At 50.4% G+C, this 57,671-nt stretch carries 54 protein-coding genes (1 of these 54 running past the window's edge); 11 read left to right on the top strand and 43 right to left on the bottom strand.

Annotation, left to right across the window (positions count from 1 at the left end; genetic code table 11):
* The 6 genes from JUF22_RS08450 to JUF22_RS08425 all read right to left on the bottom strand — a co-directional run.
* A protein-coding gene (locus JUF22_RS08450) for a RelA/SpoT family protein (RefSeq protein ID WP_203645538.1) crosses the window boundary here: on the bottom strand, positions 1-2,142 show its 5' portion. 93 nt of this gene lie to the left of the window's left edge; the window shows 2,142 of its 2,235 coding nt (coding positions 1-2,142); the start codon lies at positions 2,140-2,142; its stop codon lies off the left edge, out of view.
* 87 nt (positions 2,143-2,229) lie between these two features.
* Positions 2,230-2,562, bottom strand: coding sequence for a hypothetical protein (locus JUF22_RS08445; RefSeq protein ID WP_203645536.1), 333 nt, complete (start codon positions 2,560-2,562; stop codon positions 2,230-2,232).
* A 95-nt stretch (positions 2,563-2,657) separates the two neighbouring features.
* On the bottom strand, positions 2,658-3,416 hold the full coding sequence (locus tag JUF22_RS08440) for a 16S rRNA (uracil(1498)-N(3))-methyltransferase (protein ID WP_203645534.1): 759 nt from the start codon (positions 3,414-3,416) through the stop codon (positions 2,658-2,660).
* A 2-nt stretch (positions 3,417-3,418) separates the two neighbouring features.
* Positions 3,419-4,369, bottom strand: a complete 951-nt coding sequence (gene prmA, locus JUF22_RS08435) for a 50S ribosomal protein L11 methyltransferase (RefSeq protein ID WP_203645532.1) — start codon at positions 4,367-4,369, stop codon at positions 3,419-3,421.
* A 516-nt stretch (positions 4,370-4,885) separates the two neighbouring features.
* Positions 4,886-5,203 carry a hypothetical protein gene (locus tag JUF22_RS08430; RefSeq protein ID WP_191988054.1) on the bottom strand — a complete coding sequence of 106 codons (318 nt, stop codon included), beginning with the start codon at positions 5,201-5,203 and terminating at the stop codon, positions 4,886-4,888.
* Positions 5,204-5,499: 296 nt separating this feature from the next.
* Complete coding sequence (locus JUF22_RS08425; RefSeq protein ID WP_203645530.1) at positions 5,500-5,898, bottom strand: iron-sulfur cluster biosynthesis family protein; 399 nt, start codon at positions 5,896-5,898, stop codon at positions 5,500-5,502.
* Between the two features lie 192 nt (positions 5,899-6,090).
* On the opposite strand from JUF22_RS08425, the gene mscL reads away from it, so the two are divergent.
* From mscL to JUF22_RS08390, 7 genes are all read left to right on the top strand, one after another.
* Entirely contained in the window at positions 6,091-6,465 is a 375-nt protein-coding gene (gene mscL, locus JUF22_RS08420; protein WP_125762819.1) for a large-conductance mechanosensitive channel protein MscL, read from the top strand.
* 299 nt (positions 6,466-6,764) lie between these two features.
* Positions 6,765-7,382: a sunset domain-containing protein gene (locus tag JUF22_RS08415; protein WP_203645528.1), complete on the top strand. Its 618-nt coding sequence runs from the start codon at positions 6,765-6,767 to the stop codon at positions 7,380-7,382.
* Between the two features lies 1 nt (position 7,383).
* Positions 7,384-8,244, top strand: a complete 861-nt coding sequence (locus JUF22_RS08410; RefSeq protein WP_203645521.1) for a DNA/RNA non-specific endonuclease — start codon at positions 7,384-7,386, stop codon at positions 8,242-8,244.
* Positions 8,245-8,303: 59 nt separating this feature from the next.
* Positions 8,304-8,555 carry a hypothetical protein gene (locus tag JUF22_RS08405; protein ID WP_203645519.1) on the top strand — a complete coding sequence of 84 codons (252 nt, stop codon included), beginning with the start codon at positions 8,304-8,306 and terminating at the stop codon, positions 8,553-8,555.
* Positions 8,556-8,725: 170 nt separating this feature from the next.
* Positions 8,726-9,088, top strand: coding sequence for a hypothetical protein (locus JUF22_RS08400; protein ID WP_125762827.1), 363 nt, complete (start codon positions 8,726-8,728; stop codon positions 9,086-9,088).
* A gap of 133 nt (positions 9,089-9,221) precedes the next feature.
* Positions 9,222-9,575, top strand: a complete 354-nt coding sequence (locus tag JUF22_RS08395) for a hypothetical protein (RefSeq protein ID WP_203645517.1) — start codon at positions 9,222-9,224, stop codon at positions 9,573-9,575.
* Positions 9,576-9,741: 166 nt separating this feature from the next.
* Positions 9,742-10,164 (top strand): hypothetical protein, encoded by a 423-nt coding sequence (locus JUF22_RS08390; RefSeq protein ID WP_203645515.1) that lies wholly within the window; start codon positions 9,742-9,744, stop codon positions 10,162-10,164.
* Positions 10,165-10,305: 141 nt separating this feature from the next.
* Here the strand turns inward: JUF22_RS08390 and JUF22_RS08385 are convergent, their stop codons facing one another.
* The gene (locus JUF22_RS08385) at positions 10,306-10,548 is read right to left on the bottom strand and encodes a hypothetical protein (protein ID WP_203645513.1); all 243 of its coding nucleotides are present in this window, start codon (positions 10,546-10,548) and stop codon (positions 10,306-10,308) included.
* Positions 10,549-10,810: 262 nt separating this feature from the next.
* Here JUF22_RS08385 and JUF22_RS08380 point away from each other — a divergent pair, with 262 nt between their 5' ends.
* Positions 10,811-12,211 carry an SNIPE associated domain-containing protein gene (locus tag JUF22_RS08380; RefSeq protein ID WP_203645511.1) on the top strand — a complete coding sequence of 467 codons (1,401 nt, stop codon included), beginning with the start codon at positions 10,811-10,813 and terminating at the stop codon, positions 12,209-12,211.
* Between the two features lie 560 nt (positions 12,212-12,771).
* Here JUF22_RS08380 and lepA read toward each other — a convergent pair.
* The 29 genes from lepA to rpsB form a co-directional block, all read right to left on the bottom strand.
* Positions 12,772-14,604 carry a translation elongation factor 4 gene (gene lepA / locus JUF22_RS08375; protein WP_203645509.1) on the bottom strand — a complete coding sequence of 611 codons (1,833 nt, stop codon included), beginning with the start codon at positions 14,602-14,604 and terminating at the stop codon, positions 12,772-12,774.
* A 186-nt stretch (positions 14,605-14,790) separates the two neighbouring features.
* Complete coding sequence (dltD, locus tag JUF22_RS08370; protein WP_203645508.1) at positions 14,791-16,080, bottom strand: D-alanyl-lipoteichoic acid biosynthesis protein DltD; 1,290 nt, start codon at positions 16,078-16,080, stop codon at positions 14,791-14,793.
* A 3-nt stretch (positions 16,081-16,083) separates the two neighbouring features.
* A complete protein-coding gene (gene dltC / locus JUF22_RS08365) occupies positions 16,084-16,317 on the bottom strand; it encodes a D-alanine--poly(phosphoribitol) ligase subunit DltC (protein ID WP_125762841.1) in 234 nt (77 codons plus the stop codon).
* A 35-nt stretch (positions 16,318-16,352) separates the two neighbouring features.
* Positions 16,353-17,561, bottom strand: coding sequence for a D-alanyl-lipoteichoic acid biosynthesis protein DltB (gene dltB, locus JUF22_RS08360; RefSeq protein ID WP_203645506.1), 1,209 nt, complete (start codon positions 17,559-17,561; stop codon positions 16,353-16,355).
* Entirely contained in the window at positions 17,561-19,087 is a 1,527-nt protein-coding gene (gene dltA, locus JUF22_RS08355; protein WP_203645504.1) for a D-alanine--poly(phosphoribitol) ligase subunit DltA, read from the bottom strand. Before dltA ends, dltB begins: the two co-directional genes overlap by 1 nt.
* 53 nt (positions 19,088-19,140) lie before the next feature.
* Entirely contained in the window at positions 19,141-19,290 is a 150-nt protein-coding gene (locus tag JUF22_RS08350; RefSeq protein ID WP_125762847.1) for a teichoic acid D-Ala incorporation-associated protein DltX, read from the bottom strand.
* A 304-nt stretch (positions 19,291-19,594) separates the two neighbouring features.
* On the bottom strand, positions 19,595-20,743 hold the full coding sequence (gene dnaJ / locus JUF22_RS08345) for a molecular chaperone DnaJ (protein ID WP_203645502.1): 1,149 nt from the start codon (positions 20,741-20,743) through the stop codon (positions 19,595-19,597).
* A 170-nt stretch (positions 20,744-20,913) separates the two neighbouring features.
* Complete coding sequence (gene dnaK, locus JUF22_RS08340; protein WP_203645500.1) at positions 20,914-22,785, bottom strand: molecular chaperone DnaK; 1,872 nt, start codon at positions 22,783-22,785, stop codon at positions 20,914-20,916.
* Positions 22,786-22,821: 36 nt separating this feature from the next.
* The gene (gene grpE, locus JUF22_RS08335; protein WP_203637352.1) at positions 22,822-23,406 is read right to left on the bottom strand and encodes a nucleotide exchange factor GrpE; all 585 of its coding nucleotides are present in this window, start codon (positions 23,404-23,406) and stop codon (positions 22,822-22,824) included.
* 20 nt (positions 23,407-23,426) lie between these two features.
* On the bottom strand, positions 23,427-24,464 hold the full coding sequence (gene hrcA / locus JUF22_RS08330) for a heat-inducible transcriptional repressor HrcA (protein WP_203637351.1): 1,038 nt from the start codon (positions 24,462-24,464) through the stop codon (positions 23,427-23,429).
* A gap of 719 nt (positions 24,465-25,183) precedes the next feature.
* On the bottom strand, positions 25,184-26,140 hold the full coding sequence (gene ribF, locus JUF22_RS08325; protein ID WP_203645492.1) for a riboflavin biosynthesis protein RibF: 957 nt from the start codon (positions 26,138-26,140) through the stop codon (positions 25,184-25,186).
* Between the two features lie 22 nt (positions 26,141-26,162).
* Positions 26,163-27,074, bottom strand: coding sequence for a tRNA pseudouridine(55) synthase TruB (truB, locus tag JUF22_RS08320; protein WP_203645490.1), 912 nt, complete (start codon positions 27,072-27,074; stop codon positions 26,163-26,165).
* Positions 27,075-27,626: 552 nt separating this feature from the next.
* Positions 27,627-27,977 (bottom strand): 30S ribosome-binding factor RbfA, encoded by a 351-nt coding sequence (gene rbfA / locus JUF22_RS08315; RefSeq protein WP_020088579.1) that lies wholly within the window; start codon positions 27,975-27,977, stop codon positions 27,627-27,629.
* 19 nt (positions 27,978-27,996) lie between these two features.
* The gene (gene infB / locus JUF22_RS08310; RefSeq protein WP_203645488.1) at positions 27,997-30,495 is read right to left on the bottom strand and encodes a translation initiation factor IF-2; all 2,499 of its coding nucleotides are present in this window, start codon (positions 30,493-30,495) and stop codon (positions 27,997-27,999) included.
* 47 nt (positions 30,496-30,542) lie between these two features.
* A complete protein-coding gene (locus JUF22_RS08305; protein ID WP_203645487.1) occupies positions 30,543-30,845 on the bottom strand; it encodes a L7Ae/L30e/S12e/Gadd45 family ribosomal protein in 303 nt (100 codons plus the stop codon).
* Positions 30,838-31,134 carry an RNase P modulator RnpM gene (rnpM, locus tag JUF22_RS08300; protein WP_125579840.1) on the bottom strand — a complete coding sequence of 99 codons (297 nt, stop codon included), beginning with the start codon at positions 31,132-31,134 and terminating at the stop codon, positions 30,838-30,840. The genes JUF22_RS08305 and rnpM overlap by 8 nt, the downstream gene beginning before the upstream one ends.
* A 26-nt stretch (positions 31,135-31,160) precedes the next feature.
* Positions 31,161-32,426, bottom strand: coding sequence for a transcription termination factor NusA (nusA, locus tag JUF22_RS08295; RefSeq protein ID WP_203645485.1), 1,266 nt, complete (start codon positions 32,424-32,426; stop codon positions 31,161-31,163).
* A 21-nt stretch (positions 32,427-32,447) separates the two neighbouring features.
* Positions 32,448-32,921, bottom strand: coding sequence for a ribosome maturation factor RimP (gene rimP, locus JUF22_RS08290; RefSeq protein ID WP_203645483.1), 474 nt, complete (start codon positions 32,919-32,921; stop codon positions 32,448-32,450).
* 127 nt (positions 32,922-33,048) lie between these two features.
* Positions 33,049-33,309: a hypothetical protein gene (locus JUF22_RS08285; RefSeq protein WP_236000748.1), complete on the bottom strand. Its 261-nt coding sequence runs from the start codon at positions 33,307-33,309 to the stop codon at positions 33,049-33,051.
* Between the two features lie 1,082 nt (positions 33,310-34,391).
* Positions 34,392-38,729, bottom strand: coding sequence for a PolC-type DNA polymerase III (locus tag JUF22_RS08280; RefSeq protein ID WP_203645479.1), 4,338 nt, complete (start codon positions 38,727-38,729; stop codon positions 34,392-34,394).
* Positions 38,730-38,810: 81 nt separating this feature from the next.
* Positions 38,811-40,523, bottom strand: coding sequence for a proline--tRNA ligase (locus JUF22_RS08275; protein ID WP_203645477.1), 1,713 nt, complete (start codon positions 40,521-40,523; stop codon positions 38,811-38,813).
* A gap of 35 nt (positions 40,524-40,558) precedes the next feature.
* Positions 40,559-41,836, bottom strand: coding sequence for an RIP metalloprotease RseP (rseP, locus tag JUF22_RS08270; RefSeq protein ID WP_203645475.1), 1,278 nt, complete (start codon positions 41,834-41,836; stop codon positions 40,559-40,561).
* A 99-nt stretch (positions 41,837-41,935) separates the two neighbouring features.
* On the bottom strand, positions 41,936-42,724 hold the full coding sequence (locus JUF22_RS08265) for a phosphatidate cytidylyltransferase (RefSeq protein ID WP_203637340.1): 789 nt from the start codon (positions 42,722-42,724) through the stop codon (positions 41,936-41,938).
* 18 nt (positions 42,725-42,742) lie between these two features.
* Positions 42,743-43,567 (bottom strand): undecaprenyl pyrophosphate synthase, encoded by an 825-nt coding sequence (gene uppS, locus JUF22_RS08260; RefSeq protein ID WP_373306109.1) that lies wholly within the window; start codon positions 43,565-43,567, stop codon positions 42,743-42,745.
* Positions 43,568-43,635: 68 nt separating this feature from the next.
* Positions 43,636-44,067 (bottom strand): hypothetical protein, encoded by a 432-nt coding sequence (locus JUF22_RS08255; protein ID WP_203645471.1) that lies wholly within the window; start codon positions 44,065-44,067, stop codon positions 43,636-43,638.
* 26 nt (positions 44,068-44,093) lie between these two features.
* A complete protein-coding gene (gene frr, locus JUF22_RS08250) occupies positions 44,094-44,651 on the bottom strand; it encodes a ribosome recycling factor (protein ID WP_373306108.1) in 558 nt (185 codons plus the stop codon).
* A 2-nt stretch (positions 44,652-44,653) separates the two neighbouring features.
* Positions 44,654-45,376, bottom strand: coding sequence for a UMP kinase (gene pyrH, locus JUF22_RS08245; RefSeq protein ID WP_125762888.1), 723 nt, complete (start codon positions 45,374-45,376; stop codon positions 44,654-44,656).
* Positions 45,377-45,640: 264 nt separating this feature from the next.
* Complete coding sequence (tsf, locus tag JUF22_RS08240; protein ID WP_125762890.1) at positions 45,641-46,525, bottom strand: translation elongation factor Ts; 885 nt, start codon at positions 46,523-46,525, stop codon at positions 45,641-45,643.
* Between the two features lie 148 nt (positions 46,526-46,673).
* Positions 46,674-47,471, bottom strand: a complete 798-nt coding sequence (gene rpsB, locus JUF22_RS08235; RefSeq protein WP_203645469.1) for a 30S ribosomal protein S2 — start codon at positions 47,469-47,471, stop codon at positions 46,674-46,676.
* Positions 47,472-47,815: 344 nt separating this feature from the next.
* On the opposite strand from rpsB, the gene JUF22_RS08230 reads away from it, so the two are divergent.
* Complete coding sequence (locus JUF22_RS08230) at positions 47,816-48,538, top strand: HAD family hydrolase (protein ID WP_203645468.1); 723 nt, start codon at positions 47,816-47,818, stop codon at positions 48,536-48,538.
* Positions 48,539-48,801: 263 nt separating this feature from the next.
* Here JUF22_RS08230 and JUF22_RS08225 read toward each other — a convergent pair whose 3' ends face one another.
* The 3 genes from JUF22_RS08225 to JUF22_RS08215 form a co-directional block, all read right to left on the bottom strand.
* A complete protein-coding gene (locus tag JUF22_RS08225; protein ID WP_203645466.1) occupies positions 48,802-49,797 on the bottom strand; it encodes a D-2-hydroxyacid dehydrogenase in 996 nt (331 codons plus the stop codon).
* A gap of 82 nt (positions 49,798-49,879) precedes the next feature.
* Positions 49,880-50,149 (bottom strand): GIY-YIG nuclease family protein, encoded by a 270-nt coding sequence (locus JUF22_RS08220; protein WP_203645464.1) that lies wholly within the window; start codon positions 50,147-50,149, stop codon positions 49,880-49,882.
* On the bottom strand, positions 50,136-50,882 hold the full coding sequence (locus JUF22_RS08215; protein WP_203645462.1) for a tRNA1(Val) (adenine(37)-N6)-methyltransferase: 747 nt from the start codon (positions 50,880-50,882) through the stop codon (positions 50,136-50,138). Before JUF22_RS08215 ends, JUF22_RS08220 begins: the two co-directional genes overlap by 14 nt.
* Before the next feature lie 515 nt (positions 50,883-51,397).
* On the opposite strand from JUF22_RS08215, the gene JUF22_RS08210 reads away from it, so the two are divergent.
* Positions 51,398-52,033, top strand: coding sequence for a lysophospholipid acyltransferase family protein (locus JUF22_RS08210; protein WP_203645460.1), 636 nt, complete (start codon positions 51,398-51,400; stop codon positions 52,031-52,033).
* 471 nt (positions 52,034-52,504) lie between these two features.
* Here the strand turns inward: JUF22_RS08210 and JUF22_RS08205 are convergent, their stop codons facing one another.
* The 4 genes from JUF22_RS08205 to JUF22_RS08190 all read right to left on the bottom strand — a co-directional run bounded on the left by JUF22_RS08205 (position 52,505) and on the right by JUF22_RS08190 (position 56,758).
* Positions 52,505-54,301, bottom strand: a complete 1,797-nt coding sequence (locus JUF22_RS08205) for an ABC transporter ATP-binding protein (RefSeq protein WP_203645458.1) — start codon at positions 54,299-54,301, stop codon at positions 52,505-52,507.
* Positions 54,291-56,051 carry an ABC transporter ATP-binding protein gene (locus tag JUF22_RS08200; RefSeq protein ID WP_203645456.1) on the bottom strand — a complete coding sequence of 587 codons (1,761 nt, stop codon included), beginning with the start codon at positions 56,049-56,051 and terminating at the stop codon, positions 54,291-54,293. The genes JUF22_RS08205 and JUF22_RS08200 overlap by 11 nt, the downstream gene beginning before the upstream one ends.
* Before the next feature lie 137 nt (positions 56,052-56,188).
* Entirely contained in the window at positions 56,189-56,410 is a 222-nt protein-coding gene (locus JUF22_RS08195; protein WP_125762909.1) for a YneF family protein, read from the bottom strand.
* A 99-nt stretch (positions 56,411-56,509) separates the two neighbouring features.
* Positions 56,510-56,758, bottom strand: coding sequence for a DUF896 domain-containing protein (locus JUF22_RS08190; RefSeq protein WP_203645447.1), 249 nt, complete (start codon positions 56,756-56,758; stop codon positions 56,510-56,512).
* 188 nt (positions 56,759-56,946) lie between these two features.
* Here JUF22_RS08190 and lexA point away from each other — a divergent pair, with 188 nt between their 5' ends.
* Positions 56,947-57,576, top strand: a complete 630-nt coding sequence (gene lexA, locus JUF22_RS08185) for a transcriptional repressor LexA (RefSeq protein ID WP_203637332.1) — start codon at positions 56,947-56,949, stop codon at positions 57,574-57,576.
* The last annotated feature ends 95 nt before the right edge of the window (positions 57,577-57,671 follow it).

Below are 57,671 nucleotides of genomic sequence, written 5' to 3'. Positions count from 1 at the left end.
ACTGATGGAAATGGTGGCCATCTTATTGTGGTCGACCTTCCCGTTGATGGACGTCAGGTACTTGGTATTGTTGTTGATCGTCCGTAGCACGTCGTTTAACAATCCGTTACGGTTGTAGCCCTGGACTTCAATGTCGGCGTTGTAGTTGGTCTTATCGCCGGCCTTGTTGCCCCAGCGCACGTCGACCAACCGTTCACCATTTTGCTCAGCGTTCTTGACGTTCGGGCAATCCTGCCGGTGCACGGAGACCCCGCGGCCCTTAGTGATGTACCCAACAATGTCGTCGCCGGGAACAGGCGAGCAGCAGTGGCTCAACCGAATCAACAGGTTGTCCACGCCCTCAATAACCACGCCATCGGAGTCCTTGGCCTTCTTCCGATCCTTCTTTTCACTATCGGGATCGTTCTTAATGGTCTGGTGCTCTTCCAGCAGTTCCCGTTCCTCTTGCCGGCGCCGTTCGTCTTCCTCAGCCTGCCGCACGCCCTCGGTCAACCGGTTGGCAACCCCGCGAGGTTGTAAATCGCCAAACCCAATGGCCGCCAACAGGTCATCCGCGTGCTGGTAGTGCATTTTAGCAGTGACCTTGTCCAGGTTTTCCTTGGTCATCAAGCCCTTTGGCTCGTAACCCAGGTCGCGAATCGTCCGTTCCACGGCGTCCTGGCCGGAGACAATGTTTTGTTCCCGGTCGGCGGCTCTGAAGAACTGCTTGATCTTGTTGCGGGCCCGCCGCGTCGAGACCAGCTTGACCCAGTCCCGACTAGGACCGGCCGAGCTGCTGGATGTGCGGATGTCCACAATGTCCCCGTTTTTAATTTCATAGTTCAAAGGAACAATCTTACCGTTGATGGTGGCCCCAGTCGTGTGGTGGCCAACCTCGGTATGGATGGCGTAGGCCATGTCCAATGGCCCGGCACCCTTAGGCAGTTCCAGCACGTCGCCCTTAGGGGTAAACGCGTAGACGTGGTCGCCAAAGAGTTCCCCCTTGACGCTGTCCATGAAGTCGGAGGCATCATCGGTATCTTCTTGCAGTTCAATGATGTGCTTGAACAAGTTCAGTTTGTCACCAGAGTTGGTCTCTTGAACCTTGTCCGTGACCCCTTCCTTGTAAGCCCAGTGGGCCGCAACCCCGTATTCAGCCACTGCGTGCATTTCCTTGGTCCGAATCTGGACTTCCAGCGGCTTGCCTTCAGGACCAATCACCGTGGTATGCAGAGATTGGTACATGTTGGCCTTAGGCATCGCAATGTAGTCCTTGAACCGCCCGGGCATTGGCTTCCACTGGGAGTGAATGGCCCCCAGCACGGCGTAACAATCCTTAATGGTATCAACGATGACCCGAATGGCCAGCAAGTCATAGATTTGGCTAAATTGCTTGTGCTGGTCCTTCATCTTCCGGTAGACGGAGTAGATATGCTTCGGGCGGCCGTAGATTTCAGGCGTCATTTTCAAATCCTTGATGGAGTCCTGAATATCCTTGATGGCCCCAGCAATGTACTGTTCCCGTTGGTCCCGCCGTGAATTCATCAGGTGGACGATGCGGTAGTATTGTTGTGGGTTCAGGTACCGCAGTGAGATATCTTCAAGTTCCCACTTGATGGTACTGATCCCCAACCGGTCGGCCAGTGGCGCGTAAATTTCCAGCGTTTCGTTGGCGATTCGCCGTTGCTTGTCCGGCCGCAAGTGTTCCAACGTCCGCATGTTATGCAACCGGTCAGCCAGCTTGACGATCATGACCCGAATATCCTTGGACATCGCCAACAGGAGTTTTCGGTGATTTTCCGCCAACTGCTCTCGGTTAGACTTGTATTTAATCTTCCCCAGCTTGGTGACGCCGTCAACGATCAACGCCACGTCGTCGCCAAATAGCTCCCGGACATCACTCAAGGTGACCCCGGTATCTTCCACGATATCATGCAGGAAGCCGGCCGAAACCGTTTCGGGATCCATGTTCAGGTCGGCTAAAATTCCCGCGACCTGAATGGGATGCATAATGTAGGGCTCGCCAGACTGACGTGTTTGATCCTTGTGCGCAACCGTCGCAAACTGGCAGGCTTTAACCACCATTTCAACGTGTTCCGCATTCATATATTTACCGACTCTGGCAATTACTTCTTTAGCCGTCCAGACACGTTCTTTGGTCATATGGACGCCACCACCCTTAGTTTTTTAAAATTGTCTGCGCTGACGCGACATTGCGCGGTCAGTCACAGGTCATTTTGAACAGTTAAGTTATTTCGATTCAGTCTTGGCCTGCGTTAAACCGTACGCCAAGTAGGAGATGCACAGGTAAACAATCGCAAAGTAACGGGTGTAGCGTGGCAAAAACCACAGCGAACCCGATAAATAAATGAGTGGCCAAATCAACAGCCACCACCCTGGTTGGGTCTTCCGATAGATCAGGCGACCTAAAACAATCGCCAAACAGCCATTAATAATCACCAGTAACCCACCGAAGCGCATGACGGGGCTAATCCCAATCCCCGTGGCTAACGCTGGCAACGCCAACCCCATAACGATGGCGACCAGCCAGTAACGCCAGCCAATCCGTTCTAAAAATGCCATCTCGTTCACCCATCTCTCTTAATAATTGCAACTATTTTAGCATGTTTCAGGGGAGATTTCACCCTGTTACCCGTTATCCGGGTTAATTTACGCGATTAACTAGGGTTAACTTGCTGTAACTCCAAGACCATGGAGACCGCCGACAGGAAATACAACGGTGCTGTTTCCGTGCGGAGAATCCGCGGGCCTAAGCCCACCAGTGTGGCATTTAATGCCTGTGCCTGGGCAACTTCGGCTGGGCTGATGCCGCCCTCGGGGCCAAAAACGGCGACCACCCGTTGACCGGGAGTCAGGGCCTGAAGTTGCTGGTTTAAGGCGCTTTGTTCACCCTGCTTAGCCGACTCCTCATACGCCACTAGGGCCACGTCGTGTGGCGTTTCTAAGGCCGTACGTAGGTTTTTGGCGTAGCTGACGTCTGGCCGACGCAATCGATGTGCCTGTTCCGCTGCACCATGGGAAATCTTAGTTAAGCGGGCTAACTTTTTGTCGACCTTGTTGGGCTGCCACTTGGCAACCGACCAGTCCGCGGCATAGAAAATCACGTGGTCCACACCCAATTCGGTGGCCTTTTGCGTGATCCATTCAGCCTTTTCCTGCTTGGGCAAGCCACAAATAATTGTGACACCCACGGGCAGTTCGACCGCTGGCGTTGGGACAGCCGTCAAGCTGACCGTCGCCGAATCCCCAGTCACTGCCGTGAGTTGGCCGTGAAATAAATGGGCCGTGTCATCCACGAACTCCGCTTCAGCACCAACCTCAGCACGCAGGACCGTGACCCAGTGGTGATAGATGGCCGGTGAGAGGGTAATTTGTTCGCCATCCTGACTAGTTGCCTCCAAAAAATACCGTTGCATGCTTAGTCATCCTCCGTTGGCTTGTGCGCAATCACGCCACGCCAGTCCTTCATTTGCAGGATGTTATCGATGATGAAGCCCTGCTTCTTCTGGGCAACCACAACTTCATCCAGCTTGTCGGCGATGATGCCAGACGTCAGGAAGTAACCGCCATCGTGCAGGTTTTCCCAAGCTTGGGGGATCAGTGGCAGGATGATTTCGGCCAAAATGTTGGCCACCACTAGATCAACCGGCTTGTGAATCCCATTTAACAGGTCGTTGGGCTTAGCCACGATGTCCGTTGCGACGGGATTGAGGTCCAGATTGGTCTTGGCGGAACGAACGGCCACGTCATCGAGGTCAAAGGCCGTGATGTCCTTGACACCCAAGTATTTAGCCGCAATGCTCAAGACCCCTGAACCGGTTCCCACGTCGTACATGGTCTCGCCGCCGCGAACCACCATTTCCAAAGCCGTCAGTGACAGCCGCGTAGTTGGGTGCGTCCCGGTGCCAAAGGCCATCCCCGGGTCCAACCGAATCACGTGCTCATCCGCCTGAACGGGTTGGTAATTCTCCCAGCTAGGGCTGACCGTCAGATAACGGGTGACCCGGACTGGATGGTAATACTTCTGCCAGGCCGTTGCCCAGCTTTCGTCGTCCACGGCCTTGGTCGTGACCGTCCCGGGCGTAGGATCCAAGCCAAATTTGGTCAGGTCACTGACCCGTTGCTTGATAGTTGGCAAGATTTCTGGGACAAAGATGGTTTCGGGATAGTAAGCGCTGATTTCCGCGCCAGACGTCCGGTGCGGAATCGTCGCAAGATCCACAACTTCTCCGTACTTGCCGGGCTTCAGGTTGGCGTAGTCGGCGGCGTCATCGATTTTCACGCCACTGGCTCCTGCTTCCTGTAAAATATTGCTAACGGCCTCAACGGCTTCGTTCGTGGTAATGACACTGACTTCGGTCCATTCCATGGGTAAATATCCTCCTTGAGGGTTTAATTTTCTATATTTTATCTTTCACTATGCTTCCGTGCGGGTAACACAAGTTTAACCCGCACGCACTGGCTAACAGCTGGCACACACAAGTCGTATTCTTGCAGTCCAAGCCCATTGAAGATTGCTGATCAGTGTTAGCGACCAGAGGCGGGGCAAGGTGGCCAGCTGTGTCGGTGATCTTAGCTGAGGGCATTTTCTCAGCTTAGATCACGGGACGACCTTGGAGACTGGTGTTCTTCCAGGCTGCAAGGCGAGGTGGAAGACCGCTTCTCAGGCTGGAACCGTTCCCCATAGCAGGACCACCTTGATCCCGCCGCCGGGAGCGGCATTGACCCGCGATTTTCACGCAGGTTGGTCGCCGGAAAGAAGCTGACTCTTCAATTATAGAGGAGTCGGCTGTGAATTGCCAAAATTCAGGCCAAAGAAAAGAGCCTCAGGCAAATTTAATTGTCTGCGGCTCACCGCTAAAATTAAATAATTAACAAAACGGTCCTAGACCTTCTCGGTATCGCTCGGATGATCAGCGTGACGTTGCTCGCGCTGGGCAAGTTGCGTTTCCAAGTAATCTAACATATCCGCCTCGTTTTGAAACACGCGTGGATGCTTTTGTTTGTGCAGCCGCAAATCAATCTCGTTGATTCGCTGACGGCCGGTCCACGTGTGACCATAACGAATGATTACCCGATTATTGAGCGAATCTTGACCGAATTTAAACACGTAGACGCTCTCTGGCGCCATCAATGGCCGAATATACGACTTTTCGTAACGATAGTTATGTTGCCGTAAGAACTCTTTGGTTCGACTCAGCATGGTAATCACCTCCTAATTCATGACAATCTACTCAGCTTTTAACCGACGTCAACGCCGGTTCGGTTGCCTACCCGTTTTAAAATGTATCAATAATTGATAATAGTTGATTTTTCACTAGATTGCAAGCAAAATGTCTGGCTTCCCAAACTTTTTTCACGGTCGATTACAGGAAATTTCACGCATTTGGCAATCCGATTGAAACCACTTACATTGTTTATTGTACTATACTTTCAGGACCATTGGAACCAACTAAATTGAAAAAAAGCGGCTCACTTTCGGTACGCGTTACTGTAAGCTTAGCAAGACTCACCCTTCAACGTAATGCCCTGGGCGAAGGCAGCCAATACGTCCTGGCCATTCGCAATTTGAACCGCGTTATCCAGCAGTGCATGCGCATCATCCTTGATTGAAATCTGGCCGTTTCGATAATCCATGGCCACGCCCGCTTCCAGAAAAATCAAATCGTAGTCGGATGTCCAGAGCCGAATCCCCTGGTCATTGTGCAAGCTAACCGGATAATCTTTGTCAGGCGCATCGATTACAATCAGCGTGAAGTTGGTGCCAATCGTACAGGCCCCACCCTGAAGGGAATACTTGCCGCCACCATCGTCCGTCAACAAAATCAGATTTTTTTGTGCCAACCCTTTGCGCTGTAGCAACGCAACCAAAGCGTCACTTAACTGAATGCTCGCCATCATCAGTCCTCCTATACTTGAATTCGTCTGCTTATAAACCCATTCTACCGCAGCACAGTCGGCCATGCATCGTTGAGTGCCTCGTTGCCAATCGGCCCATTGGTTGCTAAACGTTTTAGCCTCAGCGTTTTGGTTGCAATTTTTACCCAAATCATTAAAAATAGAAGACAAAACCTTTAGGAGGAATCGCTCGTGTTAAAAGAATTTAAAGAGTTTATCGCCCGCGGCAACGTCATGGACCTGGCCGTCGGGGTTATTGTCGGGGCAGCCTTTACCGCCATCGTCAACTCGTTGGTCACCAATCTGATCAACCCCCTGCTGGGAATCTTTGTGGGGAGCATTGACTTCTCCAACCTGGTGCTCACCGTGGGCAGCGCCCATTTCCGCTACGGGGCCTTCATCAACTCCGTCATTAATTTCCTGATTATTGCCTTCGTGGTCTTCCTGTTGATTAAGCTACTCAACAAGATTCTGGCTAAACCGGCGGAAGAACCTAGCGAGCCCGTGCCAACGCAGGAAGAAAAGTACCTTCGTGAAATCGTCGAACTGCTTAAAAAAGACAAGTAAGTTGCTTAGTTCACCAGTTCTTACTAACACACCTCATCATTACAAAACCCTTCAATCAGCCATGTCTATCCGCGAGTCGCGGAAGGCATGGCTTTTTAGGTTGTCCCACTGATCCTATTTTTATTAACGACGTCATTAACCCGCAAAATTTTGTTCACCATCGCAATCTTTAGAATTAATTACAAAAATGTCTTGCGACTGGCGGTCCATGCCCGTAGAATTGGTGGTGAGCCACAACTACTTTGTAGCACACATACAGGACTAAAGTGGCAAACTAGGGGAAAGAAGCTGATCATCACATGACGTTTGCACTTATTTGGATTCTCCTGTGGGGCGGTGCGGCCTACTGGGTCCTGCGCAAACCCCATCGCCGTAGGATTTTAGGGAGCGCCTTTATTTTTCTCGCCCTCTTTGGCGGCATGGTCGGACTAGCCGCTGACAACCCACAGCCGACCATCAAGACCAAGACCGTTCAGGTGGGCACGAAGCGGTTAGCGCGCGCCAAAGCCGAGTCCCGCCGGTTGGCCGTGATTGCCAGCCAACAGACCGCGACCAGCGACCAACTCGCTGCCCAAGCCAGCTCACAGGCCGCCGCTGCCAGCAAAGCCGCCAGTGCCAGTCAGGCTTCTAGCCAGTCCGAAAGTCGGGCGAGTGCCAAGAGTGCCTCACGGGAAGCGGTCAGTCAGGCAGCCGCAGCCAAGGCAGCGAGTTCTAGCACGACGACACAGTCTAGCCACGCCCGCCATACCCGAGGCGACCTGACCACCGGCAAGAACGGCCAGATCATTGGCAACAAGAATTCCAAGATTTATCACGTACCCGGGCAATCGGGCTACCACATGAACAGTAGTAACGCCGTTTACTTCCAAACGGAAGCGCAAGCCAAGGCGGCCGGCTACAGAAAGGCGTTGCGATAAAATGAAAAAATTAACCGCTATCACGGCCACACTGCTGAGTCTGGCACTTATCGGGCTCAGCGGCTGTACCCATAACAAACAGTCCGCCGCAGCCGATGCGACCAGCACCAAGGTCGTTTATGATCATCAGCCCCAAAAGCAGGCTAAAAAATTAGAGCAGGCCAATTCCGCTGAGAGTGCCCGCCTAGCCAGTGAGCAGAAGTCCCTGGCCCACCGCAAGGCCAAGCTTAAAAAATCCGCCAAGAAGAAACCAGCCGCTAAACGGTCCACCAAGTCGGCGGCCACCACGAACCTTGCCGCCCTCACCTACGCGGGCCAACAGGAGATTACCGTCAACCACAACAATCCGGGCTTTAGTCGCAAACAACTGTCCAAGGCCCATGGTGCCTGGCAAACGTATCACAATCTCGACAGTCAAAACCGGGTCACCGGCGCCGAAGCTCTGTTGAATCAGTCGCTGATGCCGAGTGCCAAGCGGGAATCTCTGACCGTCGATCCGACCGGCTGGCACAACAAGCGCACGCATCACGGCTGGTTGTACAACCGGAGTCATTTAATCGGCTACCAATTTACCGGTCAAAATAACAATCCGAAGAACCTGATGACTGGGACGCGGACCCTGAACAGCCCGCTCATGCTACACAACGAAATGGACGTCGCCACCTACCTCCACGCTAGCAAGGCCCATTACGTGCGTTACACCGTGACCCCCATTTTTCGGGGTAGTGAATTGGTCGCCCGTGGGGTCCAAATGCGGGCGCAGTCGTTAGGCTCCAACGAGATTCACTTCAACGTCTACATTTTTAACGTCGAACCTGGTTACACGATTGACTACGCCACCGGCTACAGTCAAGCCAGTTAATCAGTGGTCCAAACTCTGAAGACTTGAAAAGCTGACGCGATTCCCTAGGAGGAAAATTAATGAAAACACTACGCAAAGCCCTAACCCTGATTGCCATCACCTTTACGCTGGGTGGCGTCGTCGAACCCCTGACCGCCCCTGTTCCTACTGCCGAAGCCAAGAGCGCCAAAGTCTGGATTGCCCCTAACCACGGCCATCGTTATCACTTCGACAAAACCTGTCGTGGTCTGAATCACGCGGGTAAGCTCAAACACGTGACGAAGAAATGGGCAAAGAGCCACCACTACACGTTGTGTGGCTGGGAAAAGTAGGCCTGTCAGGCTGGTGCATCCGCCAGCCTTTTTGCGTGCTACCGATTGGTCTAACCAGCCGCTTACTATTTCGCGAGAAAATGCTATACTGTGGAAAGGGTCATTTGTTTAGCGAATAAATAAAAATTAACTATTCTACATATTTTATGTGAATCTAGAGGTCGACGAAGATGAAAGAACAACAAGCAGATTTTACCGAAACTGATTGGCAACGGGCCCAAACGGCGGTCTTTGACGAGTATGACCTATTCACCAAGCAGCTCCACGTAGAAGGTGTGGACTACACCATCTTACAAGCACGCAGAATCGTGATCTATCAGGATTTGATTGAAGAGTGGCGCCACAGTGCCCCAACACTGAAGGTTGATTTAGAAGACAATACCGAAGCGTTGACGGTCTTTGAGGACCTCGCCACGGACGGCAAGAGCCACCTGTTGGACCGCTGTGCCAAGAAAATGGAAAAGTGGCCGGACTACATCCCGTCACCCCTAACCATTTGGCTGGAATTAGCCGAGGACGCCGAACGCGAGTAAACACGAATGACTAAGTCCCTTATTCATTAGACTACTGAAACGACTGGCGACTAGCTAGCCGTTTTTTGCTGGTCTGCGGTGACGTCCAAAACTGACGACGTTAAAAGCTGATTGTCTTTCTAGGAGGAGTTTCATGCATTTGAGAAAATGGGGATTGTTGTTACTGGCCCTGGTCATGGTCGGCTTACCCGCCATCCCCGTCCACGCCAGTTATTTAAATGGTAATGCGTACGCTGCCAAGGCTACCCGCCGTGTAAAAATCACCCGGACCGTTCACGTTTACCGGGTGCGGACCGGCAAGTACGAGGCCGCCAACCGCTTTACCGATGCCGGCTACGTTCACAAGGGCGCCCACGTCAAGATTTCCCACTGGTTAATGAGTTCCGGTGGCGTCTGGGTGATCAAGTCGCCACATAAATATACCCACAATTCACGAACCTTCTTTGTGGTTGCGGCTAAGGGTCATCATTGGTATCACAAATATTAACAGTGAAACAGCTACGACGGTTGTCCGAAAAGGCAACCGTTTTTCACTGTGATGGTCAATCCCCTTCACAGTCTAACGAAGAATGCATTTTATTCCACCCAATTTCAGCAGTATATTAATCTGTGTATTCGTGTCTACATAAATCTTGGTGTAAAGGATGATTTTAATGAATAAACGTCTAACACTTTCAATCACGCTGTTAACCGGTCTGTTGTTGGGCTCCGCCGGACTACCGGTGTCTGCTGAAGCTAAAACGACCAAAACGGTTCCCACGCAGTTGCGCGGCTACTACAAGCATGGCCCAGTCAAAGTCATTGGCCAGGCCAAGGCCATTCATTTAACCCGCCACTACGTTTATGCTGGCCCCTATGGCAAAGGTTACTTCCAACTCAAGGTGACCTCTGTGAAGCAAACTGGCAATCACTATTCAATCATGGCGCCTAAGTATCGCAAAAAGCCGATAAAGTTGACCCAATTATCTCATAATCAATTACAGTTCTCTGGTCAGTTTCCGTTCACTAGTAAAAAGAAAATTGCTACGCGGACGACGAAGACAACCTTTAAACATATTCTGTACAATATCGGCTAATAAAGATTTAAATGGACTTTTAGCCTATTCCGTAGCAATGCAAAACACCCAGGTTCACGTCGATTGACGTGTGCCTGGGTGTTTTAATTTGAAGAAAAAGTCAACGACCAACATCCCCGATGCCAGTCGTTGACTCCCTACTTAAACGCGTTCTCCAAGATCCAACAGTTCTAACCGTTCCAGCTTAGTTAACCGCCATTCGACCTCAGTTGGTGATAACCGAAAGCTCTCCACCGGAATGACACAGTGATTCGTCCATGACCATTCACAAACCTGTTCCAAAATTTTCAAGTCTTCGTCATCCAGGTCGTCGATGACAATGGCCAATCGATCAATAAACGCGGTTGGTCCCCCATGAAACGCAAATGCTAGTCCCTTAGTCATGCGCTACTCCCCCTCAATCGTCCTTCAGTTGTCTAACGTCGCTAAATATATCTGTAGATTACCATTGATTGGGTTAGTGATGTATGGGGGATGACTTGTCTGGAAAGCTTAGTTTCTAAACAAACGGGGAGCAATAAAAAATCCCACATCTTCCCAGCAGTATATTCATGTGTCATAATGAATACATTAGCCACATATAATTTGGACATCATCGATTGGGACCTACAATCATTGGCCCATACCTACTAGGAGGAAATTTCATATGGCATTTAGTGATATATTTAAAACTTCAAAATTCAAAAATGAAATTGCACACTTAAAAGAAACTAACGACGCACTCTCAAGAATGAATATCGAGCTGGAACACTCAATACAAGAGTTAACTAAGAAGGCAAATTTGAAGCTTTCTATCCATGAACTGGAACCTCTAAAGCTTAGTGAAATGATAGAATCAGAAAAGCAAGAATTATCTAATCTAAAAGAGAATGAGGAACAGCTCAAAACAAAATTTAAAAAAACAGCTGACACTAGAAATATCAAAATTAAATCGCTTGAAAATCAACTTAAAGAACTAAATCAGAAGAAGGAAAGCATACGTGCTGATATTAGTGATTTAGAACCAGACTTAGAGATGAGTTCTTACGGACTATACAAGCCTCAGTATGATTTTGCTACGGCTTTAGATTATAAAAATGTCTTGGCGGAAATTCGTGATAGCCAGAAGCGTATGATACGAGATAAAACTGCAGCTAGTTGCAATGAAAATTGGCTTGTAAACAACAGCTCGGCTCAAGGTAGAAAAATGAACCGTAATAATGTCAAAGCAATTCTACGCAGCTTTAACAACGAATGTACAGAAGCTATCAGTAAAGCTACTTACTCCAACTTTGATCGAATCGAGAAACGTATTCAACGCTCTTTTGAACAACACAACAAGATGTATGATGTTGTTTATGTCAAATTAAGCACAGAATATCTGAACTTAAAAATAAAGGAACTTAACTTAGCATTTGAATATCGACAAAAAGTTCAGGAAGAAAAAGAATTACTCCGAGAAGAACGAGCAAAAGAACGAGAAGAAAAGGCCCTACAACGTGAAATAGCGGCCAAACGCAAACAAATTGATAAAGAAATTCATCATTATTCTCAGGCAATTAGTGAGCTCGAAGCAAAATCAAGAGAAGACCCGAATAATCAAAGTCTGTTAGATGAAATCGAAAAGCTCAAAGTCGAATTAGCCGACCAACACAGTCAAAAATCTGAAGTTGATTATCGAGAACAGCACGCAACTGCGGGATACGTTTATATCATCTCAAATATCGGTTCTTTTGGAAAAAACGTTTTTAAAATTGGGGTAACACGCCGCCTCGAACCCATGGATAGGGTCAATGAACTTGGCAGCGCCTCTGTCCCCTTCAAGTTTGATGTACATGCCCTTATATTCAGTGAAGATGCTTACCAACTAGAAGCCGAGCTTCACAACAGATTCTCGAACGAGCGAATCAACAAGGTCAATGGGAGAAAAGAATACTTTAATATTTCAATTGACGATGTCGAGGAGGAACTCAAAAAATATAAGAACGTTACCGTTGATTTTAAGCGAAATCCAGAGGCAGAAGAATATCGTGAAACTTTAGCGCTCAAAAAAAATGCTGCTAACTAATCAGGTATGGACCAAACAAAAGATACACCTCTGTCAATGAGAGGTGTATCTTTTGTTAGAATCAGAATTTATAACTTAACTATATAAATCTAAGATTATGACTCGTAAATTGCAAGCGCAAAGACCAGATGGAACAACGCGTTTGTTTTGGAAAGAATTATATAGAATTCAATTTCGCCACAACACTAAGGAAAATGGGGCTTCCGTTACACCAAACTCCGTAAAATACCATGCTAGTAAAGTTCAGGACAAGCTCGAGTTTCCGTTTTATTTCCGTTCTTTGCGTCCTACGGTGTTAGAGAACAATACAAACATTAAGGAAATTCAGGCCAGACTGGGTCATGCGAGAATTAGCACTACAATGGACACATACTCCCATGTTACTGAGAAGATGAGTTCTGAGACCGTCGACATATTCGCAAAATGGTGCTCCATCAGAAGAACTGACAGTGCACCATCTTAGTAAATTATTTAATTTTGTCGACACGCCAACAATTCCGTCGACAAATGGTAGGCAAATGGGCGGCAGCCGAAAAGGCAGTCCCCTAGAACCCGCGTCACTACTTGGTTTCATCCTCATCGGTTTTGAGGACAGCCATAAACGCTTCTTGAGGGATATCCACTTTCCCAACAGCCTTCATCCGCTTTTTCCCAACCTTTTGCTTCTCTAACAGCTTCATCCGTCGGGTCCGGTCACCACCGTAAAGCTTGGCGGTCACGTCCTTCCGGTAGGCCTTGATCGTCGTTCTCGCAATGATCTTAGCCCCGATAGCTGCTTGCACAGGGATTTCAAAGTTTTGGCGTGGGATAATACCCTTCAACCGAGACGCAATTTCACGACCCCGTTGGGCGGCGAAGGTCCGGTGCGCGATGAAGCTCAAGGCATCGACCTTGTCGCCGTTCAGGAGAATATCGATCTTGACCAAGTCGGCCTGTTGGTACCCGGCCCGCTCGTAATCCAAGGAAGCGTAGCCCCGGGTGCTCGACTTCAGTTTGTCAAAGAAGTCAAAAATGATTTCTGACAACGGCATGTTATAGATAATGTTGACCCGGTAATCGTCCAGGTATTCCATCGTCAAGAACTGGCCCCGTCGGTGTTGACACAGGTCCATAACGGCCCCGACGTATTCGTTAGGCGCCATAATCGTGGCCTTCACGATGGGTTCCTCAATCCGCTTAATGGCAGAAGCTTCCGGCATTTCTGCAGGGTTTTCAACTTCCTTCATGCCACCGTCCGTCAAGTACGCGTGGTAGGTAACGGATGGTGCCGTGGTGATCAAGTCCAAGTTGAATTCTCGTTCCAAGCGTTCCTGGATGACGTCCATGTGGAGCATCCCCAAGAACCCACACCGGAACCCAAAACCCAACGCCTGCGACGCTTCGGGTTCAAATTCCAATGCGGCATCGTTCAACTTCAATTTTTCCAAAGCCTCACGCAAGTCGTTTAACTTCGCGTTGTCGGTTGGATAGAGCCCGGCGTAAACCATGGGACTCATTTCCCGGTACCCAGGCAAGGCCTTGTCGGCAGGCTTAGCCGCATTGGTGACGGTATCACCCACTCGCGTATCCGTGATGTCCTTGATGCTGGCCGTGATGTAGCCCACGTCACCGGCAATCAGGTAATCGCGTGAAATTGGCTTAGGCGAGTTGACCCCGACCTCAGTCACTTCATATTCACTACCGCTGTTCATCAGACGAATCTTATCGCCGGGTTGAACCGTACCCTCAAATACCCGGACACTCAGCACAACGCCCCGGTAATCATCGTAAACGGAGTCGAAGACCAAAGCCTTCAACGGCGCATCCAAGTCACCACTAGGTGCGGGCACCTTGGCCACGATTTGTTCCAGCAGTTCTGGAATCCCGATACCCTGCTTGGCACTGGCCAAAACGGCGTCGGACGCATCCAACCCGATCACATCTTCAATTTCTTTCTTAACTTTTTCGGGATCAGCGGCGGGCAGGTCGATTTTGTTAACGACCGGCACGATTTCCAGGTTGTCGTCCAAGGCTAAATAAACGTTGGCCAACGTCTGAGCTTCGACCCCTTGCGCAGCATCCACGACCAGGACGGCCCCTTCACAGGCTGCCAGGCTCCGTGAAACCTCATAGGAGAAGTCGACGTGCCCAGGTGTATCAATCAGGTGAAATTCATAGTCGTGGCCGTCCTTGGCGTGATACGTCAATTCAACCGCGTTTAATTTAATCGTAATTCCGCGTTCACGCTCAAGGTCCATGTTATCCAACACTTGATCTTGCATGTCGCGCTTGGAAATGGTATCCGTTAACTCCAAGATTCGGTCCGCAATCGTGGACTTCCCGTGGTCAATATGGGCCACGATGGAAAAGTTACGGATGTATTTTTGATGTTGCTTTAATTTCTCAAGATCCATGTTGATTTCCTACTTTCTTAAACGCCATTCTCAACAATTATAACATAGCCATCGCATTTTCTTAACTTTAACCCCTACTGAATCCAATAAGCAATCGGCAACTTGTTTGATGCCAAAATTTCATCTTCATTCCTTCCAAATTAAAAAACGGGCACCCCATCAAAAGGGATACCCGCCAGTTAACATCTATTTATTGTCCGCCTCATACTGCTTCAAATCGCTTGGCGCCAAGTTCTGCCATTGCTTGCTGTAGAATTTGTCGCTAATCGCGTAGTGCGGTTGCGGTTGTTGCTTACTGAGGAACGGATTGACCTTTTTATCGACGGCCAACCAACCACGCCAGCCCAAGTGAATCGTATCCGTCATGAAGTACGGCACGTTCCCCTTGTTGCTGAGGTCAACAATGTTGTTGAACCCTTGTGATTGTAATTGGTAGTGAATCTTTTGGTCAAATTGCTTGAGCATCGTGGCCGATAAGCCCGTGTACTTCTGCCACCGCGCGTTGATTGGTGGAATGATGAAGAGCACGTTGGTGTTCAACCGTGAGAATTGATCCAGACACAGCTGGAAGTCAGCGAATTCCGGCGACTTGGTGTACGACAGGTTCTTCTGGAAGTTCTTCAGATTGCCCGTCTTCAATTCCTTCTTCAGCCCTTGCTTATAGAACTTATCGCTGATGTGGAATCGGTTATCACCCGTCGCAGCTTTCCCTAACTGACCACCCAGGCGATCCAGTGCCGAGTAGGAATAATGAGTGGGTAACTTCTTGGCTTGCTGGTTCACCCGATTGAGGTTTTGCGATGGCAGGTCAATGCCGGAGAAGAACTGGTCTTCTTGTGTCAGCATATTCTTGCGCGTTTGCAGGTAGAACCGCTGGAAATCCGTCAACTTTTCACCCTTGGCCACGCATTGTAGCGCAGCGTAGATGAAGTGGTCCGAATTAGCTGCGGGCATTTGGAGCAACCGTTGGGCCGCGTACTGGTCAATCGCATCGTGCCGGAAATGGGTCAGCCATTCCGCCGTTTGTAATTGTGAGTAGTAGAAGCCAAACGCGTCTTTCCGGGTCCCATTCTTCACGAACCATTGTGGTGAAATCACGAAGACAGCTTTCTTGTTCCGCAATTCGCCCTGAATGTTTTGCATCACGAAGTACTGTGTCAGAGACTGTGAGCCCCGGGCCCCCAGCAGAAATGGCCGGTAAGACCGCTTGTACTTCTGGGCCAACACGGACGGATGCATGGGGTCAAACCGTGACCACTCGGAGGAACCAAAGAATGGCACGTAGCCATCCTTTAGCGCCTGTTCCTTCATATGCTTCCCTCGTAAGACGTTGGGTGACAAGGAAACTGCCGCCTGCCGTTCACGAGCCGCGCTAACGTGACTGAAGCCCCAGGTAACGGGCATTGCCAACACCGCAAAAACCAGAATCGCCGCGAGAATTAACGGACCAAAGATCCGTAGTAATCGCTTTGCCATTGGCTAAGCCAGACTTTCGACTTTCGCAATGATCTTGTTGGGCGTGTCCCACTCTGACCGCTCAAATTCAGAAACGGGCACGTTGATGCCTAGGTCCCCTTGTAATTGCAATAATAGTTGAACAGACCCCATAGAGTCCATCAGGCCACTGTCGAACAAGTTGTCGTCCATGGCGCCGCTAACATCGTTACCCGTTAAGTCGTTCAAAATCCCTAAAACAGTTTCTTTGATATCCATAATAATTTCCCCCTAAATAATAGTTATAACCCTACTTAATGAAACCATAATTTATCCAGCATCCCTGAGAAGATCAGGAAGCTGAAGCAGACCATATTTGCCGTTAAGAAGATGGCAAATACTTGGGTGAAGCCGTTGTGTGGCACACTGGCCCGGTGCTTCTTCTTGTACCGCAGCCAGGTGTCGTTGATAACCAACGCACACCCATGGAACAGCCCGTACGTGATGTAGTACCAGGTGACCCCGTGCCAGAACCCCATGACCAACATGTTAATAATGTACGTCACGTTAGCCGTGGTGGTTGGCTTCTTGAAGACCTTATGCTTCATGAACCAGAAAACCAGGCGCATGTAGATAAAGTCTCGGAACCAGAAGGACAAGGTAATGTGCCACCGGTTCCAGAAATCCTTGATGTTCGGTGACCGCCACGGTTGATTGAAGTTCATTGGCGTCGCAATGCCCATGATATAGGACGTTCCGACGGCAAACAACGAGTACCCCGCGAAGTCAAAGAACAAGTCAGCACTGTAAGCATACATGTACCCCAGCACCGGCCACGACAAGTCCAGGAAGCCGCCCCGAGAATGCATCGCCATCACTTGTAGCTTAGGCATCAGCATTGTCCCGAAGTAGTACGCCAGGATGAACTTGTACAAGAAGCCAACGAAGATGTAACGAATCCCCTTTTGAATCATCCCGAGATATTTCTCACGGTCGGGCACTGACCGGTAATCGGCTTCAAATCGCCGGTAACGGTCAATGGGCCCAGATGAAATCGTGGGGAAGAACAGCATGAACTGTAAGAACGTCATGACCTGATAGTCTTTTAACGTGCCATCCCGCGTTTCCATCATGGTTTGCACCGCCCGGAACGTCAGGTAGCTGACCCCCAGGAACCCAATCAGGGAAGCCTGACCGTTTTCCACGGCGGGTGTGACCTTCACGATGGTCAACGGAATAATGGCGAGAATCACCATCAGGTAAAATATCGGCCCCGAATTTTGGTGCTTGCGATAAACGGCATACCCCCAGGTCAACGCCACTTCGTACAAAATGTAGATGATCAAGGCCACCCCTTGCGTCCATTTCGGACCGCCAAAGGTTAAGACCAGAAAGAAGATTGAGATCAACGTTTCGTACAGGCGTGACCGTTTGCCGTACAGAAGACCAATCATCAGTGGCAGTAACGCCACACCCAACAAGGCAAAGTACGTTGGGTTGCCGTAAGGTTCAAATGACAACATTACTGATTGACCTCGGCGATAATCGATTTAATATCAACCTTGCCGTTGGGGGTCATCGGTAGGCTTTCCTTGTAGACGAAGCGCTGTGGAATCATGTATTCCATCATGTCGCCGCCCTGTAAATTCTGTTTGATAGCCTTGGTCAGGGCTAATTCACTTTCAATGTCTGATTCGCTTGGCACGACCCAGGCAATCAACTGGCTAACCTTGTGGTTGCGGTCGTACCGTGGCACGGCAACCCCCACTTGGATGTGGTCCTCTTGGGACAGGTAGTGGTTAACTTCTTCCAGTTCAATGCGGTAGCCGTGAAGCTTGATTTGAAAATCAGTCCGGCCACGGTACATGATCAATCCGTTGTCCAATTGAACCCCTAAGTCACCAGAGCGGTAAACCGTTTTCCCGTCTACTGTCACAAAGGCCTTTTCAGTCTTCTCTGGATTGTGCAGGTACCCTTTGGACATGGACGGTCCACTAATCATCAGCTCGCCCTCAGTCCCTGCTGGCACCGGCTGGAGCTGGTCATCAACAACGGTAATCGTCGTATCATCCTTGGCATAGCCAATTGGCAGCCGTGGGTAGTCCGCTAAAATCTGTTCGGTAATTTCCACCTGGGTCACCGCCACCGTGGTTTCCGTTGGACCATAAGTGTTGAAGATCCGAGCCTTTGGGAAGCGTTGGTGCAGGTTCGCTGCCGTGGCATGAGTCAATTCCTCGCCGCAGAACAGGAACCGGGTGAGCTGTGGATAATGAGTGGCATCAAATGTGGGCTCCATTAAGCAAATGTCCACAAACGATGGCGTTGAGACCCAGACGTTCAGGTTCATCGTCGGTAAGGTTTCAAACAAGGCGCGGAAGTTATCCGTGACGGTCTTTGGTAACGCCACCAGCGTGCCACCAGCTGCCAAGGTCGGTCCCCAATCCATGACGGACAGGTCGAACGAGTATGGCGCTTGTGATAACGTGCGGGCATTAGCTGGTAACGTGAAGTCGTCACTCAGCATCCAGTTCACATAGCTTAAAAGATTGGTGTGTGAAATCTGAACCCCTTTAGGCTTCCCAGTCGTCCCTGACGTGAAGATGATGTAGTAGGTGTCATCCCCGCTAACCCCATGGTCCACGTGATAATCGACGGACTGGTTAAAAATTGTGGTTAAGTCATCGGCGGTAATCACCGGTGTGTCACCCAATGTGGTTGGTAAGTCGCTGACAGCAATCGCCGCAGCTGGTTGCGCAATCTCATTGATCGTGGTAATTCGTTCCAATGGTGAGTGCGTGTCGATTGGCACATAAGCGTGACCACTCTTGACGATTCCCAGGAACGTTGCCATCATGTCAAAGGTTTGGCCCCCGTACACCATGATCGGTGCGTGTGCCGGTAGGTCCATGCTGTCCAGGTGAGCCGCAAGGGCGTCTGAACGTTGTTTTAATTCCCCGTAAGTGTTTGTGTGACCAAGGTCATCGTAAGCTAACCGTTCCGGGTCTTGGAGCGCCCACTGATCCATGGCCGTAATCATGTTTCTAATCATACTCAATCCCCCCAAAGATTAATCATACTCCCGCGAGCTGGTTGTTCTCGCAACTAGAACTCGTTGTAAATGAACGTTGAATTATTCAAACCGCTATACCCGTATAAATAAACCAACGCCATCAAAATCACAAAGTAGAATAAGGTCCAGCCAATAAAAGCGACCACCGGCTGATGCCATAAAGCCAGCCACTTTGCTCTCATGAAATTCACCCCCAAAGTTTGTCGACCGATTCGCCCCCAAAGTCGACGTCCGTACACCACTTAACCAGGTCGGTAACTCCCCGACGAATCGACGCTGACTAAGCCTGGAGCTTATGTGGTCCCTACCACGCTCCTTATGTTCTGAGAATATCATTGCCCTACCCGGATTGCAAACAACCTCACTCAACCTTAAACCTTTCTTTTCATTTCAGGGGGGTCACGGTTATTTTGCCCATCAAAAAAGGCCACTGACAATCGTCAGCAGCCTTGATATATCAACTATTTACGCATTCTTAACCCATGCTTAATTTTCGTTGAACTTGTCGCGCATTTTGTTAAATAAGTTTCCTTTGCCAGTACCTGTAACACTTTCGCCACTGGCCTTCGCAAAGTCACGTAAGGCATCGCGTTGCCCCTTATTCAGGTTCTTAGGTGTGACAACCTTCACGGTCACGTGTTCGTCACCGTTACCATTGCCCCGCAATCTTGGCGCACCCTTGCCCTTCAAACGGAAGGTCGTGCCGCCTTGGGTACCGGCTGGCACCTTCAGCTTAACGTCACCATGGACCGTCTTGACCGTGACGTCATCCCCAAGGGTAGCCTGGACAAATGAAACGTCTTGATTGAAGTAGATTTCCGTGCCATCACGCCGGAAGTCCTTGCTAGGTTCCACTTGGAAGATGATAAACAGGTCACCATAGCCACCACCGTTTTGACCGGCTTCGCCTTGGCCCTGTAACCGCATTTGTTGTCCGTCATCGACCCCAGCTGGGATGGTGACTTCAACTTCGTGTTGGTCTTCCGTATGACCGGTACCCCCACAGGTTGGGCACTTTTCTTTGATTTCTTGGCCCGTACCGTGGCAGACAGGACAAGGTTGTTGACTCCGCATCCGGCCTAATGGCGTGTTGGTTTCAGTCGTGACATAACCGGAACCGCCACATTGGTGACAAGTGACGGGTGAAGTCCCTGGCTTAGCGCCGTTCCCGCCACAGGTGTGGCATTGGGCTTCACGGGTATACTTGATCTTGGTCTTCTTCCCAAAAATGGCTTCTTCAAACTTCAAGTCCATTTGGTATTGCAGGTCCCGACCTGGCCGTGGGGCATTCGGGTTACGTTGGCCGCCACCGCCACCAAAGAATTGGTTAAAGATGTCGTCGAAACCACCGCCGCCACCAAAGCCGCCGAAGCCACCCTGTTGACCGCCGCCAAAGCCACCGAAACCGCCTTGTGCGCCATCAGCAGAACCATATTGATCATAGTTAGACCGCTTCTGTTCGTCACCCAAAACGTCATAGGCATCCTGCACAGCCTTGAATTTCTCCGCCGCGTCAGGGGCCTTATTCAAGTCCGGGTGATACTTCTTTGACAATTTGCGATAGGCCTTTTTAATTTCTGCTTGGCTGGCATCCTTTGCGACGCCCAGTACGCCATATAAGTCCGTTTCCGCCATCTTTTTCCTCCCAATCAATTCCGATATTTCCGTTACTAGCGTTGTTCGCTAGCTAGACTCGGTACAACCGATTCAGCTGTTAAAACTTCCTCTAGTAAGAATAGCATACTCGAAACAAAAAGCCAAAGCCCCACGGACTCTGACTTTCTGCTTACACACTGACAGTAAGATTACTTCTTATCGTCGTCGTTAACTTCGTGGAAGTCACCGTCAACGGTGTTGTCATCCTTACCATCACTCTTAGCATCACCACTGGCTTGGCCAGCAGCGGCGCCGTCAGCACCTTGTGCTTGTTGTGCCTGTTGTGCTTGTTGGTATAACTTGACGGAGAGGTCCTGGATGATCTTGTTCAGGTCGTCCTTCTTGCTCTTCATATCGTCCAAGTTGTTCGCTTCTTGGGCTTTCTTCAGGGCATCGCGGGCATCTTCAGCCTTCTTGATTTCATCGTCAGAGACCTTACCCTTAACGTCTTTCAACGTCTTGTCGGTCTGGAAGAGTAATTGGTCGACTTCGTTCTTGGTGTCGACTTCTTCCTTACGTTGCTTATCGGAAGCTTCGTTTTCCTTAGCTTCCTTCATCATCTTTTCAACTTCCTCGTCAGACAGACCGTCGGAACTCTTGATGGTAATCTTTTGTTCCTTGTTCGTGCCCATGTCCTTGGCAGAAACGTTAACGATCCCGTTCTTGTCGATATCGAAGGTCACTTGGATTTGAGGAACACCACGAGGGGCAGCTGGAATGTCAGCAAGTTGGAAGTTACCCAACGTCTTGTTGTCAGCAGCCATTGGCCGTTCACCTTGTAAGACGTGGATATCAACGGCTGGTTGATTGTCAGCAGCAGTTGAGAAGACTTGTGACTTGCTGGTAGGAATGGTTGTGTTCCGGTCGATCAACTTGGTGAAGACCCCACCCATGGTTTCGATACCCAAGGATAATGGCGTCACATCAAGTAAAACAACGTCCTTCACATCACCGGTGATAACCCCACCTTGAACGGCGGCACCTAAAGCAACGGCTTCATCAGGGTTGATGGAGTGGTTAGGTTCCTTACCCGTCCACTTTTGTACGGCTTCTTGCACGGCTGGAATTCGTGTAGAACCACCGTTTAAGATGACAACGTCAACGTCGCTAGCTTGTAAGTCAGCATCCTTCAACGCATTTTCAACGGGGATCCGAGTCTTTTCAACCAGGTCAGCAGTCAATTCGTTGAACTTAGCACGGCTCAAGCTCTTTTCCAAGTGCAAGGGACCGTTGTCGCCAGCGGAGATAAATGGCAAGCTGATTGAGGCTTCAGTCACACCAGAAAGGTCCTTCTTGGCCTTTTCAGCAGCGTCCTTTAACCGTTGAACAGCCATCTTATCCTTAGATAAGTCGACACCGTTTTCGTCCTTGAAGCCGGCAATCAACCAGTCCATGATCTTTTGGTCAAAGTCGTCCCCACCTAAATGCGTATCCCCGTTCGTGGAGAGCACATCGAAGACACCGTCACCTAAGTCCAGGATGGAAACATCAAAGGTCCCACCACCAAGGTCGTAGACCATGACTTTTTCATCTTTGTCTTGCTTGTCCAAACCGTAAGCCAAAGCAGCGGCCGTTGGTTCGTTGATGATCCGTTCAACGTTCAAGCCAGCAATTTTACCGGCATCCTTCGTCGCTTGCCGTTGGGCATCGTTGAAGTAAGCTGGGACCGTGATAACGGCCTTGTCAACCGTGTCGCCAATGTAATCTTCGGCGAATGATTTCAGGTGTTGTAAAATCATTGCGGAAACTTGTTCTGGCGTGTAATCCTTGCCATCAATCGTTTCCTTGAAGCCAGCTTCACCCATGTGACTCTTGATAGATGAAATGGTGTTAGGGTTGGTGATTGCTTGGCGCTTGGCCACTTCACCAACTTGCGTTTCGCCGTCTTTAAAAGCGACAACGGATGGCGTCGTCCGGGCGCCTTCCTTGTTCGCGATGATCTTAGGCGTGCTACCTTCGAGAACGGCGACAGCAGAGTTCGTCGTCCCTAAGTCAATTCCGATAATCTTGTTACTTGCCATCAAAAATTCCCTCTTTTTTAGTTTTTATTTATAAATTTATTGTGCCACGACAACCATTGCTGGCCGGAGAACCCGGTCCTTCAGTTGGTAGCCTTTTTGCAGCACGTTAACCACTGTTTCAGCCGTTTGCCCATCACTAACGGGCACGGACTGAACAGCCTGATGTAACGTTGGATCAAATGGTTTGCCCAGTGCTTCGATCTCGGTCACGTGGTTACGCTTCAACGCGTCTTCCATGTGATCGTATGTCATCTGAACACCCTTCTTGATCTGCTTGCTGGCATCATCGGTCGCTTCAACCGCTAAAGCTCGCTCCAAATTATCAATCACGGGGAGCACGTCCTTCGCGAGTTGCTGACCATCATACTTGATGAGCGACGCTTGTTCCTTTTGGTAACGCGCCTGCATATTCTGCACTTCCGCCTCGGCCCGAAGATACTTGTCTTCGAAGTCATCCGCCTTCTTTTGCACGGCGGCTAACTGTTCAGCCGTAACGGTTGGCTTAGCGGCGGCTTTTGGTTCCGCTGCTGCGCCTTGCTCAGTCTTGTCTGGGTCTTGCTTAGTAGTGGCGGCCTTTGCCGCAGTTTCATCATCAGTGGATGGTTGTTGCTTGTCAGCCACGATAAAAAACCTCCCTTTCTTTACTCGTCATAAAACCGATAATAATCTAATAGTTTTTTCGCGAGCTCTTCACGAAACGCACCGACAATTCCCAACATCCGTGAATATGGCATCCGGGTCGGTCCCAGAATGGCGATCATACCCTTGCCGTGCTGGTTAACGTCGTAGGTGGCGGTGATCAAACTGAAGTTACGGAGCGCATCGTTGGTCATTTCATTTCCGATTTGCACGGAAATCTTATCACTCGGTTGCCCCAAAACGTTGGCAATGTCATCGGTCTTATCGATCAATGAGTACAACGACTTCAGTGAATCCACGTCACTGTCCTGCGAGAAGTTCAACAGGTTGAGCCGACCGCCCACGTAGAACCGCTCTTGTGCGGCCCGGGTGAGCACGTCGCCAAAGATATCTAGGAAGCCCTCGGGACTTTGTAAATAGTTGGCGATTTTCATCGGAATATCTGCTTGTAACTTCTGTAGGACCTCTGGCAACGTCAAACCAACCAGCTGATCGTTAATCAACCGGACGACCGCCTCGAGTTGGTCCCCAGTCACCGTCTCGTTCACGTCGAAGGTCTGGTTCTCCACATCACCACTATCGGTGACCAGGATGGCCATCACTTGCCGCTTGCCGAGTGGCACTAACCGGAACCCACTGAGACGACTGTTCTTCAATTCTGGCTTCAACGTAAAGGCTGTGTAGCTAGTCAGGTTGGACAAAATCGTTGCCGATTGCGAAATAATTTCGTCAATCTTATGGAAATCGCCACCTAACGAAGACTGAATCACGTCCATATCGTTGGGCCGTAACGGATCTGGTTTAACCAAGTGGTCGACGTAGTACCGGTAACCTTCGCCAGAAGGAATTCGACCGGAAGACGAGTGGGTTTTCTCAATGAGCCCCTGCTCTTCCAACGCCGCCAGCTCGTTACGAATTGTCGCTGAGCTTACGTGGATGGGTAACTGCTTGGCTAATGTCTTGGACCCCACTGGCACACCAGTGTTAGTAAAGTCGCGGACAACGGCTCGCAGAATCATCATTTGTCTTTCTGAAAGCATCACAATCACCCCTTTTTTAGCACTCAAACATCACAAGTGCTAAGACACATATATAATGTAGCAAAACCCGGTTTTGAAGTCAAGAAATCTGGTAGAATTTTTAGCAATCGTTGCTATTAAGTGCTAATTTTTTGAATTCACTGAGAAAAATACCCATTTTTGGTGATTTTTAAGGGTAAAACCAATAATAGCCATTACCACCCGTATCACCACGCCAGATGGTAACACGTCCCTGACATCCACCCAATTAATTTGTCAAAATGGTCGAGCAAAAAATAAAAATGCCACGCCACAACCCAGTTTCGGGAAGTGCGTGACACGATTTATTGCGAAATATGATTGAGTGAGCTACGAATTAAACTAGCCCACCTTGCTCTCAAGTTAACGACACATAGGGCTCAGAAACAAATGTATCACGGTCTAAACCAGTGTCAGCCGCAGAGCTGGTGAAAATGGGCCACGCAGTCAATGTTAGTGACCAGAGGCGGGCCAAAGTGACCAGCTGTGTCGATGGCCTTAGCTGAGTGATTTTCTCAGCTTAGCCCATGGGACAACCTTTGTGACCGCTTCTCAGGCACAAAGTTGAGGTGGAAGCCCGCCCTTTGGCTGGAACCGGCCCCACAGCAGGGCGCTTTGAGCCCGCCGTCGGGAACTGACACGACAGCGTCACGGCCTATTTTCACCAGCCCGGAGGCGCAACGAACACCTAGTTTAGCCTATTATGATTCGTGCGCTGCTAGTTGCTGGAAGTAGGCGCGCGTATTGTCCTCGTCCTGCTTCAACTGGGCCACTAACCCGTCCGCATCGTCGAATTTGACCTCGCCACGAAGCCGGTGGTGCCATTCGACCTCAACGGGTTCGCCGTACAGGTCGCCCTGGAAGTCCAACAGGTTCATTTCCACTGTGATGGGCCGGTTATCCCCAAAGGTCACGTTGCGGCCCACAGAGACCATCCCAGGGTACCAGATGGCGCCGACTTTAAGTCGAGCCGTATAGATGCCGATACCAGGAATCCATTCGTTTTGGGGTGCCAAGACGTTGGCCGTTGGGTACCCAATCGTCCGGCCCCGGGCCTCGCCGTGAACCACCAGCCCGGTCGAACGGTAGGTATAGCCCAGTAACTGGTTAACCAAGTCAATGTCTCCTGCCTTCATGGCTTCGCGAATATGGCTGGAGCTCACCTTTTGCGTGCCGTTAGCCTCTTCTGGCACGGTAATCACCTCAAAGCGTCCCTGGGCATAGCCTGGCAACAAGTCCATATTGGCCACGTCCTTCTTGCCGTAGGTGTGGTCAAAGCCCGCCACTGCGGCCACCGTGTGAAAGCCGACCAGGTAGTTGTCAACGAACTCCTGGGGCGTTTGTGAAGCGAAATCACCGGTATAGTTCACCAAAAAGACCCGGTCAACGCCCAAACGGTCCAGTTGTTCCAGCTTCCGTTTGATGGGACTCAGATATTTTTGATCATCCGCTTGTAATGGCCGGTAAACCAGGGCTGGATGGTGATCGTAAGTCAAAACGGCTAACTTGACGCCCTTGGCTTGTGCCACCGCCTTCGCCCGGTTGATGACCGCCTGGTGCCCTCGGTGAACGCCATCGAAAAAGCCCATGGCCAAGACGACCGGCTCATCGGGAATCTGACGTGCATCTAAGGGGTGATGTATGTGAATAACTTCCATTGGAAATTCCTCTTCTCAAAACTTAGTTCACCGCAAACATTTTTAGCGGTTTATATTGTTGTTTTTCTTCAGACCACTGGTACAGACATTTGGTCGCACCTTGATACGTCAGGGCGATTTCCGGTGCCGTAGCGCCGTCCACCTCTTCCGTTGTCAGGAAGACCCCGTTCTTCACTAAAGCCCAGACACGGTCGCTCAGAGCCACGTGTGGGTATTCCGCCAAGGCATAGTCGATTGGCCGCAAGATGGGACTCAGGTCCTCATTGGCCATGGCTTCGGCTACCTGGTCCAACGTCACCGTCTGGTCCAGGGTGAAGCCCCCACTTTTGTGCCGCGTCAACGAGGACATGACCGCGGGCACGCCGAGCTGGCGACCCAGGTCAACGGCTAGCGTCCGGACGTAGGTTCCCTTGGAGCAGGCCACTTCAAAGGCCACGGTCTGGGTCCCGGCGTCGGCGTCAAAGGTACCAGCATCGGTCAACGTAAAGTGGTCGACCGTAATCGTCCGCGTGGGACGTTCAACCGTTTCACCAGCACGCGCATACTCGTACAGCTTACGTCCGTTGACTTTGACCGCGGAAAACATCGGTGGCGTCTGTTGAATAATCCCGGTCAATTTCGCCGTCGCAGCCGTTAATTGTTCAAAGGTGAACGGCGTAGTCAACGGTTGCTTCTCCACGACCTCACCATCTAAATCTTCGGTCGTGGTCGCAAAGCCTAACGTGACGGTTCCCCGGTACATTTTACCGGAGGCCATCAGGTACGGAACGACCTTGGTCGCTGAACCAATACAAATTGGCAAAACACCGTCGACGCTGGGGTCCAATGTGCCACTGTGGCCAACTTTTTTGGTGTGTAAAATGTGACGCAGTTTGGCAACACAGTCGAAACTGGTCATGCCGCGTTCTTTATACAGGGGGATAATCCCATCCATGCTGGTTCCTCCGTTTCATTTCTACGTGTTAGTTACTGGTAAAAATAAAGTCTCTAACCATCCGCTTCCGGCGGCGGGTTCAAAACTCCCTGCGGTGGGGAACGCCTCCAGCCTGAGGCCCGGTCTTCCAGCTCGCCTTGAAGCCTGGAAAAACACCAGTCTCCAAGGTCGTCCCATGCTCTAAACTGAGAAAGTCACTCAGCTAAGAGCATCGACACAGCCGGGAATTTTGGCCCGCCTCTGGTCGCTTACGTTAGCCACCCATTTTCACCAATCCTGCAGTCCAGACTAACTGGTCCCGCATTCATGCAATAACACGTCTCATTTGGCTATCAAGTTGCTTTAATTAATCCTAAGATGCATAGCTCATATAGTTTACCACAGACAAAAGGTTGCTGGCTAATGGAAACCCCAGAATTGTGTGGACCTGAGTCGCTGTCTGCTTCCCGTCACCCCACTTCTCAGGTATGTTCATCCCCCAATCTTTTTGCCACCACCCCACAGAAAAAGGACCCCGGTCATTAACGACCGACGCCCTTCTAACACCTGCGATTACTCGCGGCGATGTAAATCATTTAACAGTTCATCGATGTGACTCCCGTAACGCACGGAAGAGTCCTGTTCGAAGTTCAGCTCTGGCGTCTTGTAGATGCTTAAGCGTGAACCCAATTCGGACCGGATCAACCCAGTGGCCTTGTTCAGACCTTGCTGCGTCTTTTCCGCTGAAGAAGCCTTGTCGGATAAAATACTGTAGTAAATCGTTGCCTGCTGCAAGTCACCTGTGACTTCCACACCGGTAACGGTGACGCCCTCGACCCGCGGATCGCGGACACGTTTTAGGAGAATATCCGTAACTTCCCGCTGGATTTCTTGTTCCAACCGGCCAACTCGATATTGTGCCATGGCGTTTGCCTCCGATTATTTATTTAACGGGAACTTCCTTCATCACGTAGGCTTCGATCACGTCGTCTACCTTGATGTCGTTGTAGTTCTCGATAGTTAACCCTAATTCGTAACCCATCTTAACTTGCTTGACGTCGTCCTTGAACCGCTTCAAGCTACCCAGCTTACCTTCGTAAATGACCACGCCGTCACGGATCAACCGGACGTCGCTATCAGCGCTGACGTAACCTTCAGTCACCATCCCACCGACAATTGTGCCGACCTTAGAGGCATGGAAGATATCCTTGACTTCAATTTCACCAGTGATTTCTTCTTCGTAGGTTGGTTCCAGCAGCCCCTTCATCGCCGTCTCAATTTCATCGATGGCGTTGTAGATGACGTTGTGCAGGCGAATGTCGACCTTGTCGCTGTCGGCTTGGGCCCGTGCTTGTGGCGTTGGGCGAACGTTGAATCCGATAATGATGGCATCTGAGGCTTCCGCCAAAGTGACATCACTTTCGTTAATGGCCCCAACGGCAGAGTGAATGATGTTGACCCGAACGCCAGAGACGTCGATCTTCTTCAAGCTCCCAGCCAAGGCTTCAACGGAACCTTGAACGTCGGCCTTGATAATCACGTCGACTTCCTTCATTTCGCCTTCCTTAAGGGAATCGAAGAGGTTGTCCAACGTGACATGACTCGTGTTCCGGCGTTCCTTGACCAAGGCTTCCTTGGCCCGTTCTTCACCGGCTGCCCGAGCAGTCTTTTCATCGTTGAAGACCACGAACCGGTCCCCAGCTTCTGGCACGTCGTTCAACCCAGTAATTTCAACAGGGGTTGATGGTACGGCGTCCTTGATCCGACGACCACGTTCGTTGACCATCGTCCGGACACGACCAAACGTGTTCCCGACAACGATTGGATCCCCAACGTGTAAGGTGCCTTGTTGAACGAGTAAGGTCGCAACGGAACCTTGACCTTGATCCAAACGGGCTTCGATAACGTTCCCAGCACCGTTTTGTTCAGGGTTCGCCTTTAATTCCAAGACTTCGGACTGCAGCAAGATCATGTCGAGCAGTTCGTCGATGTTCTTGCCAAACTTCGCTGAAATTTCAACGAAGATGGTGTCGCCACCCCAGTCTTCAGGAATCAATTCGTATTCCGTCAATTGTTCCATGACGTGGTTCGGGTTAGCACCTGGCTTATCGATCTTGTTCACAGCCACGATAATTGGCGTCCCAGCAGCCTTCGCATGGTGAATGGCTTCGATGGTTTGTGGCATAACCCCATCATCGGCAGCAACCACCAAGACAGTGATGTCGGTGATTTCGGCACCACGAGCCCGCATTTCAGTAAAGGCCGCATGTCCTGGGGTATCCAAGAAGGTGATCAGCTTGTCATTGTAGTGGACTTGGTAAGCCCCAATGGCCTGCGTAATCCCACCGGCTTCACCCTCAGTAATGTGAGAATGACGCAAGTGGTCCAACAGCGTCGTCTTCCCATGGTCAACGTGACCCATGATGGTAACGACTGGTGCCCGTGAAACCAGGTGATCCTTGTTGGCCATTTCTTCTTCAAAGGCCTTGTCGATATCAGAAACGTCAACTTCAACCTTTTCTTGGGCCTTGATGCCGTAGTCGTCAGCCAAAATTTCAATCGTATCCTTGTCCAGGGATTGGTTTTGGTTGACCATGACACCCAACATGAAGAGTTTCTTCACGATTTCAGCTGAAGAACGGTGTAAGATTTTTGCCAAGTCTTGGGCGTTCATCCCATCGGAATAGACCAAAACTTCTGGTAAAGCTTTGTTCTTCCGTTCTGGTGCGCCCTTGTGTTGGTTCGTGTCTTTAATCCGTTGGTTCTTCTTGTAACGATTATTGTTGTTATTATTACGACGGCGGTTATTGCGGTTGTTCCGGTTATTACGGCCCCCACGGCTATTGCCGTTGCCACCGTTGCTACTACGCCGGCCGTTACTATTGTTTGTATTATTATTCAAGCTTCCACCAAATCTGCCGGTACCGGAATTGTGTTGCTCAGTGTGTGTACTCCCGGTCTGGCCATTATTTTTATTGTTGTTACGGTGATTCTGATTGTTGCCCCCATTACCATTATTATGGTTCCGGTTGCCATTATTGCCGTTCTGTTGGTTACGGTTCCCGCCAGCTGAATTCTGCTGTGAACGTTGTTGATTCCCGTTCGTCGACGACTTCTGCTGGTTACCGGACTGCTGCGAACTCCCATGATTCTGATTCTGGTGAGTCGTTGCGTTGCCACGGGTTTGGTTCCCGGATTGTGCTGGTCGCGCAGCCTGCGTACTTGACGCAGATTGCCGAGCCGGCTGCGACTTACCAGCGGCTGGTTTAGCTGCTGGCTTGCCTTGAGGCTTAAAAGCAGCCCGTAACTGACGTTCTTCGTTCTCGCCGAGCGTTGACATGTGGTTTTTCACCGGAAAGCCTTTTTCTTCGGCTTTCGCGATGATCTGTTTACTGGAGACATTAATTTCTTTTGCGAGTTCATAGATTCGCTTTTTCCCCATATCTTCACACTCCTTAATATTCTACCGATCACGAGAACGTCAGGTGGCTACTCAAGTAATTGTTGTAACTTCCGGACAAATCCCGGATCAGTAATTGCGATGACCGTGCGCGCCGACCCGATGGCCGTGCTCAGTTGGTCCTTAGTAAATGATTCATTCAATGGGACGTTATAGCTCGTCGTTTTATCACGGAATTGCTTTTGGCTACTCTTACCAGTATCACTGGCCATGAGTACCAATTTAGCTGATCGATCCCGTACGGCGGCTAGGACAAAGGACTCGCCGGTAACCAGTTTACCTGCTCGCCGGACCAGTCCTAATAATTGTAAGGCGCGCTCGGGATTAGTCATTGTCGAATAATTCCCGTCGTGCTTGCTGATGATCAACGTACGCAATTAAATCATCGTAAAATTGATCATCGATCTTAACACCAAAGGCGTGGTCAAAGGTCCGTTCCTTCTTGGCCCGTTGCGCAATGGCTACATCCAAACTGATGTAAGCCCCACGCCCGGATTGCTTGCCGGTCGGATCAATGCTGACCGCTTGTTCTTGGTTGCGGACGACCCGCACCAATTGTTTCTTCGGTGCCATTTCCCCAGTCACAATATCCTTGCGCATGGGGATCTTCCGTTGTTTCATGGACCTAACCCTCCTTGTAAATGGCGCTATTCGGCGTCGTCACCGTCGTCGGTAGCGTCACTAGTGGCGTCGGTATCCGCTGCTGAATCAGCTGGGGTTGCCGTTGCGGCATCTTCAGTCGTTTCAGTCTCAGCTGATGGAACGTCCGTCGTGGCTTCAGTAGTTGCGGCCGCGTCTTCATCAGGCGTCGCTGCGGCAGAAACATCACTGGCTTCAGTCGTATCGTCGCTAGCAGTCTGATCAGCTTCCATTATAGCAGATGCTTCGGATTCTGATTTGATATCGATCTTATAACCGGTCAACTTAGCGGCTAAACGGGCGTTTTGGCCCCGCTTCCCAATGGCCAGGGATAATTGATAGTCTGGCACGATAACTTGGCAAGCCCGTTCGTTGTTCGGGTCAAAGATAACATCCAGAACTTCGGCTGGGTTCAACGCGTTAGCGATAAACTTGGCTTCGTCATCCGTCCATTCAACGATATCCATGTTTTCACCACCGAGTTCATTCACGATGGTCTGAACCCGTTGACCACGAGGGCCAACACTGGTCCCCACGGGGTCGATGTCAGGGTTGTTTGAGCGAACCGCAACCTTGGCCCGGTCACCGGCTTCACGCGCAATCGCCATGATTTCCACAGTCCCATCGTAAACTTCTGGGACTTCTTGTTCAAATAACCGCTTCAATAAATCGGCGTGGGTCCGGCTAACAAAGACTTGTGGGCCCTTGGTGGCGTTTTCCACGCGGGTCACGTAGACCTTGATGCGGTCGTGAATCCGGTAAGTTTCGTTAGGCATTTGATCCTGACGACCCATCACGGCTTCAACCTTACCTAAGCTAACGTAAACGAACCGTGAATCCTGACGTTCAACTTCCCCGGTCACGATTTCATTTTCGTATTGGCTGTATTGGTTGTAAATGATGTTCCGTTCGGCTTCACGAACCCGTTGCAGGATAACCTGCTTGGCCGTTTGCGCAGCGATTCGACCGAAATTCTTAGGGGTGACCTCAAACTTGATGTCATCGCCAATTTCATAACCCTTGTTGATGGTCAGGGCTTCATCCAGACTAACTTCCAGCCGTGAATCGTAGACTTGGTCAACGACTTTCTTAACGGCAAAGACGTGAATGTCCCCTTTCCGTTGGTCAAAATTGACCTCAACGTTTTGGGCTTGGTCGTAATTACGCTTGTACGCCGAAACCAAAGCGGCTTCGAGGGCGTCAATCACGATTTGTTTGTCGATGCCTTTTTCCGTTTCCAGAACATCTAAGGCACCCAATAATTCTTTACTCATGTGTTGTTTCGCTCCTTATTGTTAGAACTTGATAGCTAACCGGGCTTGCGCAATGGCGTCGCGGGGAATCGTTAAGGTCTTGATGCGACCCTTTAAATTAACCGTTAACGCCATACTATCTGCGCTTAATGATTCCAAAGTTCCTTCATAAACCTTGCTATTACCGATCTTTTGGTAAAGGGATACGTGGATGTAATCCCCGACAGCTTTTTCAAAGTCGGCCGGCTTCTTCAATGGTCGTTCAGCACCCGGTGAGGATACCTCCAAGAAGTAGGCTTGAGGAATGGGGTCTGGATCCAAGCTATCCATCTTTTCGGATATCTCATCACTGACCATCGCACATTCTTCAATGTTGATGCCCCCCGGCTTATCGATGTAGAGCCGCAGGTACCAACTCTTACCTTCTTTGACAAATTCAACGTCAACTAGTTCAAACTGATGCTGCGCCACGATTGGCTGGGCTAAGGCCGTCACGGTCTCGACGACAGTACTCAAAGAATTCCGCCTCCTATATTTTTCCATTAAAAAGAGTGAGCAATGACTGCTCACTCATTTAAAAAACGAGTTTAACTACAAGAGCTAGTTTACTACAGCTACCGCGTGATTGCAACCGTCGTGCCCCTTACGCTTCACAAGTTAACAGGAGTAAAACGAAGCCGACAATCGTGATAAATTCAAAGACTAAGAAATTTAATCGCGTCGTGGACACCGACTTTAAACTAATGGCCTTAATCAGCGTGAGGATGAAAGCCACCACGAAGTAGGCTAACACCATCGCCAAGAACGTGGCCTCACCCACGCTCGCCATGATACCGAACAAAATGTAACCTAAGCCAAGCAAACAATAACCTGCCAGAAAAATCCACCCATCTGGTAATCGCACGAACCGCCGTAACATGGTGAACACCCGCTTTCGCTAAAGTTTATTAATGGTTTACGTTTTCCTTAAGTAAATTATAACATAGTTAGCGGACTTTGTAAGCGTTTACAGTCGGATTGTTTGGGCATTAAGACTGTGTTTGCGCCTCCGGTCTGGTGAAAATGGGACCGGTCCGCTGTGGGCGAACGACCGGAGCCAAAGTACGGTCTCCGGTCTTACTTTGAGCCGCTGAGAATCGCGTCTCAAAGATATCAATGCCCTAAGCGGCAAAGTGCGCCACTAAGGGCATTCCCACGGCTGAGCCCATTTTCACCAGACCTGCGGCTTACACTGTCTTAGCCCCAAAAATCACGGTTAACTGCCCATATAGGCAATCACGTAAAACGGAAATACCTTTAGCAACTTCTAACGCGCAATCTAACGGTCATCGAACTAACTCGTTAGACCAAGAAATTTTTCCGTCATCATTGCTCTTTTGAAACTTTCAGTGTTGGCTTTAAAAAACAAAATAACGTAAACAAAAAGACAGAACCCCCTATGGGAATCCTGCCTTCTTAACACAATATCATCCAAAGAAACTGATGCCGCCGTGACCCGGGTTCAACTAGTGTCAGCCGTGAGGGCGGCGAAAATAAACTCAGCTGTGGGAATTGCCTTGGCGGTTCGCCAAGGCAATTGGCGTCTTTGAGACTCGTCCTTTGAGGCTCAAAGCGAAGCCGAAGACCGCTCTTTGGCTTCGGCTGTCCGCCCCCAGCGTTCCGGTTTATTTTCGCCGCCCGGTAAGGCGCTGTGACCGCCAGTTGAACCAGCTTTCACGTGACACCACACCCTAACAAGACATAGTCAATGAAGTAGCATCTGCTGACTTCTCCACCATGTAAGCCGATAGGGCGAGAAAAATGGGCTCAGCCGGGGGATTTTCTAAGTGTTTTTCTTAGAAAATGGCGACTTTGAAACACGGTTTTGGTGGTTCAAAGCGAGGGCAGAGACCGCCCTTTGGCTCTGGCCGTCCTGCCCCCAGCGTTCCGGCCCATTTTTCTCGCCCGGCAAGGCGCTGCCAGCCCACGACTTCACGTCAGGAGCGGTTACATCATGTCGTCGAAGAGGCTGAGTTGGTTTTCATCCGGCAAGCCCTTCAGCACGCCGTTCTCAGTCATAAAGTCGATGATGGTCTTCGAGACCTTCCCACGCTTGGCCAGGTCTTCCTTGGAAATGAACGGCCGGTCGTTTCGGGCAGCCACGATTTGCTTGGCGACGTTCAATCCCAAGCCAGGTGCGGCTTGGAATGGCGCAATCAGCGTGTCCCCGTCAATGATCCAGTCAGCAGCGTCGGAACGTTCCAGGTCGATCATCTTGAAGTTGAAGCCCCGTTCGAGCATTTCGTTGGCCAATTCCAACACGGTCAGGAGGTTTTTGTCCTTGGTGGACGCGTCCATCCCCTGGTCGTTGATAGCCTTCATGGCCGCCTTAACCGCTGTCTTCCCCTGTGACATGGCGACGACGTCAAAGTCATCGGCCCGAACAGAGAAGTAAGCAGCGTAGTAAATGATTGGGAAGTAGACCTTGAAGTAGGCCACCCGTAACGCCATCAGCACGTAGGCTGCGGCATGGGCCCGTGGGAACATGTACTTGATTTTCAAACAAGAATCAATGTACCAGTCCGGACAGTCGGTCTCCTTCATTTTCTCTTGCCATTCATCCGGGATACCCCGGCCTTTCCGCACGTGTTCCATGACCTGGAAGGACGTTTCGGAATCAAGGCCGAAGTTGATCAAGTCGGTCATGATGTTATCCCGACACCCAATCACGTTAGCGATGGTGGCGGTACCGTTCTTGATCAACTCTTCGGCATTCCCTAACCACACGTCGGTCCCGTGAGAAAGTCCAGAAATTTGGAGGAGTTGCGAGTAGTTCTGCGGATGCGTTTCTTCCAGCATCCCCCGGACAAACCGCGTCCCAAATTCAGGCACACCCAGCGTTCCCGTCTTGGATTGAATTTCTTCCGGCGTCACGCCTAAGGAATCCGTCCCAGAGAACAACGCCATGACCCCGGGATCATCCATCGGAATGGTCTGCGGATCGACCCCGGATAAATCTTGGAGCGTCCGGATCATCGTGGGATCATCATGTCCCAGAATATCAATTTTCAAAATATTATCATGGATCGAATGGAAATCGAAGTGGGTCGTTTGCCAAGCCGCGTTTTGGTCATCGGCTGGGTACTGGATCGGCGTAAAGTCGTAAATATCCATGTAGTCCGGCACAACAATGATTCCCGCGGGATGTTGCCCCGTGTTCCGTTTGACACCAGTCACACCCTTGGCTAGCCGATCAATCTCGGCGCCCCGCAAGTTCTGCTCGGTATCCCGTTCGTAAGCCTTGACGTACCCGTAACCGGTCTTGTCCGCCACTGTCCCAATCGTGCCGGCTCGGTACACATTTTTCTCACCGAACAAGACTTTGGTATAGTTGTGGGCAATCGGTTGGTAGTCCCCGGAGAAGTTCAAATCAATATCGGGGACCTTGTTTCCCTTAAACCCTAAGAAAGTTTCGAAAGGAATGTTATGGCCGTCACCGATCATTAACGTCCCACAGTTGGGGCAGTTCTTTTCAGGTAAATCGTAGCCGGAACTGTATTCCCCTTTGGTATAGAAATGAGAATACTGGCAGTTCGGGCACCGGTAGTGTGGTGGCAACGGGTTCACTTCGGTAATTCCGGTGAACGTGGCCACGACACTGGACCCGACGGACCCCCGTGACCCAACCAAGTATCCGTCCTTATTGGACTTGGCTACTAACCGTTGGGCAATCAAATAAATCACGGAGAACCCGTTCCCAATGATGGACTTCAGTTCCCGGTCGACCCGGTGTTGGACCAATTCTGGCAGCGGATCGCCATACCACGCGTGCGCGGTATCCATGGTCCGTTGCCGTATTTCATCCTCGGCACCCTCCATCCGGGGCGTGTACAGCTTATCCTTTAACGGATGAACCTCATCCACGTCGTTGGCAATCTTCTGGGTGTTGGTGACCACGATTTCCTTGGCCGTTTCCGGTCCCAGGTAAGCAAAGTCATCCAGCATCTCATTGGTCGTCATGAAATGCGCGTCTGGCAATTCGTGACGGTTCAGTGGATTGGCACCCCCTTGGGAGTGAATCAGGATCTTCCGGTAAATGAAATCTTCCGGATCCAGGTAATGCACATCCCCGGTCGCCACGACGGGCTTGTTGAGGTCGTGTCCCAACTTGACCATGTTGCCCACGATTTCTTCCAGATTGGCTTCGTCAGCAATCAAGCCGGAATCAATCAGGGGCTTGTAGGCCGCCTTGGGTTGAACTTCCAAGTAGTCATAATACTTGGCCTTCGCTGCCGCTTCGACCTGACCCTTTTGCATCATGGCCGTAAAGACTTCACCGGAGGAACAAGCCGACCCGACAATGATGCCGTCTCGGTACTTATCCAGCAAACTCCGCGGTACCCGGGGCACCCGGTAGAAGTAATCCACGTTCGAAGCCGAAACCAGCTTAAACATGTTCTTCAACCCGTCCTGGGTCTTGGCAATCAAAATGGCATGGCTTGGCCGCGCGTGCTTGTAAGCATCATTGTCGGTCATGTGATCATTCAACTGATCATGGTACTGAATATTATAGCGGTCCTCGGCATCCTTTAAGAACAGGTAATTCAAGTGTCCCGTGGATTCCGCATCGTAGACGGCCCGGTGATGGTGCTCCAGGCTGACATGGAAGCGTTTCGCCAAGGTATTCAACCGGTAACTTTTCAGCGTCGGGTACAGGAATCGGGCCAACGTTAAGGTATCAATGATGGGGTTACTGATTTCCGGCATCCCGTGACGCTGGTACCCGGTGTTCATGAACCCCACGTCAAACGTGACGTTATGCCCAACGATGATGGCATCCCCACAGAATTCGCGGAAAAGCTTAAAGACTTCCTCTTCCGACTTGGAACCGGCAACCATATCGTCCGTGATACTGGTCAAATTAGTGGTCTGTTCTGACAGCGGGAACCCAGGATCAATGAACTCTTCAAACTGTTCAATCACGTTTTTATGCTGCATCTTGACCGCCGAGAGTTCGATAACTTTATCGTAAATAGCAGACAGCCCGGTGGTTTCCACGTCAAAGACAACGTACGTGGCGCCATCTAAGGCCTCGTGGGCGCTGTTGTACCCAATTGGCACCCCATCGTCCACCAGGTTGGCTTCCACCCCGTAGAGCATCTTGATGCCTGCCTTAGAACCCGAATTGAAGGCAGCAGGAAATCCCTGCACGTCAGAATGATCGGTAATGGCCAGGGCTGGCATGCCCCACTTTTTCGCCCGGCTCACGTAATCCGTGATGGGGTTCGTTGCATCCATTTGGCTCATGGACGTGTGTAAATGGAGTTCGACCCGTTTCTCATCGGCTGGTGCCGTATCCTGGCGCGTGGCGTGCTTCACTTGATTAATGTCGTAGGCGTTCAAGGCCAGGTCATGCATGTAGGTGTCTTCCTGCACGCTCCCCCGAACCTTGACCCAACTACCTTCTTCGACCCCAGCAAATTGGGCTTCGTCCTCCGCTCCCCGCGAGAATTTCTTCACGGCAAACGAAGACGTGTAGTCGGTAATCTTCAGGGTCAACAGTTGCCGACCCGACCGCAGCTTCCGCACTTCCTTGTCGAAGACGTAACCTTCAACCACCACGGAACGTTCTTCTTGGGTGATATCCACCATCCGGGTAATCGGCTGGTCACCCTTGATGGTCTTCCCAATCTGAGTGGGACCCTCAGCAACCGGCGTATCGCCCTGAGCGGCGCGTTTCTGATTGGCCTTTTCGATTGCCGCGGCCGCCTGTTGGGCCAGCTGGGCATCGTTCTTTTCCTGACGAGCCTTGAATTCATCAATCTTAGCCTGGGACTTAGATTCGTCGACCATGACCTTGATATTAAACTTAGGGAAGCCGGCATCCCGGTACGTGGCTTCCAACGGGCCAAGGGCCTGATTGGTCAAGAAGTCTTTGACGACTTCATTTTGCGCGTATAACAGAACGCGGTTATCCTCGTCCAGTCCCGGAACCTGTGACTGACACAATTCCTGCACCAGGTTACTGGTCAAGCCGCTGTTCTCAACGACCCATTTCCAATAGTCCCCGAGCGCCCGGTTCGTCAGCTCCGGCTGGTCCACTTCCAAGGTGGCCTCGACCTTGGCGATATCCTTAAAGGCCATTTGTAAATGATTGTGAAAATCAACGAAAGCCGTGAACGGCATCAAACTTGGCAACTTCAAGAAGAAGTGCCACCGCCGTGATTGCTCGTGCACCGTGAGCCGGTCAATAGTGGCCGTCTGGAAATACGGTTGCGTCGCAGCGGCAGACAGATCTAGTTGTTGTAATAATTTTTCAAATAAAGCATGGCGATCTTCGTCCACGAGGAAACTCCTTTCATCACTTGAAACATTTCTGTGAGGAACCAAAAAAACCAGCCATCAATGCTGGTCTTTACGGTGTCGCTAGTCGATGTCCTTGAACAGGATTTCAACGGTACTAGCAACCTCGTCCTTGATCACTTCGACCGTTTCACCAGTCTTGCGAATTTTAATTTCAACGATACCTTCGCCGGCCTTTTTCCCAATCGTGATGCGGACCGGAATCCCCATCAAATCAGAGTCAGCGAACTTCACGCCTGGGCGTTCTTTCCGGTCATCAGTCAACACGCGGTAACCCTTGGCAGTCAACTCATTTTCGAGTTCAGTTGTCAGGTTAGCTTGGTCTTCCTTCTTCAGGTTGACGGGAACCAGGTGAATATCAAATGGCGCGATGTTTCGGGGCCAAACCAGCCCGTTCTCATCAGCTTGTTGTTCCGCGATAGCAGACAGTAAACGGCTCACACCGATACCGTAAGACCCCATCACAACAGGCTTTTGCCGGCCACCTTCGTCCAGAACGGTTGCGCCGAGTGCATCGGAGTAACGCGTCCCCAACTTAAAGATGTGACCAATTTCAATGCCCTTGGTGAACTTCAGGACGCCGGAACCATCTGGTGACAGGTCACCGGGTTGGACATCTCTGAAGTCAGCGTAGGCGTCGACCCGGAAGTCGCGGCCAGCGTTAGCATTCACGTAGTGGTAACCATCTTCATCGGCACCCACGATCACGTTGACCATGTCGCCCACGTATTGGTCGGCTAAGATTTTAACGTCTTCGCCGACACCAACGGGACCAAGTGAACCGAAGTTAGCGTTCAAGTATTTCTGTGCGTCTTCTGGCGTTGCTGGGTCCAAGAAGTCAGCATCCAAGTAATTCTTCAGCTTGGTTTCGTTGACTTCGTGGTCGCCACGAATCAAGACCATCACGGGTTGTTCCTTGTTGGCAACGTACAGCATGCTCTTGACCAAGGTTGCAGGCTTCACGTCAAAGAAATCGGCGACTTCATCAATGGTCTTGGCACCAGGCGTCGCAACCTTCTTCAGGTCTTCGGCTTGGGCGTGAGACTTCTTACTGATGAAGAGGCTCTTGGCCATTTCCAAGTTAGCTGCGTAATCAGAGGAGTCAGAGTAGACGATGGTGTCCTCCCCAACGGGTGCGATGGCAGAGAATTCCTTGGAATCCTTCCCACCCATAGCGCCACCATCCCCAACGATGGCCCGGTAGTTCAAGCCGACCCGGTTGAAGATGTTCTCGTAGGCCTGTTCCATTTGATCATAGATTCGGTCTAAGTCTTCATCGTTGATTGAGAAGGAGTAAGCATCCTTCATGATGAACTCACGGCCCCGTAACAGACCATACCGTGGCCGGTCTTCATCCCGGTACTTGGGTTGGATTTGGTACATCACCAATGGCAACCGCTTGTAGGATTTAATGGCGTCACGAATCAACATGGTAAAGGTTTCTTCGTGGGTTGGCCCTAAAATAAAGTCGGTGTCGTGGCGGTTCTTAAACTTAAATAAGTTCGGACCGTACGTCTCGTAACGGCCAGAATCCTGCCACAAGGTAGCGGGTAAAATGGCTGGCATCAACGTTTCAACTGCGTCAATTTTTTCCATTTCTTCGCGAATAATCGTTTCGATGTTCGCTAAGACCCGGTAAGCCAGTGGCAAATAAGCGTAAACCCCAGCAGTGACTTGGCGAATGTACCCCGCCCGTAACATCATTTGGTGGCTCAACGCTTCTGCCCCATTCGGAACTTCCTTCAAAGTTGGAATGAGTAGTTTCGATTGTTTCATAGTTAAATATTCCCTTCCCGTAACGACCGAATTTGTTAATGAATGAAGTAACGTTCAATATCGTTCCACGTCACTAAGAGCATGAGTAGAACCAAGAACCCTACCCCCACCAACGTAATCGCCGCTTCCACATTTTCTGAAAGTGGTTTGCGTCGAATGGCTTCAATAAAGTTTAATAATATTTTACCACCATCGAGGGCTGGAATTGGCAATAAATTGACAATTGCCAAGTTAATTGAGAGGAATGCTAAGAAGTTCAGCACCCCAACGGCCCCGTACTGCGTGGCTTGAGAGGTTGTCGCAAAGATGGCGACAGGCCCCCCTAAATCATTCAAGCTAAAGTGACCGGAAACCATATGCCACAGCGCGCCAAACAAAGCCTTGGTCATGGTCCAGGTTTGGGTGAAGCCAGAGGCCAAAATGGCCCCAATATGCTTGTCCTGCGCCTGGGTAATCCCAATCATCCCCACGGTCTTGCCGTTAGACTTTTGTCCGGCGGGCGTTACCGTGACGTGCTTTGTCGTGGTTCCCCGTTGAATGGTCAGCGTGGTCTTCTTATGGGCCAGCGGTTGGATAGCATTGCTCAGATCCGTCCAACTCGTGGTCTTCTTGCCGTTGACGGCGGTAATCTTATCGTTCGTCTGAACGCCAGCCTTCTTGGCCACAGAGATTGGTGAACTCGCCACCTGAATCTGGTTGGTGCCCATTGCCACGCCACCCTGAACGAATGACATCAGCATAAAGGTCACAATGGCCAACAAGATGTTGTTCATAGGCCCGGCAAAGTTCGTCATTAACCGGCGCCCCAGCGTCGCGGACTGGAACTGGACGTCCTTAGGCGCAATCTGTAGTTCGGTTCCATCGGACTCAATAATCGTCGCGTTGTGCGCCACAGGGTAGCGCTTAACCTCAGATTCATCGCCGTTCTCGTACCCTTCGATCCAGAGTTCATCCTCCAGATCTGTTCCGGTGACTTCCAGTGGAATCCCGTTAAACAGCGTCGATTTCTTACTGGTGTTGATTCGTTCAACTTGCTCGTTGTCGCCAACGTAGAGGCTGACCGGCGTCCCAGGCTTAATTTCTTCCTCGTCGTCCTCGGCCCCGGCCATCCGGACGTACCCCCCTACCGGCAATAGCCGCAGGGTGTAGGTCGTCCCATCTTTTCCCCGGTGATAGACCAGCTTGGGGCCCATCCCGATAGAAAATTCACGCACCAGGATTCCACCGCGTTTGGCAAAATAAAAATGCCCAAACTCATGCACGATGACCAGAATCCCGAAAACGATAATAAAGGTAATAATCGTTGTAATCACAGGTGTCGTCCCTTCTTCAGTCGAGAGTAGCGTTTCGTTTTTGCATCTGCTCCCTAGCATACCCTAAGGACCCTAGGGGGCGCAAGCGAACAGCTAAGTCTAAATCAATCCGAATAAATGGATGACTGGCAGAACTAACAGTAAACTATCGAACCGGTCTAAGATGCCACCATGACCGGGTAAAATCTTTCCAGAGTCCTTGACGCCGTAATAACGTTTCAAAGCGGACTCAACTAAATCACCGAACTGACCCACGATGGAGAAGACCAACGTCAACAGAACCATGACCAGCAAACTGTAGTGACCAATTGGGTAGAAGTACCAGAAGACACTGCCAACAATCGTGGCCACTAAGGACCCGCCAATGGAACCTTCCCAAGTCTTGTTGGGACTGATGTGGGGGGCCAACTTATTTTTCCCAATCTTCCGGCCAATCATGTAGGCGCCAGAGTCGGTCGTCCACACGATGAATAGCGCGTACAGCAGCGCAATCAAGCCCACGCCTCGTGCAGCGATGAAGAAGTGGAACCCGATCCCAATATAGAGCATGCTCAGGGTAATGACCCCGGCATCGTCAAAGGAGAACCGGTTCTTGGAAACCACCGTCCGTAACAATAATAACAGCACAAACAAATAAACGATGTACCAAGGATTCAGGTAGCTGGGTAACCAGTCCCACCAACTGCTAGGTGCGATAACGGCAATGATACCGATACCAGAGATCCAAGCCTCTGGACTGATCAGCAATTTTTTCCGCATGATCAGGACTTCTGACAACGCCACCAAGCCTAACGCAATGGCGGCGATGTCCACCCAGATGCCCCCCGCGATAATAATGGGGATAAATATGATTAAGGCGATGACCGCCGTAATAACCCGTTGTCTCATGTTAAAAGCTCCTCAATTTTATTTTTTCTCCGGTTCGGAGGCTAATCCCCCATACCGCCGGTGTCGCTGTTGATACTCATAAATAGCCTCTTCCAGCGCCGTTTGGTCAAAGTCCGGCCAATGTTGCTGGGTGAAGACAAACTCGCTGTAGGCGACCTGCCAGAGCATAAAATTCGATAGGCGTTCTTCGCCACTGGTTCGAATCAACAGGTCGGGATCACGCAACTCACCCAGGTCACTGGTCATCAACTGTTGGTCGATGGCAGCGTCATCAATCGCGGCAGGATCTAAGGTCCCCGCCTGGACTTGTTGTGCCAACGTCTGAACGGCCGTCACGATTTCTGCGCGGCCCCCGTAGTTCAACGCGAAGTTCAGCACCATTCCCGTACACTCAGCGGTATCCGCAATCGCATCCTTGACCGCCTTTTGCGTGGCGGCTGGCAATTGATCCGTGTAGCCCATGACTTTCACACGGATGTTGTTCTTGATTAGGTCGGGCACAAAGGTCCCAAAGAAATCCACGGGCAACTTCATCAGATAATTTACTTCGGCAGTTGGCCGCTTCCAGTTCTCCGTTGAGAAAGCATAGAGCGTCAACACCTTGACCCCTAAATGACTCGCGGCCTTGGCCACCGTCTTGACGGTGTTCATCCCTTGCTTATGTCCGGCGATTCGGGGCAAATGCCGCTGCTGCGCCCACCGGCCGTTACCATCCATAATGATGGCGACGTGAGCCGGGATGTTGGCGTCATCCAGCTGGCGTTCTGTCACTTCACCCGTTGCTTGATCTTTTTTTGAAAATGAAAACACGGCGCACCTCCATTGGTCTTTACAACCTCTCATCATAACAAAAAAGAGACCGGGAAACTATCCCGGCCCCCAAATTGAGCGAAAACTTTAATTTTGACCGGCTACTCAATTAACCGCCATTCGCCACGCTTAGCGTCCGCTAAGGTGCCGAAGTAGCTTAACAGGGTGTTGGCGTCATCGGCGCTAACTTGGCCTAACAGGTTCAGGCCTTCCCCGGTTGGGAGTGGGTCGGATAGGTCCGTGATTTCATTACCGTTCTCGATGGTTGCCTTAGAAAAGGCCACGATCCAGTCGTCACCGATTAATTGGGTGACCACAAAGAACAGGTTGAAGTCATCGCTAACAAAGGCTGGTTGGGCGTATACGCCATCTTGAATTTGTTCCAGTTCAGCACCGTTGTAGTTCAAGATTGAGACGTTTTCCGCGTTGACCGGATTGTTTAAACGAAAGACCATTTTGCCAAATTGTTCCGTACCTGGCGTGATTTCAATGTTTTCTGGATCTTCTTGGTTGTTTTGTTTGTCTTCTGCCATATTTAAGCGCTCCTTTTTATAGGTGGTTAGTCGGTCATAACTTCCTTTTCCTTGTCGGCAGCAATTGTGTCGACACCCTTGATGGCCTTGTCCGTTACTTTTTGAACTTGGTCTTCCAGGTTGTGCAGGTCGTCATCGGTGTAATCGCCGTTCTTATGGCCCTTTTTGATGCTATCCATGGCGTCACGACGGACGTTCCGGATGGCAACCTTGCCTTCTTCGGCTTTGGCCTTAACTTGCTTAGCAATTTCCTTACGCCGTTCCTCAGTTAATTGGGGAATGACCAAACGAAGAGCGGAGCCATCGTTTGCTGGCGTAATGCCGACATCGGATTCCAAGATTCCCTTTTCAATGTCTTCCAAGGCAGACTTGTCGTAAGGTGTCACCAACAAAAGCCGTGCTTCTGGAATGGTAATGGAAGCCACTTGGTTCAGTGGTGTTGCGGCGCCATAGTAGTCCACCATGACCCGGTTTAAGATGCTGGCGTTGGCCCGGCCGGCACGAATCGTTCCCAATTCACGCTTTAAGGCTTCTTCCGCCTTTTTCATTTTTGATTCTGCTGTTGTAACTATCTGATCAGCCATAATTATTTACCCCTAACTGTTGTCCCAATGTTCTCGCCCTCGACGACCTTGCGGATATTCCCCGGTTGGTTCAAGTTAAAGACGACAAATGGGATGTCATTATCCATTGAAAGTGAGCTAGCCGTCGTATCCATGACGTGCAAGCCCTTGTTGATAATATCTAACTGCGTTAATTGGTCAAACTTCACGGCGTTAGGATCCTTGTTGGGATCTGCTGAGTAAATCCCGTCAACCCCGTTTTTCGCCATCAAGATGGCGTCGGCGTTGATTTCAGCTGCCCGTAAAGCAGCCGTGGTATCCGTGGAGAAGTATGGTGAACCCGTGCCCCCAGCAAAGATGACAACGCGTTCCTTTTCCAGGTGCCGAATAGCTTTGCGCCGGATGTAAGGTTCGGCAATTTGCCGCATCTCAATCGACGTTTGCACGCGGGTTGGGACCCCGATGGATTCCAAGTTATCCTGGAGTGCCAGTGCGTTCATGATGGTAGCCAGCATGCCGATGTAATCGGCTTGGGCCCGTTCCATGCCCATCTGCTCGCCAGAAACCCCGCGCCACATGTTACCGCCGCCAACCACAATAGCGATTTGAATGCCCAAGTTATAAACGCTCTTGACCTCTTCCGCTACGGTTTTAATTACTGGCGGATTGATGCCAAACCCCTTGTCGCCGGCCAAAGCCTCGCCACTGAGTTTCAGCATAATCCGTTTATACTTTACGTCCGCCATTGTGTTTCCTCCTATTGTATTCTGACAATAATTCTATCATAAACGGGGGGCCAGTGATAGTCAGGGCGCACGAAAACCTGTTTTTCCTGACAATTCCTTACAAATTTCCCCATATTTGGGAAACCTTCACTGATAGCGCCTCCAGCTAAGTCTAGTGTAACGCAGAATCCACGACTTGTTTTGACTTATTTTATTGCCATTATTATTTTGATTCCAGCAAAAAAGCGTAGACTCCCTCACGGAATCTACGCTTTTCTTCAGGAATTAACCGTTGATTTGGTCTTGAACTTCTTTGGCCAGGTCAACCGTTGGCTTTTCGATTCCTTCACCAACTTCGTAACGGACAAAGGTTACTAACTTGCCACCCTTGCTAGCAACGAATTGGCTGACAGTTTGGTCGCCATCCTTAACGAATGGTTGGTCAGCTAAACTGATTTCTGACAAGAACTTGTGCAGACGGCCTTCAACCATCTTTTCAACGATCTTTTCAGGCTTGCCTTCGTTGAGGGCTTCTTGCTTCAGAACTTCACGTTCGTGAGCTAAGCGGTCAGCAGGAATGTCATCGCGAGAAACGAATTCTGGGTTGATGGCAGCGACGTGCATCGCAACATCCTTGGCAGTAGCTTCGTCGGCGCCTTCCAAAACAACCAATGCGGCGATTTGGCCACCTTGGTGTAAGTAGGAACCGAAGACTTGGCTATCCGTCTTCTTTTCGATAGCGAAACGACGTAATTGGACGTTTTCACTAGTTACTTGCGTGGTCTTAACGATTTCTTCATTGATCGTTGAGCCATCAGCAGTTGGTAATGCCAAAGCAGCATCCAAGTCAGCTGGTTGCTTAGCAGCAATCGTGTCGGCAACTAAGTCAACTAAACCGTTGAAGGTGTCGTTGGTTGCGACGAAGTCAGTTTCTGAGTTGACTTCGATGATAGCAGCGGTGTTACCGTCAACCTTCACGCGAGCCAAACCGTTAGCAGCAACGTTGCCGCTCTTCTTCTTGGCCTTAGCGATACCCTTTTCACGTAAGAAGTCGATGGCCTTGTCCATGTCGCCGTCAGAGGCAACGAGGGCCTTCTTAGCATCCATCATCCCAACTTGAGTCTTGTCCCGTAACTCTTTAACTTGTGCTGCAGTGATTTTACTTGCCATGTGTAATGGCCTCCTTTTATCAATTCATCTAAGGCACCAAAAAAGACTGACTCAATCTCAGGCCATTATCGGTCCTAAACATTAAGCCAGCCTAAGGTGCTTTAAATCATATTTGGAAAGTCGCGGTTACCCGCAACCTTGCATTTAATTACTTGTTGTCGCCTTCGACAGCGTTAACGATGCTTTCCATTGAGTTGTCGGTCTTCTTGTCGCCCTTAGCGGCATCAGACTTCTTTTCAAAGGTCTTTTCGTCAACTTGGTCTTCACCCTGACGGCCTTCAACAATGGCATCAGCCATCTTGGAAGTGATCAGACGAACGGCACGGATAGCGTCATCGTTAGATGGGATAACAACGTCGATTTCGTCTGGGTCAGTGTTCGTATCAACCATGGCAACAATCGGAATGTTCAACTTTTGTGCTTCATGAACAGCGATTTGTTCCTTGCGAGGGTCAACGATGAACATAACGTCAGGCAGCTTAGGCATGTCTTCGATACCGCCTAAGAAACGTTCCAACTTGTCTTGAGACTTCTTAAGTAAGGAAACTTCCTTCTTAGGAAGAACATCAAAAGTACCGTCAGTAGCCATCTTCTTCAAAGACTTCAGACGCTTGATCCGAGTTTGGATGGTTTCCCAGTTAGTCAAAGTCCCACCTAACCAACGGTGGTTAACGTAGTATTGACCGGCACGGGTAGCTTCTTCTTCGATAGAATCTTGCGCTTGCTTCTTAGTCCCAACAAACAGAACAACGGCGCCTTTAGCAGCTTCGTCCTTCATGTAGTTGTAAGCAACGTCAATCAACTTCACCGTCTTTTGTAAGTCGATGATGTAGATACCGTTACGTTCCGTGAAGATGTATTGCTTCATCTTAGGGTTCCAACGACGGGTTTGGTGACCAAAGTGGACACCGGCTTCGAGCAGTTGTTTCATTGAAATAACAGCCATGATAAAATGCCTCCAAATAGTTTTTGATTTCCTCCCCCACGCTCAACTGACTGGAGAACTCGCAAGCGAGCACCCCTCCGGTCATCACGCGAGGTGTGAATTGGCGCATACGCACCGAAAGTAATTATACAAAATCTCTCGGCTAAACACAAGCAAAAGTTTAGGATTCTTGGCAACCTTTGCCAACGACTGACGTGACGCCGTTCGTTAATTTCCATCCTGCTGGATTATCCTCCCCCGCTAGTTAAAGCCAGAGCCGAACATTAGTCCCCTTCATCCCAGAAAATTGGCATTTTTTAATAAGTATGATAAACTACCAAAGAACTAAATGAGGAGGAAACGAAATGATAAAAGCGGTCGTCTTCGATGTCGATGACACGCTCTATGACCAAAAGGCTCCCTTCGTGGCCGCCTTGGAACCACTAGTAACCAATTCAGAAACGCTCGATTTCACCCAGGCCTTTCAGGACTACCGCTGCCAAAGCGCTAGTGCCTACGACCAGGTCGCCAGTGGCCGCTGGTCGCACGAAGAAATGGCCGTCAACCGTTTGAACGCCACCCTGCAAAAGCAGGACGCCGCGCCGGTTGACAGTGCCACGGCATTAGCGTTTGAACAAGCCTATGCCGCTGGCCTGCAAGAGATTAAATTGTTCCCCGGGCTGGCAACCGCCTTGGACCAACTGAAAGACCAATTTAAGTTGGGCATTATTACCAATGGTAAAACGCAACACCAACTCGCAAAAGTCATGCAATTGGAAATGCACCGTTGGATTGACCGGGATAACATCATCACATCTGAAGAAGCCGGTTTGGCCAAACCTGACCCGCAGATCTTCACGATGATGAATCACCGCTTGAACCTCCGCGCCACCGAAGTCGCCTACGTGGGTGACTGCTACGGCATGGACGTCAAGGGGGCTAAGCAAGCCGGTTGGCACGCCTTCTGGTTCAACCACCGCAACGCGGAAATGACCGATGGCGGTAGTTGGATTCCTGATCAGACGGTCGGCGATTCTTTGGAACTGCAGGACCTCCTGCTCGCCCTCTCCGCCGTCCCTGAACTGTAGAAACCGATTGCGTGTTGTCAGTCGTTCCCGGCGGCGGTCTCAAGATACCCTGCTTGTGGGGAACGGCTCCAGCCTGAGGTGCGGTCTTCCACCTCGGGCATCTTGGACCGCCTCTGGTCACTGACATGGCGCAACGGTTTACAGTTCATTCTTAATTTGACTAATGATAACTGGCTTACTTTTCAATTCAGGTAGTCTTCCTAAATTGAAAAGTAAGCGTAAAAAAAGTCGCTCACGTTGAGCGGCTTTTTTGCTAGCAATTTTTAGAACTTAACTTCGTTCTCGGCCTTGCCAGTTTCAATTAATTGTTTGTTGTTGTTTAAAGCAAATTGGACCATGTTCTTAACGGCCGTCTTGGTGTAGAAGGCGATGTGTGGCGTAACCAGCACGTTTTCGCGCTTCATCAAGTTCTTCAGACGTTCGTCAGGAATGGCATCGAAGCTACCGAAGTCGGTGTTGAAGATGCCCACTTCGTCTTCGTAAACATCCAGCGCTGCGCCGGCAACCTTGCCGCTGTCGAGGGCTCGGATCAAAGCGTCCGTGTCAATCAGCGCACCACGGGCAGGGTTCAAGATCCAAACGCCATCCTTCATCTTACTGAAGGCGTCGTCGTTCAACATCTTTTCGTTATCCTTGGTTGCGGGTGCGTGTAAGGAAATGACGTCGGCTTGGGCGTACAATTCATCCAGCGTATCCACGTAGATGCCCTGCTTTTCCAGTTCTGGGTTGTGGAAGACATCGTAAGCAATCACCTTGGCACCAAAGCCTTGGTAAATCTTCATGGCCGCGCGACCAATCCGACCGGTGGCGACAATCCCCACCGTCATGCTGTTCAATTCATCCGCAATGTCTGGGGCCCACGTCAGGTCACCGTTGGCCTGCTTGCGGTCAAACGTTGGTGTCCGGCGTAGCAGACGCATCAATTGGGTAACCGTCAATTCAGCAATCGCTTCTGGTGAGTAAGCGGGAACGTTGGTGACCTTGAAGCCGTTACGTTTAACAGCATCAGCATCAACGTTATCCACACCGACATTCCGCAATGACAGATTGGTCACGCCATTCGCAGCCAACTTGTCTAAGACAGCCGCCGTGTAAGGCTTTTGTTGGTAAACCACTGCCCCGTCATAGCCTTTAGCAAGATCAACCGTCTTGTCGTCTAAAAGGTCGCCGACAGCCTTAACTTCAATCCCTTGTTCCTTGGACCATTGTTCCAAATAAGGTTGTTCGTCGTCACGAATGCCATAAGCAATAATTTTCACAGTAATTTCCTCCTCAAATTAATTTGAGACACTTTTTTTGAACCACGGGGATAGTGTAACACAGATAAACCAATTTTCTCCACTAAAGACTTACCCCATGTTCGGCTAGGTAGGCCAATTTCTTTTGCCGGCTCTGATGCTTGAAGGCCCACTCCGCGTGTAAGGCATCGTGCTTGCTGTTAAATTCTTCACTATAGAGGATCTTCAATGGCCGATGAACCTTCGTGTACTTGGCGCCCTTGCCGGCCAAATGGGTGGCAAAGCGCTTGGCAACGTCGGTCGTGAAGCCGCCGTACAGGGAATTGTCCGCGCATAAGAGCACGTAGAAATAATACAACTTAGTGTTGGCCATAGAGTAACGCCTCCACTTCGGGCGTATAATGGCCTTGCGCATCATAAACCGTGAGCGGTGTTGGGAACCGCAGTCCCCCGGGCTTGCCGTCCTTGATGGCTTCGACCAGGACCATGTTGGCTTCCTTGCCGGGCTTCGGGTGAACCAGCCGCACGCGTTTAGGCGCCAACCGGTTCGCCGTCATCAGCTCCAACAGCTGAAGCAGTCGGTCTGGCCGATGGACAAAGTAGGCCTTCCCATTCATCTTGAGCAAGCCACTGGTCGTTTCAACAATCGTTGCCAAATTGGTCAAAATCTCATGACGGGCAATCGCCAGATACCGGTTCGGATTCTTTTGACTATCCGGCAAATCTTCGAAGTACGGTGGATTGCAGGTCACCACGTCTGCCGAATCCTTGGGAATCCAGTCGTTCACCTGGGCCAAATCGCCTTCGTATACCGTCATGCGGTCCGTCAGGTCATTCAAAGCGATGCTGCGCCGGGCCATGTCGGCCAACCGCGGCTGAATCTCCACCTCAGCTAACTGGCCGTGCGTCTTGCCACTCATAAACAGGCCCACCGCACCATTGCCGGCACACAGGTCGACGGTCTGACTGGTCGCGCGCAACGGGAGCTTGGCGAAGTCTGCCAGCAATACGGCGTCCAGTGAAAAGGCAAAGACCTCGGGACTCTGAATAATTTGAATATCTTGACTATATAATTGATCGATTCGTTCATCGGGTTTCAAGTTCACCGATAACGCCTCCGTTTCGTTAAATGGTTTTTGGTTAAAATTAGTTAGTTTGTGGTAATTGTTCGTTCCCGGCGGCGGGCTCAAGGTTCCCTGCTGTGGGGTCGGTTCCAGCCTGTGAAACGGGCTTCCACCTCAACTTTGAGCCATAGTGCGGTCTCAAAGGTTGCCCCATGCTCTAAACTGAGAAAATCACTCAGTTAAGACCATCGACACGGCCGGGAACCTTGGCCCGCCTCTGGTCACTGACACTGGCCGCCCTGTCACATTTTGCCAACCTGGCAGCTCACTCCCTTGAACTGCCATTCTATATTCTCTTACAGGGACTAACGCTTTTAACATGTACACGCCATCTTTCGCCTATTTAAGTTTGGGCTCTATCAAGCCACGCTATCAGCAGCCACCCAGATAGTTGTCACACGCACAATTCTCTGGCATTTTCACAAGATAACTTGCAACCCCGCGACTTTTTTTGCATACTAGAAACAATCAGTTTCATTGCGAGAGGAGTGTATCACATGTTTTATAAATTCTTACGGGGCGTGGTTTGCACGATTTTGTACATCGTCAACGGCCGGGCGCGGTACGTTCACCAAGCTGACTTGCCGGACGGCCCTTACGTTTTGGTGGGTCCCCACCGGACCTGGTTTGATCCCGTTTATTTTGCCATGGCGGGTTATCCGCGCAAGTTTAGTTTTATGGCCAAGGAAGAATTGTTCCAAAACCCTATTTTCCGATGGTTGTTGAAACATGTCAACGGTTTTCCAGTAAATCGTGACCATCCAGGCCCTTCGGCCATCAAAACCCCGGTCCGTATTCTGCGTCAGGGGGATTTGTCGCTGATCATGTTCCCTTCAGGCTCCCGGCACTCCGCCGAACTCAAGGGTGGCGCGGCGGTCATTGCCAAGATGGCCGGCGTTCCCCTAGTTCCCGCTGTCTACCAAGGTCCCCTGACCTTCAAACAACTATTTTCCCGCAAACCGGTCACGATTGCCTTCGGGACGCCCATCATCATCGACCGCAAGATGAAATTAAACGAGGAAGGCCAAGCCGTCATCGAAAAAGAAATGCAGGCGGCCTTCGATAAGCTCGACAACGAAATCGACCCGAACTTCCACTACGTTGACGTCACGGGCGAAAAGAAAAAAGATTAACGCAATCATTATTCCATGATAAAAGGACTTCGTTAGTGTCTGCCACAGCATTTACTGTGACGCACTAACGAAGCCCTTTTTCGTTTCACTTTTAATTCAGCTGCCAGCAATCTCTACGATAAAGTACGTGAATGCTGACAAAATATTTAAACATCTGAGCACGGAACTAATAATTTTAGACCAACATGAACCGCAGAACTGGTTAAAATATGCTCAGCCAGACAGTCTCAGTGACCAGAGGCGGGCCAAGGTTCCCGGCCGTGTCGATGGTCTTGGCTGGAGTTCTTTTCCAGCCTAGACCATGGGACGACCTTTGAGACCGCTTTTTGGCTCAAAGTCGAGGTGGAAGCCCGCCTCTCAGGCTGTAACCGGCCCCATAGCAGGGAACCTTGAGCCCGCCGCCGGGAACGAACAGCTCTGCGTCCCGGCATATTTTAACCAGTCCGGAGGCGCTGACGAAGAAACTGAAAATTATTCGTCCACGTGAGCGGCGTTTTGGAGCTGAATCATGTCGTAGTAGTAACCGTGTTGCGCCATCAACTCGTCGTTGGTCCCGCGTTCCACGATTTTTCCTTGATTCATAACCAGAATCAAATCGGCATTTTGAATCGTAGACAACCGGTGCGCAATCGCAATTGTCGTCCGGTTTTCCTGAATCCGGTTCAGGCCGTTTTGAATCATGGTTTCCGTTTCCGTATCGACGTTGGCCGTTGCCTCATCCAAAATCAGAATCTTCGGATCAGTGACCACGGTCCGGGCAAAAGTAATCAATTGCCGTTGACCAGCGGAGTATTCAGTTCCCCGTTCCAGCACTGGCGTAGCGTAGCCCTCCGGCAACTTGTCGATGAATTCATCGGCTTGAACGAAGTGCGCGGCCCGGGCAACCTGTTCGTCGGAGATATCCGGATTAAACATCCGAATGTTGGTTTGAATATCGCCATAGAACAACTGCGGCTCCTGCAAAACCAACCCCATCTTAGCGCGGAGTTCGGCTGCCGGGTAGTCCCGGATGTCGCGGTCATCAATCAAGACCTGGCCAGACTGGAACTCGTAGAAACGCATCAACACGTTGATTGTTGACGTCTTCCCGGAACCCGTTTGGCCAACCAAGGCGACCGTTTGACCGGGTTCAGCGACGAACGAGACGTCCCGCAAGACGGGATGCTCCTGGTCGTAGGCAAAGGTCACGTGGCGGAATTCAACTTTGCCGGCCGTGATCTTGGCATCAGCCACGGGATGTTGTTGGGGTGCGAGCGTTTGGTCATCTAAGATGCGTAACACCCGAGAACCCGCGACCATCCCGTTTTGGAAGTCACTCAGGTTATCCATCATGTTGCTCATGGGGCTGTAGAAGTTGTTCAGGTAGGTAATGAACGCGTAAATAACCCCGGCAGCGACGACCTCATGCAGGCCACGGACACCGAAGATGCCCAATACAATGACGGTCCCTAACGCGTAAAACAGATTGATGATGGGGCTCAACAATAACGAGTTGGTCCGAATCATATCGCGACGGGTCCCGTAATAGGCCTTGTTGGTCTTTTCAAAGTTGGCCGCCGTCCGCTTTTCTTGGCGGAATTCTTGAATGACACTGATTCCCGTAATGGCCTCGGCTAATTTGGTGTTCAATTCACTCAAGCGTTCCCGCATCCGCCGATAAACCTTGGAACTGAAGCGTTGGTAATACCAAATCGTCAAGCCTAAGAATGGCACCAGAATCAACGTCCAAAGTGCCACCTTCACGTCCGTCACGTACATGGCAATGAATGATGAAATCACGGCAAACAACGCCAGCACCAGAGTGTTAAACAGCGCCCAGAAGTTGGAGAAGGTCATGGTATCGTTCATCAACCGCGACAGGATGGACCCGCCCGGTGTTTGGTCAAAGTACCGCATCCCCTTACCATGTAAATCATGGAAAAGTTTGCGACGCACATTTTCTAGCATGTACTCGGCACCCATGGTACTGGTGTAGTTTTGCCAGAATTGGAAGACCGCCTTGACGACCATCCCGAACAGGTAGAGGCCGGCAAACATCCACATAATGGCAATCGTGGCGTTGCTGGTTCGTAAATACTTGTCCATGTAGGTCTGGAGCAGCCATGGCAGGAAGACGTTCACGGCACTGATCAGCGCCGACAAGATGACGGAGCCGACGAAGAACCATTTATAGGGCGCGGCAAAATGAAAGAGTCGCTTGACCACCGTCAGTTGTTCCTTGGTCGACATGCTATGGGCCCAAGCGGATTCGTGTGGTTTATCTGCCATCACTGACGCCTCCCTTCACCTGAGTTTCAAGTTGTTGTTGCGTAAACATGCGTTGGTACCAGCCATGAGACGCCATCAATTGTTCGTGCGTCCCCCGTTCGGCCACGGCGCCGTCGCTGAGAACCAGAATTTCATCGGCATTCATCACGGAACTTAACCGATGCGCAGAAATAATCGTGGTCTTGTTGGCCCGTTCGGCCTTCAGGTTGGCGAGAATTTCCGCTTCCGTTTCGGCATCGACCGCGGACAAGGCATCATCCAAAATCAATAATTCTGGATTGATCAACAGAGCGCGGGCAATCGCTAACCGTTGGCGTTGACCCCCGGATAAGGAAATCCCTTCCTCACCCACTTCGGTATCGTAACCAGCCGGCAGTTTGGCGATTTGCCCGGCCAGATCACTCTTGGCCGCAGCCGCCTCGACCTGTTCTTGGGTCGCATCCGGCTGGGCAAAGCGAATATTTTCAAAAATGTTCGAAGAGAATAGGAAGCTTTCTTGCGGCACATACCCAATCGCTGGCAGATAACTGTCCAGCGCGTAGTCCTTAATCGGATGACCACCAAAGTCAATTTCACCGGAATAGTTGTCAAACTCCCGCAAAATCAATTTCATAATCGTGGACTTCCCAGCCCCAACTCGGCCAACAATGCCCAGGGTGTGCCCGGCTGGCAGTTCAAAATCAACCTGCTGCAGGCTAGCCCCACCATCGTCTGGGTAATCAAACTGGTGCACGTGGTAGCTGATAGTTCCCTGTGGCCGTTGTTGAATCCCATCTTTTTGGTCGATGATATGGGTCTTCTCGTTTAGCAATTCCATGACCCGGTCGTAACTGGCATTTCCCCGTTCCATGGTGTTGAACAGCATCCCCACGGCAAACATCGGCCAAATCATCATGGCCAGATAGCTGATAAAGGACACCAGGTTCCCGATGGTAATGATGTTGTGGGTAACAAACAGTCCCCCAAGGACAATCGTTGCCACGTAGGAAATCGAGATGATCAACGTGATAGCCGGGTCAAACATGGAATCCAACCGGTTAACCCGGCGATTAATTCCAATGGTCCGGTCAACTTGGGCATCGAAGTCCGCCACGTCCGCATCGTCTTGGCCCAAGGCCTTAATGACCTTGATGCCGCTGATACTTTCCTGGGCCTTGTTGTTCAGCCGTGAAAAGGCCGCTTGGGATTCACCAAAGGCTCGGTGAATCTTTTGTCCCAGGTACCAGGAAACGACCGCCAACAGGGGGAATGGAATAATGGCTAAGAGGGTCAGCCGCCAATCAATTAAGGCCATCATGGCAATCAGCGTGGTGCCCCCCGTAATAATGGCATCGGCAAACTGGAGAATCCCCCCACCGGCCACCCGTTGAATGGCTTCCAGATCGTTGGTGGCGTGGGCCATCAAGTCCCCGGTCCGGTACTTCTGGTAGAAGACCCGGTCCATTTTCATAAAGTGCCCAAAGAGTCGATTCCGCAGCAGTTGTTCGAGCCGCGCAGCCCCACCCCAAATGGCATTGCGCCAGATGTAACGGGTCCCGTACTGGGCCAGCGCTGCTAGCGTCACGAACAGCAGATCAAGCAGCAATAAATGGCTCGTCATGGTCTGCCCGTGAATGCCATCCACCATGTTCCCGATGATACGAGGGGGAACGATGGCAATAATGGCCGTCAACAAGAGGCCAATGACCCCTATCAGATACCGTCGCCATTCCAGACGAAAGTACCAGGATAATTTGCGAAAGATACTCACGAACATCCCTCCTTAAAAATTAGAATATGATTAAAATATAGCACAGACTTTATCATTTTACTGGAATTTTCATAAAATACAATCAAAAAGACTCGCCTCCAGGAAATAAGCTGGAAGCGAGTCTCAATAAAGCCAATTTATTTTTTAGCGTTTTGTTGCATCGCGTTCATCATTTGATGAAGCTTTCGTTGTGAAGGCTTTTGCCCCATTTGCAACATCATTGCCCGTAATTGGTCTTCGTTAATTGGTGGATTGTCTTTCAGATAGTTTTCCATGTACTTCCGTGCGCCGAAAAAGCCACCCGCTGCGCAGGCCAGGCCGACGACGATCACGATTAAGATCCAGATCCAAGTTGCCAAGTTCGTTCCCCTCCTTTGATGAAGTCATTCATTTAACAATTCTACACAAACTTAAGGGAAATTAAAAGAGCGAATCCCAAAAAGGACTCGCTTCTTTCCTTAATCGTCACGTAAACCTTTGTTCCGTTGAATCTGCCGGACCTTTTCAGGGGTAACTTCCTTACCATCCTTGTTGTAGACCTGCAGCATTTCAACTTGGCTCCGGAAACTCTGCTTGAATAACTTCAGGTATTGTTGGCGTAAGTCAGCGCGTTCGCTCTTTTCGGCCTCGGTCAAGCCTTCAGCCTTGTTCTTGTGTGCCAGCTCGTTGATCCGGGCCAGCAAGGTGTCTATTGTCGTGTCTGCCATGAACGACCCTCCTTTAATTTCAGTATTTTTGTGGGTATTAACCCCGCTTTTTCAAGTCAGAGTCTATCATATCAGGGTTAATTTTAGATTTCAACTTATTTACCCGAACATCTGTTTGAAAATGTTCGGTCTGTATGCTACACTAACACTAAACTATACTACGAATGACGAACGAGGTGGCAGAAAAAATGAGTAAAGCTTCTGAAAGCAAACAAATCGCCGTTCTCCGCTTCATTTGGGAACGGGTCAATGAAAAAGGGTATCCGCCAACCGTCCGGGAGATTGGTGAAGCCGTATCGCTCTCTTCAACCTCTACGGTTCATGGCCACATCGCCCGCCTGGAAAAAAAGGGCTTGCTGGTCAAGGACCCCACTAAGCCACGGGCACTAGAAGTCACGCCCGCTGGTTTGGAAGAACTAGGCGTCCATGAGGAACAGACCCGAATTCCGGTCTTAGGCACCGTGACTGCCGGCGAACCGATTCTGGCTGTTCAGGAAGCCACGGATTACTTCCCAGTTCCCCCAGAATTTGAAAACGACGACGATCAACTCTTCATGTTAACGATTCGCGGCGAGAGTATGATCAACATCGGTATTCTCAATGGTGACCAAGTCATTGTCCGGCGGCAACAATCCGCGGACAACGGTGACATTGTCATCGCCATGACCGAGGAAAACGAAGCCACTTGCAAGCGATTCTTTAAGGAAGCCGACCATTTCCGGTTACAACCCGAAAATGATACCATGGCGCCCATCATCTTGAACCATGTCAGCATTTTGGGCCGCGTTGTGGGTCTCTTCCGCGACGACGTTCACTAACCAGTGACAATCAAAATCGGGGCTGTGACATAAGTCTCCAAAATGAAAGCTGGTTGAGGAAAATCTTCGGATTTTCCTCAACCAGCTTTTTGGTA

The organism is Levilactobacillus lanxiensis (genome assembly GCF_016861655.1).
Classification (GTDB): domain Bacteria; phylum Bacillota; class Bacilli; order Lactobacillales; family Lactobacillaceae; genus Levilactobacillus; species Levilactobacillus lanxiensis.
This window is presented reverse-complemented; position numbering and strand designations above follow the sequence as displayed.

Excerpts from the sequence above, each read along its gene's own strand:
- JUF22_RS08445 (WP_203645536.1), bottom strand. The coding sequence starts at position 2,562 with ATGGCATTTTTAGAACGGATTGGCTGGCGTTACTGGCTGGTCGCCATC.
- JUF22_RS08440 (WP_203645534.1), bottom strand. The coding sequence starts at position 3,416 with ATGCAACGGTATTTTTTGGAGGCAACTAGTCAGGATGGCGAACAAATT.
- prmA (WP_203645532.1), bottom strand. The coding sequence starts at position 4,369 with ATGGAATGGACCGAAGTCAGTGTCATTACCACGAACGAAGCCGTTGAG.
- JUF22_RS08430 (WP_191988054.1), bottom strand. The coding sequence starts at position 5,203 with ATGCTGAGTCGAACCAAAGAGTTCTTACGGCAACATAACTATCGTTAC.
- JUF22_RS08425 (WP_203645530.1), bottom strand. The coding sequence starts at position 5,898 with ATGGCGAGCATTCAGTTAAGTGACGCTTTGGTTGCGTTGCTACAGCGC.
- JUF22_RS08415 (WP_203645528.1), top strand. The coding sequence starts at position 6,765 with ATGACGTTTGCACTTATTTGGATTCTCCTGTGGGGCGGTGCGGCCTAC.
- JUF22_RS08410 (WP_203645521.1), top strand. The coding sequence starts at position 7,384 with ATGAAAAAATTAACCGCTATCACGGCCACACTGCTGAGTCTGGCACTT.
- JUF22_RS08405 (WP_203645519.1), top strand. The coding sequence starts at position 8,304 with ATGAAAACACTACGCAAAGCCCTAACCCTGATTGCCATCACCTTTACG.
- JUF22_RS08400 (WP_125762827.1), top strand. The coding sequence starts at position 8,726 with ATGAAAGAACAACAAGCAGATTTTACCGAAACTGATTGGCAACGGGCC.
- JUF22_RS08395 (WP_203645517.1), top strand. The coding sequence starts at position 9,222 with ATGCATTTGAGAAAATGGGGATTGTTGTTACTGGCCCTGGTCATGGTC.
- JUF22_RS08390 (WP_203645515.1), top strand. The coding sequence starts at position 9,742 with ATGAATAAACGTCTAACACTTTCAATCACGCTGTTAACCGGTCTGTTG.
- JUF22_RS08385 (WP_203645513.1), bottom strand. The coding sequence starts at position 10,548 with ATGACTAAGGGACTAGCATTTGCGTTTCATGGGGGACCAACCGCGTTT.
- JUF22_RS08380 (WP_203645511.1), top strand. The coding sequence starts at position 10,811 with ATGGCATTTAGTGATATATTTAAAACTTCAAAATTCAAAAATGAAATT.
- lepA (WP_203645509.1), bottom strand. The coding sequence starts at position 14,604 with ATGGATCTTGAGAAATTAAAGCAACATCAAAAATACATCCGTAACTTT.
- dltD (WP_203645508.1), bottom strand. The coding sequence starts at position 16,080 with ATGGCAAAGCGATTACTACGGATCTTTGGTCCGTTAATTCTCGCGGCG.
- dltC (WP_125762841.1), bottom strand. The coding sequence starts at position 16,317 with ATGGATATCAAAGAAACTGTTTTAGGGATTTTGAACGACTTAACGGGT.
- dltB (WP_203645506.1), bottom strand. The coding sequence starts at position 17,561 with ATGTTGTCATTTGAACCTTACGGCAACCCAACGTACTTTGCCTTGTTG.
- dltA (WP_203645504.1), bottom strand. The coding sequence starts at position 19,087 with ATGATTAGAAACATGATTACGGCCATGGATCAGTGGGCGCTCCAAGAC.
- JUF22_RS08350 (WP_125762847.1), bottom strand. The coding sequence starts at position 19,290 with ATGAGAGCAAAGTGGCTGGCTTTATGGCATCAGCCGGTGGTCGCTTTT.
- dnaJ (WP_203645502.1), bottom strand. The coding sequence starts at position 20,743 with ATGGCGGAAACGGACTTATATGGCGTACTGGGCGTCGCAAAGGATGCC.
- dnaK (WP_203645500.1), bottom strand. The coding sequence starts at position 22,785 with ATGGCAAGTAACAAGATTATCGGAATTGACTTAGGGACGACGAACTCT.
- hrcA (WP_203637351.1), bottom strand. The coding sequence starts at position 24,464 with ATGCTTTCAGAAAGACAAATGATGATTCTGCGAGCCGTTGTCCGCGAC.
- ribF (WP_203645492.1), bottom strand. The coding sequence starts at position 26,140 with ATGGAAGTTATTCACATACATCACCCCTTAGATGCACGTCAGATTCCC.
- truB (WP_203645490.1), bottom strand. The coding sequence starts at position 27,074 with ATGGATGGGATTATCCCCCTGTATAAAGAACGCGGCATGACCAGTTTC.
- rbfA (WP_020088579.1), bottom strand. The coding sequence starts at position 27,977 with ATGGCACAATATCGAGTTGGCCGGTTGGAACAAGAAATCCAGCGGGAA.
- infB (WP_203645488.1), bottom strand. The coding sequence starts at position 30,495 with ATGGGGAAAAAGCGAATCTATGAACTCGCAAAAGAAATTAATGTCTCC.
- JUF22_RS08305 (WP_203645487.1), bottom strand. The coding sequence starts at position 30,845 with ATGACTAATCCCGAGCGCGCCTTACAATTATTAGGACTGGTCCGGCGA.
- rnpM (WP_125579840.1), bottom strand. The coding sequence starts at position 31,134 with ATGAAACAACGGAAGATCCCCATGCGCAAGGATATTGTGACTGGGGAA.
- nusA (WP_203645485.1), bottom strand. The coding sequence starts at position 32,426 with ATGAGTAAAGAATTATTGGGTGCCTTAGATGTTCTGGAAACGGAAAAA.
- JUF22_RS08275 (WP_203645477.1), bottom strand. The coding sequence starts at position 40,523 with ATGAAACAATCGAAACTACTCATTCCAACTTTGAAGGAAGTTCCGAAT.
- JUF22_RS08265 (WP_203637340.1), bottom strand. The coding sequence starts at position 42,724 with ATGAGACAACGGGTTATTACGGCGGTCATCGCCTTAATCATATTTATC.
- uppS (WP_373306109.1), bottom strand. The coding sequence starts at position 43,567 with ATGAGAGGTTGTAAAGACCAATGGAGGTGCGCCGTGTTTTCATTTTCA.
- JUF22_RS08255 (WP_203645471.1), bottom strand. The coding sequence starts at position 44,067 with ATGGCAGAAGACAAACAAAACAACCAAGAAGATCCAGAAAACATTGAA.
- frr (WP_373306108.1), bottom strand. The coding sequence starts at position 44,651 with ATGGCTGATCAGATAGTTACAACAGCAGAATCAAAAATGAAAAAGGCG.
- pyrH (WP_125762888.1), bottom strand. The coding sequence starts at position 45,376 with ATGGCGGACGTAAAGTATAAACGGATTATGCTGAAACTCAGTGGCGAG.
- tsf (WP_125762890.1), bottom strand. The coding sequence starts at position 46,525 with ATGGCAAGTAAAATCACTGCAGCACAAGTTAAAGAGTTACGGGACAAG.
- rpsB (WP_203645469.1), bottom strand. The coding sequence starts at position 47,471 with ATGGCTGTTATTTCAATGAAACAACTGCTCGAAGCCGGTGTCCACTTT.
- JUF22_RS08230 (WP_203645468.1), top strand. The coding sequence starts at position 47,816 with ATGATAAAAGCGGTCGTCTTCGATGTCGATGACACGCTCTATGACCAA.
- JUF22_RS08220 (WP_203645464.1), bottom strand. The coding sequence starts at position 50,149 with ATGGCCAACACTAAGTTGTATTATTTCTACGTGCTCTTATGCGCGGAC.
- JUF22_RS08210 (WP_203645460.1), top strand. The coding sequence starts at position 51,398 with ATGTTTTATAAATTCTTACGGGGCGTGGTTTGCACGATTTTGTACATC.
- JUF22_RS08205 (WP_203645458.1), bottom strand. The coding sequence starts at position 54,301 with ATGGCAGATAAACCACACGAATCCGCTTGGGCCCATAGCATGTCGACC.
- JUF22_RS08190 (WP_203645447.1), bottom strand. The coding sequence starts at position 56,758 with ATGGCAGACACGACAATAGACACCTTGCTGGCCCGGATCAACGAGCTG.
- lexA (WP_203637332.1), top strand. The coding sequence starts at position 56,947 with ATGAGTAAAGCTTCTGAAAGCAAACAAATCGCCGTTCTCCGCTTCATT.